This window comes from Cyanobacterium sp. HL-69 (assembly GCA_002813895.1).
In the GTDB taxonomy this organism is placed as follows: Bacteria; Cyanobacteriota; Cyanobacteriia; order Cyanobacteriales; family Cyanobacteriaceae; genus Cyanobacterium.
Map to the genome: position 1 here is coordinate 2,249,185 of CP024912.1, position 57,671 is coordinate 2,306,855.

The 57,671-nt window shown below is 39.2% G+C and carries 45 protein-coding genes and 1 pseudogene (2 of these 46 only partly in view); 28 read left to right on the forward strand and 18 right to left on the reverse strand.

Annotated elements, in window-relative coordinates:
- The 6 genes from AA637_RS10355 to AA637_RS10380 form a co-directional block, all read left to right on the forward strand.
- A protein-coding gene (locus tag AA637_RS10355) for a glycosyltransferase family protein (protein ID WP_446682686.1) crosses the window boundary here: on the forward strand, positions 1–987 show its 3' portion. Its footprint begins 282 nt before the window's first position; the window shows 987 of its 1,269 coding nt (coding positions 283–1,269); the start codon falls outside the window, past its left edge; it ends in the stop codon at positions 985–987.
- 131 nt (positions 988–1,118) lie between these two features.
- Positions 1,119–2,315: a glycosyltransferase gene (locus AA637_RS10360; RefSeq protein WP_446684571.1), complete on the forward strand. Its 1,197-nt coding sequence runs from the start codon at positions 1,119–1,121 to the stop codon at positions 2,313–2,315.
- Positions 2,316–2,337: 22 nt separating this feature from the next.
- Entirely contained in the window at positions 2,338–3,510 is a 1,173-nt protein-coding gene (locus AA637_RS10365) for a glycosyltransferase family 4 protein (RefSeq protein WP_446682687.1), read from the forward strand.
- Positions 3,441–5,345 (forward strand): ABC transporter ATP-binding protein, encoded by a 1,905-nt coding sequence (locus AA637_RS10370; RefSeq protein WP_446682688.1) that lies wholly within the window; start codon positions 3,441–3,443, stop codon positions 5,343–5,345. The genes AA637_RS10365 and AA637_RS10370 overlap by 70 nt, the downstream gene beginning before the upstream one ends.
- The gene (locus AA637_RS10375) at positions 5,345–6,637 is read left to right on the forward strand and encodes a phosphotransferase family protein (protein ID WP_446682689.1); all 1,293 of its coding nucleotides are present in this window, start codon (positions 5,345–5,347) and stop codon (positions 6,635–6,637) included. The genes AA637_RS10370 and AA637_RS10375 overlap by 1 nt, the downstream gene beginning before the upstream one ends.
- 32 nt (positions 6,638–6,669) lie before the next feature.
- Positions 6,670–8,160 carry an iron uptake porin gene (locus AA637_RS10380; protein WP_446682690.1) on the forward strand — a complete coding sequence of 497 codons (1,491 nt, stop codon included), beginning with the start codon at positions 6,670–6,672 and terminating at the stop codon, positions 8,158–8,160.
- 27 nt (positions 8,161–8,187) lie between these two features.
- On the opposite strand, the gene AA637_RS10385 is transcribed toward AA637_RS10380, so the two are convergent.
- From AA637_RS10385 to AA637_RS10400, 4 genes are all read right to left on the reverse strand, one after another.
- Positions 8,188–9,033 carry a cell division protein FtsQ/DivIB gene (locus AA637_RS10385; RefSeq protein ID WP_446682691.1) on the reverse strand — a complete coding sequence of 282 codons (846 nt, stop codon included), beginning with the start codon at positions 9,031–9,033 and terminating at the stop codon, positions 8,188–8,190.
- 4 nt (positions 9,034–9,037) lie between these two features.
- On the reverse strand, positions 9,038–10,381 hold the full coding sequence (gene clpX, locus AA637_RS10390; protein WP_069791174.1) for an ATP-dependent protease ATP-binding subunit ClpX: 1,344 nt from the start codon (positions 10,379–10,381) through the stop codon (positions 9,038–9,040).
- A 132-nt stretch (positions 10,382–10,513) separates the two neighbouring features.
- The gene (clpP, locus tag AA637_RS10395) at positions 10,514–11,233 is read right to left on the reverse strand and encodes an ATP-dependent Clp endopeptidase proteolytic subunit ClpP (protein ID WP_446682692.1); all 720 of its coding nucleotides are present in this window, start codon (positions 11,231–11,233) and stop codon (positions 10,514–10,516) included.
- Between the two features lie 125 nt (positions 11,234–11,358).
- A complete protein-coding gene (locus tag AA637_RS10400) occupies positions 11,359–12,708 on the reverse strand; it encodes a UDP-N-acetylmuramoyl-tripeptide--D-alanyl-D-alanine ligase (RefSeq protein WP_446682693.1) in 1,350 nt (449 codons plus the stop codon).
- Between the two features lie 172 nt (positions 12,709–12,880).
- Here AA637_RS10400 and AA637_RS10405 point away from each other — a divergent pair, with 172 nt between their 5' ends.
- Positions 12,881–14,173: a hypothetical protein gene (locus AA637_RS10405; protein WP_242411987.1), complete on the forward strand. Its 1,293-nt coding sequence runs from the start codon at positions 12,881–12,883 to the stop codon at positions 14,171–14,173.
- 90 nt (positions 14,174–14,263) lie between these two features.
- Here AA637_RS10405 and AA637_RS10410 read toward each other — a convergent pair whose 3' ends face one another.
- Together AA637_RS10410 and AA637_RS10415 are read right to left on the reverse strand one after the other, a co-directional pair.
- Positions 14,264–15,919 carry an ABC1 kinase family protein gene (locus AA637_RS10410; RefSeq protein WP_446682694.1) on the reverse strand — a complete coding sequence of 552 codons (1,656 nt, stop codon included), beginning with the start codon at positions 15,917–15,919 and terminating at the stop codon, positions 14,264–14,266.
- 75 nt (positions 15,920–15,994) lie between these two features.
- The gene (locus AA637_RS10415; protein ID WP_446682695.1) at positions 15,995–16,315 is read right to left on the reverse strand and encodes a hypothetical protein; all 321 of its coding nucleotides are present in this window, start codon (positions 16,313–16,315) and stop codon (positions 15,995–15,997) included.
- A 187-nt stretch (positions 16,316–16,502) separates the two neighbouring features.
- On the opposite strand from AA637_RS10415, the gene AA637_RS10420 reads away from it, so the two are divergent.
- The 5 genes and pseudogenes from AA637_RS10420 (at position 16,503) to AA637_RS10440 (ending at position 20,777) form a co-directional block, all read left to right on the forward strand.
- Complete coding sequence (locus tag AA637_RS10420) at positions 16,503–16,883, forward strand: DUF4346 domain-containing protein (protein ID WP_446682696.1); 381 nt, start codon at positions 16,503–16,505, stop codon at positions 16,881–16,883.
- A gap of 132 nt (positions 16,884–17,015) precedes the next feature.
- Positions 17,016–17,960 (forward strand): succinylglutamate desuccinylase/aspartoacylase family protein, encoded by a 945-nt coding sequence (locus tag AA637_RS10425; protein ID WP_446682697.1) that lies wholly within the window; start codon positions 17,016–17,018, stop codon positions 17,958–17,960.
- Positions 17,961–18,129: 169 nt separating this feature from the next.
- On the forward strand, positions 18,130–18,498 hold the full coding sequence (locus AA637_RS10430) for a Spx/MgsR family RNA polymerase-binding regulatory protein (RefSeq protein WP_446682698.1): 369 nt from the start codon (positions 18,130–18,132) through the stop codon (positions 18,496–18,498).
- Complete coding sequence (locus AA637_RS10435) at positions 18,483–19,739, forward strand: J domain-containing protein (RefSeq protein ID WP_446682699.1); 1,257 nt, start codon at positions 18,483–18,485, stop codon at positions 19,737–19,739. The genes AA637_RS10430 and AA637_RS10435 overlap by 16 nt, the downstream gene beginning before the upstream one ends.
- A gap of 190 nt (positions 19,740–19,929) precedes the next feature.
- Positions 19,930–20,777, forward strand: a pseudogene (locus AA637_RS10440) (IS630 family transposase).
- Positions 20,778–20,966: 189 nt separating this feature from the next.
- Here AA637_RS10440 and AA637_RS10445 read toward each other — a convergent pair.
- From AA637_RS10445 to AA637_RS10455, 3 genes are read right to left on the reverse strand one after another with little or no spacing between them, the layout of a single operon-like run.
- A complete protein-coding gene (locus tag AA637_RS10445; protein ID WP_446684572.1) occupies positions 20,967–21,740 on the reverse strand; it encodes an MBL fold metallo-hydrolase in 774 nt (257 codons plus the stop codon).
- Positions 21,736–22,335, reverse strand: coding sequence for an anthranilate synthase component II (locus AA637_RS10450; RefSeq protein WP_446682700.1), 600 nt, complete (start codon positions 22,333–22,335; stop codon positions 21,736–21,738). The genes AA637_RS10445 and AA637_RS10450 overlap by 5 nt, the downstream gene beginning before the upstream one ends.
- A gap of 13 nt (positions 22,336–22,348) precedes the next feature.
- Complete coding sequence (locus AA637_RS10455; RefSeq protein WP_069792121.1) at positions 22,349–22,810, reverse strand: diacylglycerol kinase family protein; 462 nt, start codon at positions 22,808–22,810, stop codon at positions 22,349–22,351.
- Positions 22,811–22,989: 179 nt separating this feature from the next.
- Between AA637_RS10455 and AA637_RS10460 the strand changes: the two genes are divergently transcribed.
- From AA637_RS10460 to AA637_RS10470, 3 genes are read left to right on the forward strand one after another with little or no spacing between them, the layout of a single operon-like run.
- Positions 22,990–24,051: a WD40 repeat domain-containing protein gene (locus tag AA637_RS10460; RefSeq protein ID WP_446682701.1), complete on the forward strand. Its 1,062-nt coding sequence runs from the start codon at positions 22,990–22,992 to the stop codon at positions 24,049–24,051.
- Positions 24,048–24,332: a DUF3288 family protein gene (locus AA637_RS10465; protein ID WP_446682702.1), complete on the forward strand. Its 285-nt coding sequence runs from the start codon at positions 24,048–24,050 to the stop codon at positions 24,330–24,332. The genes AA637_RS10460 and AA637_RS10465 overlap by 4 nt, the downstream gene beginning before the upstream one ends.
- Complete coding sequence (locus AA637_RS10470) at positions 24,310–25,005, forward strand: YdcF family protein (protein ID WP_446682703.1); 696 nt, start codon at positions 24,310–24,312, stop codon at positions 25,003–25,005. Before AA637_RS10465 ends, AA637_RS10470 begins: the two co-directional genes overlap by 23 nt.
- A 118-nt stretch (positions 25,006–25,123) precedes the next feature.
- Here the strand turns inward: AA637_RS10470 and argH are convergent, their stop codons facing one another.
- Together argH and AA637_RS10480 are read right to left on the reverse strand one after the other, a co-directional pair.
- Positions 25,124–26,518, reverse strand: a complete 1,395-nt coding sequence (gene argH / locus AA637_RS10475; RefSeq protein ID WP_446682704.1) for an argininosuccinate lyase — start codon at positions 26,516–26,518, stop codon at positions 25,124–25,126.
- 170 nt (positions 26,519–26,688) lie between these two features.
- A complete protein-coding gene (locus AA637_RS10480) occupies positions 26,689–28,221 on the reverse strand; it encodes an iron uptake porin (RefSeq protein ID WP_446682705.1) in 1,533 nt (510 codons plus the stop codon).
- Positions 28,222–28,564: 343 nt separating this feature from the next.
- On the opposite strand from AA637_RS10480, the gene AA637_RS10485 reads away from it, so the two are divergent.
- From AA637_RS10485 to AA637_RS10510, 6 genes are all read left to right on the forward strand, one after another.
- Positions 28,565–31,162, forward strand: coding sequence for a glycoside hydrolase family 10 protein (locus tag AA637_RS10485; protein WP_446682706.1), 2,598 nt, complete (start codon positions 28,565–28,567; stop codon positions 31,160–31,162).
- 266 nt (positions 31,163–31,428) lie between these two features.
- Entirely contained in the window at positions 31,429–33,075 is a 1,647-nt protein-coding gene (locus AA637_RS10490; RefSeq protein ID WP_446682707.1) for a DUF3352 domain-containing protein, read from the forward strand.
- 245 nt (positions 33,076–33,320) lie between these two features.
- Positions 33,321–34,391, forward strand: coding sequence for a mechanosensitive ion channel family protein (locus AA637_RS10495; protein WP_446682708.1), 1,071 nt, complete (start codon positions 33,321–33,323; stop codon positions 34,389–34,391).
- A gap of 116 nt (positions 34,392–34,507) precedes the next feature.
- The gene (locus AA637_RS10500) at positions 34,508–36,538 is read left to right on the forward strand and encodes a cation:proton antiporter (RefSeq protein ID WP_446682709.1); all 2,031 of its coding nucleotides are present in this window, start codon (positions 34,508–34,510) and stop codon (positions 36,536–36,538) included.
- A gap of 198 nt (positions 36,539–36,736) precedes the next feature.
- A complete protein-coding gene (locus AA637_RS10505) occupies positions 36,737–37,882 on the forward strand; it encodes an esterase-like activity of phytase family protein (protein ID WP_446682710.1) in 1,146 nt (381 codons plus the stop codon).
- 35 nt (positions 37,883–37,917) lie between these two features.
- Positions 37,918–39,156 carry a competence/damage-inducible protein A gene (locus tag AA637_RS10510; RefSeq protein ID WP_446682711.1) on the forward strand — a complete coding sequence of 413 codons (1,239 nt, stop codon included), beginning with the start codon at positions 37,918–37,920 and terminating at the stop codon, positions 39,154–39,156.
- Between the two features lie 350 nt (positions 39,157–39,506).
- On the opposite strand, the gene AA637_RS10515 is transcribed toward AA637_RS10510, so the two are convergent.
- Both AA637_RS10515 and AA637_RS10520 read right to left on the reverse strand, forming a co-directional pair.
- Positions 39,507–40,250: an ABC transporter ATP-binding protein gene (locus AA637_RS10515; RefSeq protein ID WP_446682712.1), complete on the reverse strand. Its 744-nt coding sequence runs from the start codon at positions 40,248–40,250 to the stop codon at positions 39,507–39,509.
- A gap of 27 nt (positions 40,251–40,277) precedes the next feature.
- Positions 40,278–41,105, reverse strand: coding sequence for an ABC transporter permease (locus AA637_RS10520; RefSeq protein WP_446682713.1), 828 nt, complete (start codon positions 41,103–41,105; stop codon positions 40,278–40,280).
- Between the two features lie 275 nt (positions 41,106–41,380).
- On the opposite strand from AA637_RS10520, the gene prmC reads away from it, so the two are divergent.
- From prmC to AA637_RS10535, 3 genes are all read left to right on the forward strand, one after another.
- Positions 41,381–42,277: a peptide chain release factor N(5)-glutamine methyltransferase gene (prmC, locus tag AA637_RS10525; RefSeq protein ID WP_446682714.1), complete on the forward strand. Its 897-nt coding sequence runs from the start codon at positions 41,381–41,383 to the stop codon at positions 42,275–42,277.
- 197 nt (positions 42,278–42,474) lie between these two features.
- Positions 42,475–43,920 (forward strand): amidophosphoribosyltransferase, encoded by a 1,446-nt coding sequence (gene purF, locus AA637_RS10530; RefSeq protein ID WP_446682715.1) that lies wholly within the window; start codon positions 42,475–42,477, stop codon positions 43,918–43,920.
- 76 nt (positions 43,921–43,996) lie between these two features.
- Positions 43,997–44,779, forward strand: a complete 783-nt coding sequence (locus AA637_RS10535) for a PD-(D/E)XK nuclease family protein (RefSeq protein WP_446682716.1) — start codon at positions 43,997–43,999, stop codon at positions 44,777–44,779.
- Between the two features lie 24 nt (positions 44,780–44,803).
- Here the strand turns inward: AA637_RS10535 and AA637_RS10540 are convergent, their stop codons facing one another.
- From AA637_RS10540 to AA637_RS10555, 4 genes are all read right to left on the reverse strand, one after another.
- Positions 44,804–45,700 carry an NAD(P)-dependent oxidoreductase gene (locus tag AA637_RS10540; RefSeq protein WP_446682717.1) on the reverse strand — a complete coding sequence of 299 codons (897 nt, stop codon included), beginning with the start codon at positions 45,698–45,700 and terminating at the stop codon, positions 44,804–44,806.
- A 32-nt stretch (positions 45,701–45,732) separates the two neighbouring features.
- Positions 45,733–46,014, reverse strand: a complete 282-nt coding sequence (locus tag AA637_RS10545; RefSeq protein ID WP_083260443.1) for an ArsR/SmtB family transcription factor — start codon at positions 46,012–46,014, stop codon at positions 45,733–45,735.
- 1,010 nt (positions 46,015–47,024) lie between these two features.
- Positions 47,025–47,447: a response regulator gene (locus tag AA637_RS10550; protein WP_446682718.1), complete on the reverse strand. Its 423-nt coding sequence runs from the start codon at positions 47,445–47,447 to the stop codon at positions 47,025–47,027.
- Positions 47,444–48,904 carry a DASH family cryptochrome gene (locus tag AA637_RS10555; RefSeq protein ID WP_446682719.1) on the reverse strand — a complete coding sequence of 487 codons (1,461 nt, stop codon included), beginning with the start codon at positions 48,902–48,904 and terminating at the stop codon, positions 47,444–47,446. The genes AA637_RS10550 and AA637_RS10555 overlap by 4 nt, the downstream gene beginning before the upstream one ends.
- Before the next feature lie 275 nt (positions 48,905–49,179).
- Between AA637_RS10555 and cysC the strand changes: the two genes are divergently transcribed.
- The 3 genes from cysC (at position 49,180) to AA637_RS10570 (ending at position 53,392) form a co-directional block, all read left to right on the forward strand.
- On the forward strand, positions 49,180–49,713 hold the full coding sequence (gene cysC / locus AA637_RS10560; protein ID WP_446682720.1) for an adenylyl-sulfate kinase: 534 nt from the start codon (positions 49,180–49,182) through the stop codon (positions 49,711–49,713).
- 70 nt (positions 49,714–49,783) lie between these two features.
- Complete coding sequence (locus AA637_RS10565; protein ID WP_446682721.1) at positions 49,784–50,530, forward strand: TIGR00297 family protein; 747 nt, start codon at positions 49,784–49,786, stop codon at positions 50,528–50,530.
- 114 nt (positions 50,531–50,644) lie between these two features.
- Positions 50,645–53,392: a cation-transporting P-type ATPase gene (locus AA637_RS10570; protein ID WP_446682722.1), complete on the forward strand. Its 2,748-nt coding sequence runs from the start codon at positions 50,645–50,647 to the stop codon at positions 53,390–53,392.
- Between the two features lie 90 nt (positions 53,393–53,482).
- Here AA637_RS10570 and AA637_RS10575 read toward each other — a convergent pair whose 3' ends face one another.
- The gene (locus tag AA637_RS10575) at positions 53,483–54,115 is read right to left on the reverse strand and encodes a CPP1-like family protein (RefSeq protein ID WP_446682723.1); all 633 of its coding nucleotides are present in this window, start codon (positions 54,113–54,115) and stop codon (positions 53,483–53,485) included.
- A 368-nt stretch (positions 54,116–54,483) separates the two neighbouring features.
- Between AA637_RS10575 and gltB the strand changes: the two genes are divergently transcribed.
- Positions 54,484–57,671: the 5' portion of a glutamate synthase large subunit gene (gltB, locus tag AA637_RS10580; RefSeq protein ID WP_446682724.1), read on the forward strand. The gene runs 1,447 nt beyond the window's last position; 3,188 of the gene's 4,635 nt are visible here — the first part of the coding sequence; its start codon is at positions 54,484–54,486; the stop codon falls past the right edge of the window.

The window sequence follows — 57,671 nt, forward strand, 5'->3', positions numbered from 1 at the left end:
GAGGCTAGGCGTTGGCAGATGTCTATTGGTGAAATAGTTAAAATGCGATCGCACATTATTTTAGCGACTATTCAAAGTTTTAAACCAGACATATTAATAGTTGACAATGTGCCGAAGGGTGCCATGGGAGAATTAAAACCAACGTTAAAATATCTGAAAAAAGAAACCAAAACTTTCCGCATTCTTGGCTTAAGAGATATATTAGATGACCCAAAAACTGTTGAGGAAGAATGGAAAAAAGCGAAGAATGAAAAAATAATTCGTAACTATTATAATGAAGTTTGGATTTACGGAGATCCTAATATTTATGATGCAGTCAAAGAGTATAAATTTTCAGCAGATATTCTTGAAAAATTCCGTTATACAGGGTATTTAGACCAACGCACAAGATTAGAGTTTACATCAAATAAATCAACTTTTAATCTCAATAATAAATCCTTGGCTTTGTGCATGGTGGGAGGAGGACAAGACGGGGCTGATTTAGCTCTCACTTTTGCTGAAACAACTTTACCAAAAGATGTTCAAGGAATAATTATCACGGGCCCATTTATGCCCTTGGAGGTTCAAAAAGAATTATTCGATTTTGCAAAAACTAGGTCTAATTTATGGGTATGGAAATATGTAAAAGAGCCTACTTTACTCTTGAAAGAGGCAAAATGGGTAATTTCTATGGGGGGTTACAATAGCACCAGTGAGATTTTGTCTTTTGAAAAAAGAGCATTAATCATACCAAGAGTAAATCCCCGGCAAGAACAATTAATTCGCATTCAAAGATTAGAACAATTAGGATTAGTGGATATGTTACATCCTGATAATTTAACTCCAGAATCATTGACTAAATGGTTGAAAACGGAAAAAAAATTCCCCCAAGTGCATAAAAATATTGACTTTCAAGGATTGAAAAAGATTCCTCTATATTTAAGTAATATTTGTGATCAAATAGAAAATAAAAACTTTTCTAATAAAAAAGTATTAGTTAATATTTAATTATTTTTTATAACATATATTTTTATTATATATATTCATAACAAATATCTATATAATTATTTTTTATTTTTTTATTTAATTACCAGTACAGTTAAAAAAAGATGAATCAATCCACATCTATAAAAAATCCGATGAAAGTGGGATATGTCCTCAAGCGTTATCCTCGCTATTCTGAAACCTTTGTAGTTTCTGAAATTCTTGCCCATGAGGCGGCGGCATTAGAAATACAAATTTTTGCCCTTCATCCTCCCCTAGATGGACATTTTCAAGATATTATTGCTAAGGTGCGATCGCCCGTTACTTATTTATTTTCCCATGATCTCAGGGGAAGTACCTTATGGGATGTATTTGACAAAGCAAGTTATGTTATTCCCAATTTTTGGCAGAAACTAGAATTTGCCCAAGGAGAAGACGTACACAGACTACATAAAGCCATTCAACTAGCCTGTATTGCCCGAGAACAAAACTTCACCCACTTACACGCCCACTTTGCCACCTCCGCCACCGTTGTCGCTAGACTAGCCAGTCATTTTGCCGAAATTCCCTATACCTTTACCACCCACGCCAAAGATATTTTTCATGAAAGCGTAGTGCCAACGGAATATGCGAGTAAACTAACCGATGCGGCGGCTGCCGTCACCATCAGCAAATATAATCTCGATTATCTTCAGCAAACTTACGGTGCAGCAGCCCAAAAAGTGCAACTTATTTATAACGGCTTGGACTTACAAAGATATGAGTTTGCTTCCCCCCAACATCGTCCTGCGAAAATTGTAGCAGTGGGGCGATTGGTAGAAAAAAAGGGGTTTGGAGTGTTAATTGATGCCTGTCAAATTTTGAGAGAGCGTGGTGTTATCTTCACCTGTGAAATCGCAGGGGCAGGAGAGGAAGAACTTAATTTGCGTCAACAGATTGAAAAGTTAGGATTACAAGAGCAGGTAAAGTTACTGGGGATTCGTCCCCAAGGGGAAGTAACCAAATTGATGCAGTCGGCATCGGTGATGGCCGCCCCCTGTGTGGTGGGAGGAGACAGTAACAAAGATGGTTTACCCACGGTTTTATTAGAAGCCATGGCATTGGGTACCCCCTGCATTTCTACCAATTTAACAGGCATTCCAGAGGTGTTACGGCACCGAGAAACGGGATTAATGGTGGAGCAAAATGATCCCATTGCTTTGGCAGAGGCGATCGCCCAATTGCTAGAAAATGCCGATTTGCGAGTAGAACTAGCAACCCAAGCCAGGCAACTCATGGAACAAAAATTTGATATTCATCGTAATGCGGCTAAATTGCGCACAGTCTTTAGTAACGCTACATCGAAGAAATAAATAAAAGTTTAGGAGAAAATAAATGCGAATTGCTTATATTTGTAATGATCCGGGGATTCCCGTATTTGGTTGCAAAGGATGTTCCATCCATGTCCAAGAAGTTATCCGTAGCCTTATGCAACAGGGGCATCAAGTAGAATTGTTTGCGGTGCGTTGGGGGGGCGAACCTCCTACGGATTTGGCATCTGTACCACAACATAAACTCCCCAAAGCCCCCAAGGGAAATGACCTTGCTTGGCGAGAACAAGTTTTGTTAGCCCATAACCGAGATTTGTTAAAAACTTTGGAAAAAGCTGGTAATTTTGATCTTGTTTATGAGCGTTATGCCTTATGGAGTTTTTCCGCCATGGAATATGCTCAGGCTCAAGGCATTCCGGGGATACTGGAAGTAAATGCACCATTAATTGAAGAACAAGTAACCCATAGAGGTTTAATTGATCGGCACAAAGCAGAAGTAGTGACTCAGTTGGTGTTCAAGAAAGCAACGGTGTTAATCGCTGTTTCCAAGAGTGTGGCGAATTATCTTGGAAGTTATCCCCAAACTCAGGACAAAGTCCATATAGTGCCTAATGGTGTCAACCCTGATCGTTTTCCTCTTCATTTAAACCCAACTTTACCTAGTAAAAAATTTACCGTTGGCTTTGTGGGTAGTATGAAACCTTGGCACGGTTTACCCATACTGGTGGACGCCTTTACTCAATTACACCATCGTTATCCTGAGACTCGTTTGTTAATTGTCGGAGATGGGCCGGTGCGATCGCCCTTAGAAGCGCATTTTACGGATCATGGCATGGAAGATGCTGTAGAGTTCACAGGCAAAATCCCCCCATCCCAAGTGCCTGGATACCTTGCGTCCATGGATGTGACAGTTGCCCCCTATCCTGCAGAGCAAAATTTTTATTTTTCCCCCCTCAAAGTGTATGAATATATGGCAGCGGGGTTGCCCATTGTGGCTAGTGGTATTGGGCAAATTGAAGCTGTGATCGAAGATGGTATTAACGGTTTATTGTATGAGCCTGGTAATAGTGAGCAGTTAATCCATTGCTTAGATTCTTTGAGACAACAACCTGAATTGCGCTATCAATTGGGCAAAAATGCGAGGATGACTATAGTGCGATCGCACACATGGACACAAGCGGTGCAAAAAATTTTAAGCCTCACCCCAACCAACAAGCAAAAGGAGGTAACAGTTTAATGGGTCGTCCACAAAAGTTAACAGAAGCCATACCCAGTTTATGGCGAATTTTACAGCGCTTTTCTCCTTATATACGCAAACAACAACCATTAATCCTAATTTCCATGACAGCATTGTTTTGTGAAATTGGACTGCGATTAATAGAGCCTTTACCGTTAAAATTTGTCTTTGATGAGATTTTTGCAGAACAAACCAACGGAACATTAAATAACTTTCCCTATGTTGAAACCTTAGATACTCGCATCCTTATTATAGGTTCGGCGATCGCCCTATTTCTCATTACGGCTTTAAGAGGTTTAGCAGCCTATTGGAATACGGTGGGGTTTGCCTTGGTGGGTAATCGTGTATTAACGGAAGTTCGTAGTGTCCTTTATTGTCATCTACAAACCCTGTCCCTATCCTTTCATAACAGTTCCCGTGGTGGAGATTTAACTTTACGGGTAATCAGTGATGTGGGTTTACTCCAAGAAATAACCGTTACCGCCCTACTACCTTTGTTGGCAAACTGTTTTATTTTAATCGGCATGGTGGGCATAATGTTCTGGCTTAATATTCAATTAGCCCTGCTTACCTTCGCAATGATTCCCCTATTTTGGTTTGTAACCATTCGTCTGAGTAGTCGAATCCGCAAAGTTTCTAAACAACAACGTCGCCGAGAAGGGGCAATGGCATCCACCACCGCTGAATCCATGAATGCTATCAAAATCGTTCAAGCCCTATCATTGGAAGATCAATTTGCTTCTGTGTTTACAGGGCAGAATAAAAAAAATCTGAAGGATGGGGTAAAAGCCAAACGCCTAGCGGCAAATTTGGAACGGACAGTAGATGTCTTAATTGGTCTTGGTACGTCTTTGGTATTATGGCGTGGGGCAGAATTGGTGTTGAATAATGCCTTGACTCCGGGGGATTTATTAATTTTTCTTTCTTATCTTAAAAATGCCTTTAAACCTGTACGCGATTTCGCTAAATATACAGGACGACTGGCAAAAGCATCGGCGGCAGGCGATCGCATCATAGATTTACTTGATCAAACTCCTGAAGTATATGATCTTCCTGATGCCATGATAGCTCATCCTTTTGAGGGAATAGTGCAATTTAAGGATGTGGGTTTTGCTTACGATTCGGGACACCCTGCGTTACAAAATATTGATTTTACGGTGAAATCAGGGCAAAAAGTGGCTATTGTCGGGCATTCTGGCAGTGGTAAATCTACCCTAGCTAACCTTATGTTACGGCTTTATGATCCCACCAAAGGGAGTATTATCATTGATAGTCAAGATATTCGTAGTTACACCCTCCAATCCCTTCGGGCGCAAATTAGTGTGGTGTTACAAGATAGCGTTTTATTTGCCTCCAATGTATGGGATAACATCGCCTATGGTTGTCCAGGGAGTACCACAGAAGAAATCATAAAAGCTGCTCAATTAGCCAATGCCCATGATTTTATTCTTAACTTACCCCAAGGCTACGACACCGTACTAGGTGAGCGAGGAGTAACCCTTTCTGGGGGACAAAGACAACGCATTGCGATCGCCAGGGCCGCCATTCGTCAAGCACCGATTTTGATATTAGATGAACCCACCACAGGATTGGATAAAGGAAATGAACAAGAAGTCTTAGACGCCCTGCACAAACTAGCTCAAGGATGCACAACCTTCTTGATTGTCCACGATTTAGAATTGGCTGTCCGTGCAGATTTGGTTCTGTACATGGAAAAAGGACAGTTATCAGAAAGGGGAACCCATGACCAGTTAATGAAACTCAATGGTCGCTATGCAACCCTCTACGGTTTACAAGCAAAGGAAAGTCACCAACTTCAAGGAGGTACTTATTGATGCTATTACCTGCTGATGATTATTTAATTCGCCGTGATGTGGATCTAGTGGGATTAGGTTTACTGTTAGATACCGATGCCTTGGCAACCACCCTGGTGGCTCAATTTCCCCATTTGGATTTGAGTCAAGTAAAAAAAACTTACATTCGTTATAAACCTGCTACCAGTTGTATTGTCAGTTATGAATTGACCATTGCTCAAAAAACTGTATTGGGCTATGCCAAAGCGGTTACTAGCCAAGATAAGCTGGAAAAATATGCTCAACGCCCCGGAGTCATCCAAGATTGTGGCATCGGGCGCACTGTTTTCAAACCAGAAAAGGTTATTTTTTCTCTTTTGCCTAATGATAGTTACCTGAAACGACTACCGAAATTATTCGATGTGCGATCTCGTGAGCAAACATTACAACAACTTTTACTCGACCATGATGATTTATCCTCACTCACCTTAAAAACCCTGCGATATAAGCCTGAACGTCGCTACGTTGCCCAACTTTCAACACAAACAAAACCCAAAGCTATCGTCAAAGCCTACAGCCATAGGGAGTATCCCCAAGCCAAAATCAACGCCCATGCTTTTAAGTCCATGGCACCATTACAAATTTTGTCAAAATTAGGACATTCTAATGGCGATCGCCTTTTAGCTTTTCCTTGGATTACTGGGTTAACTTTAGCTGATTTGATTACCATGACCCCTGATAATACCGAAAAATTTATCTTAACGGGAACGGCGCTAGGGTTACTACATCAACAAGATCCCAAGAATCTAAAACCATTATCTCGTAGTGATGAAGCCAAAAATTTACTGCTCCTTGCGTCTGATTTAACTTGGCTTTGTCCTCAGTGGAAACATCGCATTCAAAATATAGCTGTGGAACTTTCTACCGCTCTATTAAATGCACCTATCACCTATCGTCCCATTCACGGTGACTTTAATGGGGAACAGGTTTTATTTAGTAATAGTAATGACATCACTTTTATGGACTTCGATTGTGCTGTGCGTGGTGATCCAGCCATGGATTTAGGTTCATTCATTGCTAAGTTAATCCGAGATGAGTTACGGGGAATCTTATCCGCCAAACAATGTGAAAAACTGGCCATGGCTCTTATTGCTGGATACAGTACTACAGCCCCTGAGACAATTTTAGACGAACATATTCAACTTTATACCGCCGCAGGATTATTTCGATTAGTGGCTGAGCCATTTCGTCATTGTGAATTTAACTGGTTAGAAAAGATTGACATCATACTATGTCGCATTGAGCAAATTACAACTATCTTTAAGCCATCATGATTAGTAGAAAAATAAGTTTAGGGATCTGGGTAATGGTAGCTTTATATTGGTTTCCTGGGATCGCCCATAGCCAAACCATCCCATGGGCAGAGTATTCCCAAAATCAAATCAGTCCATCGGTGGCTCAATTATCTGACATTCACCATGATGATTGGGCTTTTCAGGCATTACAATCCTTAGCCAACAAATATGAATGTATCATAGGATACCCCGATGGCAGTTATAAGGGCGATCGCCCTTTAAGTCGTTATGAATTTGCTGCGGCTTTATCTCCCTGTATCGTTAGGCTTAATGAACATTTCACAAGGGATAACATGAACTCGGATGACTGGGCTACACTGCAACGACTTCAACAAGATTTTGCCACCGAATTGGCAACTATTAACCATCAAGTGGATGATTTAGAAGCCCGAACAGCTACCCTCACAGCCCAGCGGTTTTCCCCCACCACAAAATTTGAAGGAGAAGTGATTTTTGCTCTGGCGGGAGTAGGTGGTAAGAGTAGAGTAGATGACCGTGATAAATCCATTGATAACAACATTGTTTTAGGGGAACGGGTTCGACTGGAATTGAATACCAGCTTTAACGGCTCTGATCGCTTAAGGATGCGTTTACAATCTCGTGATATTCCCGAGTTTGAAGATGCCACGGGAACTCAAATGGCAAACCTCGGATTTGATGGCACCACGGAAGGAAATATCGAACTTGATCGCCTAGACTACGAAACTCACATTGGTGAACGAGCCTCCGTTATCCTCAGCCTTGTGGGAGGAGGTTTAGGGGATTATGCCTCTACGGTTAATCCTTTATTTAGTGGTAGTGGAGATGGTGCTATTTCCCTATTTGCCCGTGAGAATCCCATTCGCCGACAGGGTAGTGTTCCGGGTATTGGACTCACCTATGAACTCACTGACGACATTTTGTTAGAACTGGGATATATCGCCAGAGGGGCAACAGATCCCGAGGTGGGCATTACCCAAGGTCCCTACGCTGCCATCGCTCAAGCAACCATTGAGCCTACGGATTTTGCTCAACTGAGTTTTACCTACGTGCGATCGTTTAATGGTATGGATACAGGCACTAGCAGTGCCTTAGCCAGTGATCCCTTTGAGGATGATTCTGATGCCATCATTGCCAACTCCTTTGGTGCAGAAGCCTCGGTAAATGTTAGCCCTAACTTTACCATCGGCGGACGAGTGGGATATATTCAGGCGATCGCCAAAGATTTGAAAGACGATCCCCAAGCTGATCTATTCACTTGGGCTGTGCTACTGGGCTGGAAGGATTTAGCAGGGGAGGGTAATTTACTGGGAGTCGTTGCTGGTCAACCCTTACGGGTAACGCAGAATCAATATGGCGATCGTGAATCCGATGCCACATTACACCTAGAAACTTTTTATCGTTGGCAGATTAACGATAACATTGCCATTACACCGGGGTTAGTTTTATTACTTCACCCAGAAAATGATGCGAGTAATGATCCTATCTACGTGGGAACTATTCGCACGACCTTAAGTTTTTAAAATCCCTCAATATTCACCGCAAAAATATCAATTAATAGACTTTTCTTCTTCTTTTGATGGAGGTTTTTGATTAACAAAGGGTTGATTTGGATTAATTAAATCAATATGAATAATATCTTCTCGGCGAATTTGTTGAGTAATAGAAGTAATTTTGCCCAGTTTTTCAAACTGCTGGGGTAGCCTTGAAGTATAGGGGCCTAGGTGAACTTTTCCTAAATCCGTCGTTAGAATTATGTTATTAGGATTTTGCCAATTTATCTCCGTAATAGGTATGGGGGAAACGGCTAACAAACGATATAACTCCTCCCAATAAGATAAATATAACCCTTGATTACCAAATATTTTGAGAGAAGGAATTTTTTCGGGATATTGCTCCAAATTTTCATACATATCCTTTTCCATAAAGACACCATCAGCACTGATAAATCCTAGGTGACTGATGGCAACTTGCCCATTTTCATTGTCTTCTGGGCCATAAGCCATGGCAACAGGAGGATTTTCTTCTACGGTGATAGTTAGACTGGGGGGAGCTATCTTTTTAGTAATAGTTATATTTTTGAGGGGTGTTTTTTCCCCTAATTCGTCAGCCAGATACTGCCCTGAGAGGGTTAAGATGGGCTGGGGATATTGAACAGGAATTAAGCTACGAATTTCTTTGTCTGATAATAGTTCATTACCTTCAATATTAATTTGTTCGCCACTTCTAAGTACCCAACTAGGATGGGTAATAACCCAAAAAACCCCCGTGGTAACACCTACCGCCACAAAAAAGCGACAGACCGCAATACGATTACGCCTTGCTCTCTCCTTTCGTAATTTGTCACGGTGTTGAACGACTTGGGATGGAGGTACGGGGTTTCGGGTAGTTACCATATACTTAAGCAGACTCTGGAGTTGGTAAGGATGATGGATGTAATAATAACTCAGCTGTACTCCGTTTTTCAACCATTTCTTTGGTAATTAAACATTTACTTAAGTCTTTGCGCGAGGGTACCTCATACATTACATCTAACATAATTTCTTCTACTATACCTCGCAAGGCTCTCGCCCCTGTTTTTCGGCGGTGGGCTTCTTGGGAAATGGCTTTGATGGCTTCGGGTTCAAATTCGAGAATAACATCATCCATGCCCAAAAGTTTTTGATATTGTTTAACAAGGGCGTTACGGGGTTGGGTGAGAATAGCCATAAGAGCTTCTTCATTGAGAGAGTCTAGCACTGCTACTACGGGTAAACGTCCTGCAAATTCGGGAATTAAGCCAAATTTTACTAAGTCGTCAGTTTGCATTTGTCGCGCAGCGTTGGCAACTTTTTCTTCTTTGGTTTGATTTTCGTTGGGGATTTCAAAACCAAGGATTTTTTGTTGATGGTTTTGTTCTATGATTTTGTCTAAACCGCTAAATGCTCCACCGCAGATAAAAAGGATGTTACTGGTATCGATGGTGATACAGTCTTGGTAGGGGTGTTTTCTACCGCCTTGGGGGGGGACATTGGCGACGGTGCCTTCTAACATTTTGAGGAGGGCTTGTTGTACTCCTTCCCCTGATACGTCCCTTGTGATCGAAGGGTTTTCACTTTTACGGGCTATTTTATCAATTTCGTCGATGTAAATAATACCTCTTTGGGCTTGGTCAATGTCTAAGTCTGCCACTTGCAGAAGTCTGAGCAAAATATTTTCTACGTCTTCCCCGACATAACCTGCTTCAGTAAGGGTGGTGGCATCGGCGATCGCAAAGGGTACATCCAAGACTTTCGCTAGGGTTTGAGCTAATAAAGTTTTACCAGATCCTGTGGGACCGACTAATAAAATATTTGACTTTTGTAACTCAATACTATCTTCTTCGGGGGTATTTTGATTGTTATTTTCCTTAACGCTCAACCGTTTATAATGGTTATATACTGCCACAGAAAGAATTTTTTTTGCTTCATCCTGCCCGATTACGTACTCATCTAGCTCGGCTTTTATTTCTTTGGGCTTGGGAAGGTCTTCGAGAGAAAGGGGAGTTAGGGCATTAGACTGTTTACCTGCAGGAACTGGTTTTCCTTTTAGGGCTGGTTTCCCTGGCGGTGGCGGTGCCGACATCAACTCTTCATCCAAGATTTCATTACATAGTTCTACGCATTCATCACAAATATAGACCCCTGGCCCTGCAATTAGTTTGCGTACTTGCTCTTGGGATTTCCCACAAAAAGAACATTTCAAATGGGAGTCGTATTTAGACATAAAACTGCTTTTTTTTACTATTTTAACAATGGACTTCTGAGAAAAATATTTAGGAATGGAAGACTATCAAGTGTTATTTGGGAAGACGGAAAAGGCAACATCCTCCATGGAGGATGGGTTACCGTGGTTTTTTTAGAAGGCTTCGGATAAATCAATATCTTTACGATTTAGGGGTAATTCCACCCCTTCCCGTCGGATAATATCATCAATGATGCCGTATTCTTTGGCTTCGGTGGAAGACATATAAAAGTCTCTTTCTGTGTCTTCGCTAATACGGTCAAAGGGTTGTCCTGTGTGATGGGTAATAATTTCGTTTAATCTTTTTTTGATGTACAAAATCTCTTTGGCCTGAATTTCGATGTCACTGGCTTGACCTTGAGCGCCCCCCAAGGGTTGGTGAATCATAATACGGGAGTTGGGTAAACCTAGTCTTTTTCCTTTTGCTCCTCCTGCTAGTAAAAAAGCTCCCATACTAGCGGCAATACCGTAGCAGATAGTGGATACGTCTGGCTCTATCTGTTGCATGGTATCGTAGATGGCAAAACCTGAATAAACGGAGCCTCCAGGGGAGTTGATGTAGATGTAAATGTCTTTGGTAGGATCTTCTGCTTCGAGGTAGAGGAGTTGGGCGACGACAGAATCGGCTACTTTGTCATCAATGGCTGTGCCAAGGAAAATAATTCTCTCTCTCAGAAGACGGGAATAAACGTCAAATACTTTTTCCCCCATGCCAGAGGATTCTACTACCATAGGCACGGTGGCGTTGTTGACTATGTTTTCGGTTCTGGTAGCGTTGATATGGTGAGGATAATTACTGTTGATGTTGAGTTTGGGAGATTGCGATTCTAGCATAGCTTAATGACAGTTCCTGTGAAAGCTCTTTTATACGACTTACACCTTAATATTATACTACTTTATGGCTTATTTCGACCTTATGGGAGATAGAAGTTGGGGTAGGGAAAACCTACCCTTGGGGGTTAAATAATTTGGTCAACGATCGCACTTAAACCGACGGAGTTAGAAGCTTTAAATAGGATGCGATCGCCCTTGGTCATGATTTGTTTTACTCGGTTTAGTAGGGCATCATGGTTATCAAAAATTTCGGTGGGAATCCCCTTTGCCCCGGAGGCAATGGTTTCGGTGGCGGACTCATCAGCTAAAATCAACACCATATCCAGCCCCAATTGCTCGGCTTTTTCTCCCACCTGATGATGGAGGGCTGAGGAATATTCCCCTAATTCTTTCATGGTACCAAGAACGGCAATTTTACGCTCTCCTGCGGTATCTTGCAACAGTTCGAGGGAGGCGAGCATGGACTCAAAACCAGCGTTGTAGGTTTCATCGAGAATGACAATGTCGTTATCAAGGTGGTAACGTTTGGCTCTTCCCTTGGGCATTTCTACCTCCATTCCTGCTTTGAGGGGTTCTAAATCCAACTCGAGGACGTGGGCAAGGGCGATCGCCCCTAGATAATTAAGGGCATTGTGGCGACCCTGCAAAGGGAGAGGGTAGATTTCGCCGTTTACCTCAATTTTATCATCATCGATAATTTGACCCTGAAAATCACCATTTTCCAAGCCATAGGAGACGGTTTTTCCGTGCCATACCATCCCCGCTGTTTCCATCAAAAGTTCATTATCCGCATTTAAAATGGCAACCCCATCCGGGTTCATATTTGCTAAAAGTTCACACTTTGCTCTGGCGATGGCTTCCCGGGAGCCTAACCTGCCGATATGGGCCGTACCCACGTTAGTAACTAGGCCGATGGTCGGGTTCACGATGTCGGTGAGCAAAGCGATTTCCCCTTCTCCCCTCATGGCCATCTCAATTACAGCAAAATCATCCTCTTTTGTTATTTCTAAAAGGGTTTTAGGAACACCAATTTCATTATTATAATTAGCCCTTGTTTTTAATACTTTTCCCTGAGTATTTAATACCGCACTTATCAATTCTTTTGTAGTAGTTTTACCCACCGAACCCGTCACCCCAATAATGGGAATATTTAATTGTTCTCGCCACCAATGGGCTATTTTTTGATAGGCTTCTAAACTGTCTTTAACTCTAAAAATTGGGACCTTTAATTCCTCTTCACCTAAGTGATTTTCATCTATGATAAGGGCGATCGCTCCTTGAGTCACTGCTTGAATCAGAAAATCATGACCATCAAAAGTTTCCCCTCGCAAAGCCACAAAAATTTCTCCCGTGCCTAAACTTCTAGTATCAGTGCTTATGCCCCTACATTGTTGTGTTAAGATCGAGCCATTATCCCCTTCACAAACTGAATCAGTAATTTCACCGATAGTAGCAATATTTAAAGAAAAATTCATAAAAAAAATCTAGTAAAATTCAGTATTTTAACTGATACATAGGATAACCTTTTGGGGTAAAAAATGGGTAATTTAACAGAGATAAAAAATAATATTAACGTTTAAAATAGATACATAATTAGATAAATATCCCACCCACAACATACCATGAACTGCCGTGAATATCCCAAAATTGTCAAAAAACAAACAATTTAATAATGGTGGCGGAGAACAATACCTTTTTGATCACTTATTATACTGCGTCAAAACCGAAACCCCTGAACAAGTAATCGAAAGATTCAATAGACTATTCATTCAGGCTCAAGGTTATGATGATCAAAAAGTGTGGGAATGTTTAGCTAATATTATCGGCAATCCCAAATCTTCAGAACAATTTCCCTTAACTCTAAACCGTTGTTGTCATATTCTCGTTAACCGTTGGCAGCTGTCTCCCCAAACCCAAGGCTACATAGTAGATTTAATTAACTGCTTTAAATATGTTCCCCGAAGCCTTCACCGTGGCTATGTACGCAGTTTTACCGAACAGTTGCGCGGATGTGTAAGACAATTTATAGATAGCGATTATTATACTCAATTAAAACGTCTCGCCAGTGTTATCGGTGAGGGTAAAATTAGGAAAGAAGAGAAAAAAGAAGAAATCCTCGGCAATCTCATCAATCGTTACCCCTACCTTTATGATCATTGTTTACTCGGGGTTGGTAGTAGTATAGAACAACAAGAAACCGTATATAAAGTTAAACATGAATTAGAAAAAAAATTTGATACTAATCTTTCCCGTTTTGTTACCTATCAATTGAGAGTAGCCCAAAAAAGGGAAAATGGAGAACCCATAGATTCTCGTATTATTACTCCTGTAGAGAATCCTACCTTACTGAGTAAAAGAGATTTAGGTCGTAGTTTAAAGGAATATGTCGGGGTAGCCGAAAATGGTTATTCTTATAAGGAATTATCCCGTAGTTTTGTTGCCCATACCGAGGGGGTGCGCAACTATCAGATATTTAAGGATAATCTTTATGAATACATTAGCCAGTCCATCGATGGGAAATATGGCAAAAATAGTTTTAATAAAAGACTTTATGAACAATTTCAAGGATTATACCCTGAGTATAATAATAAAAGACCTGATGAATTTCTAAAAACTCGCACCTATAGTCAGATTTTTAATTATTTAATTGTGGAAAGTCCTCAAAATCCTAATCATTTAGTATTTATGGATATGATTAGCAATATGGGAACAACAAAAACTATTGGTGTCTTTTTGAAATTGGTTTTAACTTGCACTAGATTGAAGCCTTATTTAGAGAAAAGATTTTCGATTCTTTTTAATCACTATGAGTCTTTTTCTAAGGATGGGGCAATGTGGTTGGTAAGGAGTTTGGAAAAGGTTAATGTTGGTTTTAGTGTCAATTTTAGCAATGTTGTTGATATGTCTTTCCTTAAACGCCTCTATTTACCCAGTAGATGAGGGAATAGTTATTCATTTGCAAAATTTTCTTAAAGATTAAAGTACTGGTTGAAAAGGGTTGAAGAATATTCAACCCCCATGGTTTAATAATTATCTTAGTCTGCCTGAGCGTAAAATACTGATGACTAACCATAAGCCGAGTAAACTGGCTACGGCAAATAATATATTACTCAATAGCATCAATTGAGCAGTACCTGCCCCTGTGGAAATAATAGCCGCCCCCACAATCAGCGCCCCTACCACGATGCTAAAAGATAGGCGGTTAGCAGAATCATCAAGGCTACGACGTACATTGTCTAATTCTCTAATTTGCAGGTTAAATTGTAGGGTTTCTGAACTTAGTCTATCTAAGATTACATCTAGTTGACGGGGCGATCGCAATCCCACCGATTTTAAATCTAAAACAGTACGAAATACCGTTTGCAAAGGAGTTTCTCCTAACAACTGACGACGAAGTAAATCGATAGTCAAAGGTTTAATTTCATCCAAAAGATTAATTTGTGGATTAAATTGACGAGCAACCCCTTCTAAATTAGCCAAACTTTTGGCATATAATCCCATATTACCAGGTAGCTTCACCTTATTATCTCTACTTACCTCCAAAATCTCATAAAAAACCTCGCTAAAATTAATCTGAGAAAGACTTAGATTATAGTATTTTCTCAACATAATATTGTAATCATTTTCTAGTTTAGCAATATTAGTTTTCAGAGAAATATTTTCCGATAATTCTAAAGTTAATTGAGCACATTTCTGGGCATCAATATCAACTACAGCCAACAACATTTCCGTTAATAATTGTTGAGTACGAGGATCCAGCCTTCCTATCATACCGCAGTCAATGAGGGCAAGACGACCATCATCAAGATAAAAAATATTACCAGGATGGGGATCAGCATGAAAGAATCCATCTATATATATTTGTTGGAAAAAAGCCCTAAATAAAACAGTGCTTAACTCAGTCCTAATATTATCATCGGGTTTCTCTTCAAAGGTAGGAATATCAGCCTCTAAAATAGGAGTACCATCTAACCATTCCATTACCAAAACTTTCTTGGTTGTGTAATCCCAAAAAATTTGAGGAACTACTATTTTTTTTGGGTCAAACCACTTACTTTTAGCTAAATTTTCCCTTAATTTATCAGTAAAAGTTGCCTCTTTTCTAAAATCTAATTCTGCCAAAACAGCATTAGTAAATTCCTCAGCCAATGTCACTACATCATAATCATTGCCAAAATCACTAAGGGCAACCAAATCCGCAATACCCTTAATAATATTAATATCCTGATTAACAATTCTCTCAATGTTCGGACGTTGTACCTTGATAGCCACTTCAACCCCCGATATTAGGGTAGCACGATGTACTTGGGCGATGGAACCTGCGGCAATGGGTTCACGATTAAGAGTAGAAAAAATCTTATCTAAGGGTTGATTATACTGCTCCTCTAAACTTTGTTCTACCTCCCTCCACGATACGGGGGGGACATTGGCTTGTAATGCCGTTAAAGCCTCAATATACTTGGGAGGTAACAAATCAGGACGAGTGCTTAATAACTGACCAAACTTGACGTAAAAAGGGCCTAATTGAACCAAAATACGACTCAAAACTTCTGGGGTAGGCAGTTGGGGTTTATCTGATTTACCCCCCGTCAAAATGCCCCGCATATAATCCCAGCCATTACCCAAGACAATTTCTATTATTTCTCGTTGGCGGGAACTTGTTTTTGTTTTTGTAATGGATGACATAAATTTGTTATGAAAATAATGGCTCTTTGTTTTCCATTAATATAACAACTATTTAGTGAATAAAATGTCAACTTGTTATTCTGTTTTACTGCCCCATAGTTTTATTAGAAAAAATAAACAGACCAAAAAATAACCAGTGGTAAACATTCCGTTAAGATACATTAAACGGATAGAAAATAAATCATTGGTTAATACACTTCCTAACCATAAACTACTATAAATAGTTAGCCAACCTAATCCTAATCGAAGAGAAACACGACTAATTTTCTTTGTTTGAAACTGATTTTCCGATTTAGAAAGGACGCTAATGAGGGCGAAAAAAATACCAACTATGGGCATTAAATATAACGACAACCAAAATTTATTTAAATTTTCTTGACGGTAATTGTCTTTCATTATTTAGAGTGAATAGTTATCAATATTATTGTCTATTTTACTTTTTGCTTTTTTGGTTGTTTGAATAATTAACTAATCTGCCATTATATTAAGTTTTGATTGTATTGTATTTGACAATTTATATAGAAGTAATAGAGAATGGAAGGATAGTCAATACCACTTGTGAGCGTAAAAAAATTCAGTATTAATGACAAAATTATTAGAGTTTTCCGAGTCCGATAATAGATTATCTAACCGTTTCATTGAATTAGACCCTGAAGGATATTTTATCATTTCCATAGACCGAGAAAAAGAATTGATTTGTGCAGAGCATTATAGTAATGCTATTAATGATCAAGGTTTGGCGGTTGATCCAGACACGGGGGAGGTGATAGCCTGTAAGGGGGCAAAACCTCGTCAAGCAGTAACTTTATTTACGGGTAAAACTGCTAAGGAAATTTGTATTAAACTTTTTGAGGAAGTTAACAAACCTCCTGTTAGTATGTTTGATCATGCGGCTTATTTAGGTAGGGAGTTTGTGAGGGCGGAGATTGCCCTGAAGACTGGAGAGGATTATATTCAAGACTAGAGAAATGATTTAGCCACCTAAATCCCCACCCCCGGCCTTCGGCATTTTCCCTTTTAAGGGTAAAAAAAGACTTTAAGTGATAGAAGAGGATTAAACTCCTTGCCTCAAAATTAATAAATATCAATTATTCTTGTGAGTAATATCAAAATTGCTGGGGACGAAGTTGCCCCATGTCAGGTGAAGCAGATACAAATTCCTGTGGCGAAGTTACCTACTCAAACGATGATGTCTTTGCCTGTAACGGTGATTAATGGTAAGGAAGATGGGGCAAAACTGTGGTTGAGTGCGGCGATTCATGGGGATGAGATTAATGGGGTGGAAATTATCCGTCGGGTGGTTTCGTTAATCAATCCTCAGAGGTTGAAGGGTTGTGTGGTTGCGGTACCTATTGTTAATGTGTTTGGTTTTATTGAACAATCACGATATTTGCCTGATAGAAGAGATTTGAATCGCTCTTTCCCAGGTTCGGAATCTGGCTCGCTGGCTTCTCGTTTGGCGGAACTTTTTATGCGGGAAATTGTGGCGAATTGTACCCATGGTATTGATTTACATACGGCGGCGATTCATCGTATTAATTTACCCCAAGTTCGAGCTAACCTAGAAGATGAGGAAACTAGACAATGTGCGATCGCCTTTAACACCCCTGTAATGATTCATGCTACCACGAGAGACGGTTCTTTGCGTCAGGCGGCTAGTAAAAAAGGCATTCCTATCCTTTTGTATGAAGGGGGAGAAGCCCTCCGATTTGATGGGAAATCCATTGATATGGGAGTCAGAGGTATCTTGCGGGTAATGAATTACTTGAATATGTACAACATTTATAACCATGACCTCGAAAAAAAATCTATCATGATCGATAAATCAAAATGGATAAGGGCATCTAGTAGCGGAATTTATCTCTTAGAAACCGAATTAGGGGCTGAAGTGCAAAAAAGACAGGTTTTAGGTAAAATTACTGACCCCTTTGGTAACAAAAGCGTTGCCATCAAAGCCCCATTTAACGGTATAGTAATTGGTCATGTACAAAATCCTCTTGTCAATCAGGGGGATGCTATCATTCACTTGGCTTCCTGTTAGGAAATATAATCTTAATCTGTGATAGATAACAAGGGGCTTAAGCCCCTTGCCTGAAACCCGAAGCCCCTTGCCCTTACTTGAAATTCCTTGCCTCAACTCTGAAGCATTATGGGCTTTCCCCATTCCCCGCCTAAATTGTAAATTATATTTAAATTCAGCATATTAAAAAATGAAATCGATATTAGTGTATGGAATTCCCAACTGTGGTACTTGCAAAAAAGCCATGCAGTGGTTAGAAGACAATGACATCAACTATGAATTTATCAACACCAAAGAAAATGCCCCTAGCAAAGAAATGATTGCTAATTGGGTAAAATCCTTGGGTACTAAATCCATGCGTAACACCTCGGGAATGTCTTACCGTGCTTTGGGAGAGGAGAAAAAAACATGGAGCGATGAACAATGGATCGATGCTTTTTCTGGGGATGCTATGCTATTAAAAAGACCTTTGTTTGTGAAAGATGGGGAGGCAGTTTTAGTGGGATTTCGTGCTAACGATACTGTCAAGCGAGAAAAATTATCATGGACATCAACCTAGAAGAATGTTATCAAGTTTTAGAAGTAGATGAGTCGGCGGAAGTAGAGGACATAGAAAAGGCTTATTTCCGCATAGTAGGGGAGTGTTTAAAGCGGGGGGAGAAAGAAAGGATTGAAACCGTCAAAAATGCTTATCAACTACTAATAAATCACCGTAAAAGTCAACAGGAAGAAGAATCGGCTCAGGGGCAGAGGTCTTATGAGCAGGAAGTTACGAACAATGTCGCTAGGGCTTTACGGGGAATGTCTTTGATGATCAAGGTGGAGGCGTTTGTTGATCATCTCGAGATAAAAATTAGAGGTAGTAAACCCCATCAAAAGAAAGCTATTCTCAATCTTATCTATCAATCTTTCAAGTCGTCAGATATTCTCCAACATACTCTCGTTAAAGTGGTGGCGCAAAAAACCGTTAAAACTCATTTTTGGCAAGAAGATATTAATTTTACTCCTAATAGAAACAATCAAGTTTATTCTAACGATTACCTCCTTTTACAAGAGGCAGAAAAAACTTTAAATACTTATGTATTACCCATAGCAGGGGCGATCGCACTGGCTTTTAGTTTTGCTGAAGTGCTAACATGGTTTATAGGGATGTGGGTACATGAATTTGGTCATGCCACCATAGCTTGGTTTTCAGGATATAGAGCCATGATTACCTTCGGAGCAACCATTACCACCCTAGAAAAATCAAATTTTGTTTACTTTGGCATTCTTTTCCTACTCGGATTAACCTTCTACACAGGATGGAAAGAAAAGAAAAACTCCCCCATGATTGTCGCCGTCACACTCATCATGCTCCAATTTATCCTCACCTGGATAGTAAGCTATTCCGATTATGTAACCCTCATGGCATTCGGTGGCATTGGAGGAGAATTTTACCTTAGTACCCTCTTAATCATCGCTTTTTATTGGCGTTTACCCGAAAAATTTTACTGGGATTTTTGGCGTTTCGGCGCCGTTGCTATAGGTGCCATAACCTTCTTTAGTAGCTTCACCAAATGGCATAACATCAAAGTCGGTAGAGACAATATCCCATGGGGTACATTGTGGGGCGGTAGGGGTGATTCGGGAGGAGACTTAAATATTTTGAACGATTACTCTGGATGGAGTGCTAACCAAATTATTGGGACCTATGTTAGTTTGGGCAATATTTGTTTTATGGTTATCATCAGCTTTTACCTATTTCATCTATTCAAAAGTCGCCCCGAATTATGGGTGAAAATACGTCAATTATTTCGATAAAACTATCAATAATCACCACTCCACTGTTTTATCAAAGCATACTGTAGATTGATTTAGCCTTTTTTTACCAAAAAGTCAGGGCAAACGCATACTCAAGCAGACAAAATCTGAAGTATAGTCACTTTACTTAAGTATGAACCAATCAAGGGTAAAATAATGGATGAAGTAATTATTTTTATATTTAAGTATAATGCCCCATGATATAGAATTAAGACAAAAAGTAATTGACTATGTAGAAAATAGAGGTAACGTAACAAAAGCATCGAGAATATTTGGAATATCAAGAGCATCAATATATAGATGGTTGAATAGAAAAGATTTAAGACCAACAGTGGTCAAAACTCGTCAAAGAAAATTAGATAAATCAGCACTATATGAAGATGTAGTGAAAAATCCAGATGATAAATTAATAGATAGAGCGAAAAAATTTGGAGTAACAATGTCAGCAATATCTCATGCATTCAAAAAAATGAACATAACAAGAAAAAAAAACAGTTACGTTATAGAGAAAGAAATAGAAAACAAAGAATAGAATACTTACAAAAATTAAGAGAATTAGTCAAAAAATACGGAAGTAAGAGTATGGTATTTATTGATGAGTCAGGATTTGAGGAAATAAGCACTTGCATTTATGGGTGGTCAAAAAAAGGAAAAAAAATTTATGATGAGAAACAAGGAAAACGAGGAAAAAGAGAAAATTTAGTAGCAGGAAGAAGAAAGAAAGAAAAAGATTTTATTGCTCCAATGATCTTTACAGGAAGTTTAAATGCAGAAAGTGTTGAATCATGGCTAAAAATGTATTTATTACCATCACTAAAACAATTTTCAATACTAATAATGGATAATGCACCAATCCACCGAAAAAATATGATAAAAGAATTAGTAGAAGAAGCAGGTCATCTAGTAATGTTTTTACCAACTTATTCACCAGATTTAAATGATATTGAACACGATTTTAGTGCTTTAAAAAGAGCAAAAATGTATAGCGATAGTACAATAACTTTAGATGAAATAATTTATAATTATTGTACTAGCTAAATGTCTCAGTCTTATTTTGATTGACTATATCAACTAATTTATGTTCAATTAAGTAACTGGTTCGTGGGTCTTCAATATTTTCAAAATGTTTCCACAAGTATGATTTCTCAGAACTCACGGCTATTAATTTCCTCTATGATGTTTACCATATCACTTTCTCATAAATTTTTAGTATGCGTTTGCCCTGGTTTAACTAAAAACTCGAATTAAAGTACCTCTTTGGGGTAAGTCTTGAGGGCGGATGGTGGTTTGATTTCCTCTGACAGTGCCAATATTTAATTCTTCTGCCCGGGCAAGGGTTAAAAACTCCTCTAGGGTTACTAAATCACAACTACTGGCATCGGCGTTGGAAGTGAGGTACTGGGTGGGAAATACGACTTTGGGGCGCAATACTCTAATGGCATCCATGGCTTCTTGGGGGTTATAGTTTTTTGGGCCTCCGCCGATGGGAATGAGGGCAACATCTGGACTACCCATCAAAATTCTTTGCTCGACATCGATGGGGGAAGCGATGCCCCCTAGGTGTAAGATGTTTACTCCTCCTTGATTCCAACGCCAGACGATATTGTCACCAAATCTTCTACCCCTCTGGCGATCATGAAGTGTTCTGATGCCCTGAAATTGTATTCCGCCTACTTCATATACCCCTGATTCCACCATTATTTGAGGGTTGTTAGGGAGTCCCCCTGCGGCTCCTTCATCGAGCATTCGGCTGCTAATCATGACGGCATCGGCATTGACTCGGGGAGCGGGGTAGTTGGCGGTACAACCGATAGGCTCGAAGGGGTTGGATAATACTCTGAGGTTATTGCCTGTAAAAAGGAAACAACTATGGCCTAGCCATTGGATATTTACTCCTGTGGTGGAGGTTTGGGCGATCGCCCTTTGGGGGGAATATTTAGCGGTAAGGAGAGAAGTTAAAGCTCCTACCCCTGTCAGGCGCATCCAGTCACGACGATTAATCATATTTAGCAATAGACTTGAGGAAATTTCGTAACAATTGTAACCCAGAATCCGTTAAGATGCTCTCGGGGTGAAACTGTACTCCTTCTATCCATGGATATTGTTTGTGTCGAATACCCATAATAATGTCATCTTCCGTCCAAGCGGTAATTTCTAATACCGAGGGCATAGTGCTTTTGTCCACAATCAAACTATGGTAGCGGGTGGCTTGAAAAGGAGAAGAAATATCTTTAAATACCCCCGCATTGTTGTGGAGGATGGGGGAAGTTTTACCGTGCATCAGACTGGGGGCAGAGACAATTTTTCCGCCATAGGCTTCGCCGATGGTTTGATGTCCTAGGCATACTCCCAAGATAGGATAATCTTGACCCATTTTTTTGACAAGCTCGAGACAAATCCCCGCACTCTGAGGATTTCCAGGACCGGGAGAAATAACGATCGCATCTGGTTTCAATTCTTGTAATTGTTCGAGGGTAATTTGATCGTTACGATAAACCACTAGATCTTTGGCAATGGCAAACTCAGTGCTTAATTCCCCTAAATATTGAACCAGATTATAAGTAAAACTATCGTAGTTATCGATAACTAGAATCAAACTATGGATCTCCTTATAGCAGTGAAAATATTAAGTGTAACCCATAGGGTAACAAAATAAAACAGGCAACAAATACGGAAGCGATCGCACTGACTAACACTGCTCCTGCGGCACAGTCTTTGGCTATTTTTGCACCCTGATGATATTGTTTCCCTACGGTTAAATCTACCACGGACTCAATGGCGGTATTCAATAATTCTAAGACCATCACCAAAGCACAGGTAAGGGCAAGGATAGCCATTTGAGTCATGGTTACATGAAGGATTAATCCCAAAGATATGGCTAAAAGGGCGATCGCCGTATGAATTCTAAAATTACGTTGGGTTTTGAAGGTATAAATCACCCCTGTCCAAGCAAAGCGAAAGCTAGAAAATACATCAGGGGCAACCTTCCAAGCCTTAGAAATCCTATAATCAGGTTTTTCCACAGATTCAATATGAGTAAAAACGGCGGGTTTGTCAATTAAATTAGTCATTTTATATGTATTCTCCCTTGGGAGTTTTAGAGTATATATTACTACCTAAGTATAAACGTAACTAATGATCTGTCAATCAAAATAATGATAGCTAATCTCAAAAGCAATTGTTTGTTAATAAGTAATATAAAGATAAAATGTTATCCTAACCATTATTAATCATTGAAAATGCAATGAAATTGACAAAGTTAACCCTATTCCTTCTCCTTTTTTTGTCATGGAATGTTTTTTTTTCCCAAGAAAATAAAGCAGAATCTGAAACTTCCCCAGATGATACGGAAATACTTTATTATCGCAACCCAGACCTTGGCAATGTAACAAACCGTTGGCAAGATTTAGAATTATTACGCAGTTTAGAAGAGCATACATCCCCTGTTAATGGTTTAGCATTTGATCCTCATGGCAAAAACTTAGTTAGTGTCGGTAGTTATAACGATCCTCGTATGAGGTTTTGGGAAGTAGAAACTGGGAGACAATTTAAACATCAAAGAGCCCATGGTTCCGCTGTCAGTAGCCTTCTGTACAGTCCTGATGGTAAAACCATCGTTACTACGGGTCAAGCCTCCGATATACGCATCTGGGACGGAGAAACAGGGGAACATGAAACCACTTTATTAAGCCATGCTAATAATGTAATGGCGATCGCCATTAGTCCTGATAGTAAAACCTTGGTGAGTGGAGCATTGGACGGTATCAGGGTTTGGAACTTAGAATTTAGAAGACTATCTTATATTTTAAATAGTGTCGGCAATCCTACTTATGCCCTAGCCATTCATCCCGAAGGCAGAATTTTAGCCAGTGGCGATGGCTCAGGAAAAGTAACCCTTTGGGATATAACCACCGCCCGAAAAATTAGAGAATTTACCCCTCACCGCAGTAGAATTACAGGGCTAATTTTTACCCCCGATGGCAACAGAATTCTCACCAGTGCCGAGGAAAGAAGCGTGAAAATGTGGGATTTAGAAGGCCGTTTACAAGTAGCAGAATATGGACTCCATGGCGATCGCATTCGAACCATCGCCCTATCCCCCGATGGTTCTACCCTAGCCAGTGGAGGCAATGACGGAGTAAGAATTTGGGACTTTGACTCCACCAGAGAACTAGCCTTTATCCCCTACAATAGAGATTGGGTTCAAACCCTAACCTTTAGTCCCGACGGTAATATTTTGGCCACAGGTTCTTTTAATACCAGAATCGACCTTTGGCAAAGAAGTAGAGGTTTATTAAGCGAAAATCCATGATCAGAGATCAACAACATCCCCAAGCCCACATTGATAGGGTAATAGTACAAAAAATTTTCGTAGAAGATAAAACCGATCATCACATGGCAGAAGTTGCTAGGTTAAGAATTCGTTACCGCAACTTTCCAGGGGCAAGGGATATTCAGCGGGATTTAGATGTAATTTTGCAACAGTGGGATATGACGGAAGATGAACTTTTTTCCCACGTCCGAAAACTACACACCCAAGGGAAAATATACGGTAAAAAACAAGCAACAAATGAAGAAGAAGATTGGAGCTAAAAAAAGCAATCTCACCCTAAAAAAATTGTTAAAAATTATTTTATTCTTCACTATGGGGATAATTATCATAATTACCCTCAGCTTGGCTAATAACCTTTTTCAAGCCCAAAAAAATGCCACCCAACCCATCGGTGCTTACTTCGTATTAGGGGGAAGCATCACAAGGGAAATATATGTAGCGAAAGTTGCCACTATGAATCCTGATATTCCGATTATCATTTCTACGGGATCCGATGATCCCTGTATAGTTTTGATTTTTGATAGGGAGGGGGCAAGACTTGATAATACTTGGTTAGAAACTTGTGCTGATTCTACCTTTGATAATTTCTTTTTTTCTGTACCCATTCTCAAAAGTTGGGGCGTCAAGAAAGTAGAAATGATTACCTCTGATACCCATCTTCCCCGTGCAGGAATTATGGGAAAAATTAGTTTAATGGCTCAGGGAATTGCGGTAGATGTCAATGGCATTCCCGAAATCGATGGTATCCCTGCTAACCACGAAAGTGATTTAAAAACAACATTGGATGTCACTCGTAGTTTTTTATGGGCATGGGCTGGACAATTTATTAACCCCCCCTGTGACAAAGTGATCAAACTTTCAGAAGTAGATCTCGATTTTTGGCAACAAGGAGGGTTTAGTTGTGAAAGCAGGGGAAAGATAATTAATAATTGATAATGAATAATTATTGTACTTATTCAATCCGTCTTAACAAAAGATACTTGGTAAAATAGATTAATTTGTCGATCGCCTATCAACCATTAAAACCAATTACTATTCACCATTGCTCTTGTTAATCAAGGCTCTTGTTAATCAAGTTTTTAAGATTTGTTATGGCTTGGTGTACCTGATCAAAACCTGTTCCTCCGTAACTATTACGAGCTTTTACTACTTGTTTAGGGGCGATCGCCTCATAAATGTCATTTTCAAAGGCAGGATGCAACTCTTGCCATTCTGATAAAGTTAAATCCTTTAACAATTTTCCAGCACTGAGGGAAGTTTTAACCACCTTACCCACCAAATTATAAGCCTCTCGGAAAGGTACACCCTTGGAAGCTAAATAATCCGCCACATCCGTAGCATTGGAAAAGTCCTCGTTTACTGCCTGCTCTAGCCTTGCAGTGCGAAACTCTAACCCTTCAGAGAGTAAAATGGTCATGGCCTGTAAACTACCCTTAACGGTTTTCACCGTATCAAAGATACCCTCCTTGTCTTCCTGTAAGTCTTTGTTATAAGCCAGGGGTAAACCTTTCATGATGGTTAACAAAGCCTGTAGATGTCCAAATACTCGCCCTGTTTTGCCCCGCACCAATTCGGGAATATCAGGATTTTTCTTTTGGGGCATAATACTAGAACCCGTGGAGCAACTATCTTTGAGGGTGATAAAGTTAAACTCTTGGGAAGCCCACAAAATCATCTCCTCACTAATACGGCTGAGGTGTACCATAATTAAGCTAGAGGCACTCAAAAATTCGATGGCAAAATCCCTGTCGCTGACACCATCAAGGCTATTTTCATACACAGAGCCAAAACCCAATAACTCCGCACTATAATGGCGATCAATGGGGAAGGTAGTACCTGCCAAAGCACCACAACCGAGGGGAGACATATTAGTGCGATCATAAATTTGTGCTAATCTTTGCCAATCCCTCTGCGCCATCTGGGCATAGGCCATGAGATGATGAGCCAAGCTGATAGGTTGCGCCCGTTGGAGGTGAGTATAACCGGGGATGAGGGTTTCCACGTGGTTTTCAGCATGATTTATAAGAGCTAGTTGCCAATTTCTCAATAGTTCTTGAATTTGCTTGATTTGATCCCGTAAATATAAACGAATATCCGTCCCTACTTGGTCATTGCGCGATCGCCCTGTATGCAACTTTTTACCTACCGCACCCACAATTTCCGTTAACCTTCTTTCTACGGCAAAATGGACATCTTCTTGTTCTACCCCAGGATTAAAGTTTCCAGCCCGATATTCTTGGCGAATTTGCTCTAATCCTCTTACAAGGGTTTCTCCTTCTTCGGGGGTGATAATACCCGTTTTTGCCAACATTTTGCCATGGGCTACCGAGCCAGTTAAATCATACTCGATCAGTTCAATGTCGAAGCCAATACTGGCGTTAAATTCAGCAATGATAGGATGTAAAGAGGTTTCAAAGCGATCGCTCCAGGTGGTTTTCTTGGTCACAGTTACTATAGGATTTAAATATTTTTACTATCAAAATCATAAAGCCAAACCCATAATAATGATTAAAATATTATCACCATTGCCTATTCCCCATTCCCCCTTCCCTCTCTAAAAAAAAATCCCCCAGCCATAAAAGACTAGGGGAGATGTCATCAAAAAATTAGATGTGACTAGAAAGTGAATCGGGTACGAATAACACCTACCACCTCGGTATCGTTGCGATCGTCATGGTTAGGATTGAAGATTGCATATACACCAGGGGTAATAGAAACACTACGACTGATGGGATACTTATATTGACCTTCTAAGATAAAGGAACTATCTCTTTCAGAACCAAAAGTTCCGCCAGTTACTTTAGGAGGTTGACCACCGGCCACAGTAAACACAGCACCTTCTTTTAAAGCATCCACGAATGATACGTTAGCATTCCAAGTAAATAGGTCAGCATCAGCACCACTTCCATCTTGGGCATCAGCACTACCAAAACCAACCCAACCAGCTACGTTGATATTGGGGCTAACTCTCCAACTAGTTTGAAGACCAAAATTATCAGAGGTAGTGGCAACATTACCAAAAGGTCTGTTAGTGAAAGGACTACCCGTACTACCAGTAAGGTTAGGACCATCAGCGAAGTAACTACGGGCATAAGCTAAACCTAAACCGAAACTATCGGAAGGATTAAAGCCAAGTTGAACCACCGCACTGTAGCTACCGTCAAAGATACCGTTACCATCGTTAGGATTTTCAGCATCACCAGCGAGGTAAGTTGCAGCGATGTCGAAACGGTCACTAAATTCATATTTGAAACCTATACCGCCTCCAGAGTTTTGACGGAAAATTAAGGGGTTATAACGGGTACCACGGGCAAGGGAACCACTACCACTGCTGGAGGTAAAGGGGCTGTAAGTTTCGTGAATATCATCGGATTCAAAACTTGTACCGATCGCAAAGGTTCCTCTGTCACCAACGGGGGTACGATAGAAAAGTTTATCTAAAACTACGTTATTTCCAGTGTTTTGGGCAAAGTTAAGACGAGTCATATCAGAACCGCTGAGGCTTTGAAGACCAGGTACATTACCTGCGGCGATACGAGTTCTTAATCTATCTCTACCAGTGAAGCTAGTATCAAGGGATAAACGAACACGGTTACTGAAGGTGACTTCACCACCAACCTCGTCGTTTTGAGCTACTAAACCAAAAAGCACTTCTCCGCTTAGTTTGGTAGTGGTAGAAAATTGATGATCTTCTAGGAAAGCCACTCTACCTTCTAGGTTGTCAACCCTTGCTCCGAGGGTAGCGAGTTCGGTTTCAAACTCAGCAATTAATCTTCTGAGGGCTGCAATATCTTCATCACCTACTCCACCAGTACCGATTAAACGCTCAATAGATTGCATACAGGCGTTTAAACCAGCGGCAAATTCATAACGGCTTAAGGCTCTGTTGCCACGGAAGGTGCGATCGGGATAACCAACGATACAACCGTAACGCTCTACCAGACTTCTGAGAGCTTCATATGCCCAGTCGGTGGGAGATACGTCACTGAGTTGATTTACGGAGGTAACTTGACCTTGAACGTTGGTATCTGAAGAATAGTTACTGATTTGTTCGAGGGTTAGCTCGGCATTGTTTAATTCGTTTGCTTGGACGGACTCGATGCTGGTTCCTGCTAGTAATGCCATGGCGATTACTGCGGGAGTTGCCATTTTGTAATTTTTTATTTCTCTTAACATAATGCTAAAAAAATCCTCACACCTTTTTGGTTTAACAATCTGTTATCATAACTTGAACTCCCCATAATTGTCTTCTACCACAGGTAAAAGTTAAATTAGATGGTTACATTCAAAAGTATTAACAGCCTACGATATAAAGTGTAAATGATCAAGATTAAGGTAAGTTTAATTACTCTTGATAATTTTTTATTTTTTACCCATGGCGATCGCCCTTAACGTTCCAGTGCAATGTAGGATTATCAGTTGCTATGATATTTGAGCGGTTATGCTTAATATTTCTTAAAACTTATATTGTTAATTAGATTATTTAAAGAAAATGTTAAAACTGAACAGGATATTTTGCGCTTCAAAAATAGGATTAACTTTACTTGTGGGAGGAACAGTGTATTCCCCCACGGGGATGGCTCAATCCTCGGAGGCAAAGTTAGGGGTGGTAGTCAGTAGAGAAAACATAGGACAGTGGGAGCAAATCACCTCAAGATTAGATAACGCCTCCATCAATTACTGTGTGTTGGACACCAGAGACTGGGAAAGCTCTCAAGATTTAGCATCAGTAAACGTATTATTTTTGCCCAATGTTAATAGTATCAATAGCGCTCAGGCTAACGCTCTCAAAACTTGGGTAGAGAATGGTGGAAAAGTCATTGCCTCAGGCCCTATGGGAGAATCATCATCAGGGGAGGTAAAAAATACCCTACGAGATATTTTTGGTGGTTATTGGGGTTTTCCCATTTCCCAACCCTCTTCTCTGGTTTTAAACAACTCTGAAAATAATCCTAATATTTTAGCGTCTAGTAGTCTGCGGGGGGGGGTTATCGTACCCACTGACACAGGAGTCAAAACAGAGGCTTCTTGGTCGATGAGTGGTAATCCCCCTGCGGTAATCAGTAGCAATAACGCCACTTTCTTTGGGTGGCGTTGGGGGGTAGATAATATCAGCAACAGCGATTTTGATGTGGCTTGGTTAAATAATTCTCTCCGAGGCTACGGAGTTAATGTTACTTCACTGTCTAGGACGGGGGTGGTATCCCCTTGTGATGTTCCTGCCATGCAACCCCTAAGGGGCGATCGCCCTTCTACCAACCAAAATAGTTCAAATTTGCCCCAACCTACCCCCGTCGCCCAAAATAGCCTATTTTCTGCCAATATGCCTAGGCAACAGGTAGATCAAATGGTGGCAGAACTCAATCAGTTATTGCACCGAGTGGAAAACACCCTCATCAAAGCCGACTCCCAAAACGAAACATATAAAACTACCATGGCTCAAGTGGTAGAACAACTAAGTCAGGGAAAAGGGAGAGAAAGGAGTTTGATCCATAGCAACATTTTTGCTTACAATGCCATTACCGAAGCCCAAAAAATTGTCCAGAACTTTCCAGAACTTGCCAGTCGAGACTTTAACAACGCCCGACAAAATTGGTTAGATGCCCGTCGCCGTCTTTGGGATAACTACCCCGTGGATCGCCATTTTGCCCAATCAGAGGTAAGAGCTATCTGGCTAGATAGGGGAACTATCGTCAAAGCAAAATCAAAGGCAGATTTAGCACCACTATTTGACCGTTTCGCCCAAGCAGGAATTAACACCATCTTTTTTGAAACTGTCAACGCCAGTTATCCCGTTTATCCTAGTAAAGTAGCTCCCGAACAAAACCCCATGACTAGAGGATGGGACCCCCTCCAAGCATCCATCGAACTAGCCCACGAAAGGGATATGGAATTACACGCTTGGGCGTGGATTTTTGCAGGGGCAAACCAAGGACACAATCGCCTACTCAATCAACCTGATAATTATTTAGGACCTGTGTTGAGTCGTAATCCAAATTGGGTTTTAAAAGATCGAGATGGTCAAGCCTTTAACCGTACCCCCGGATTTCAGAAAGCATTTATCGATCCTGCCAATCCTCAAGCCAGAGAATATTTACATCGACTCTTAGAAGAAATAGTCACTAATTATGATGTCGATGGGATTCAATATGACTATATTCGCTATCCCTTCCAAGATCGTACCACTCGCCAAAACTTTGGTTATACCGATGGGAGTCGTCGTGCTTTTCAGAACATCCATGGAGTTGACCCCCAAACCTTAACCCCTAATTCTCCGTTGTGGTCCCAATGGCTCAGTTTCCGTATTCGTCAGGTGGACACTTTTGTACAAGAATCATCGGATCGCCTTAAGGCCATTGATCCTGATGTGACCATTTCGGCGGCAGTGTTTCCCATGGATAGAAATGAGCGTTTAAATGTTTTGCAACAAAATTGGGAGGATTGGATTCGGAATCAGTCTGTGGATATGATGGTTTTGATGACCTATGCCCTTGATACGGGTAGTTTTGAGAGTCGTTTACAATCCTTGAGAGATCAAAATTTAAATAATAGCTCTAGTTTGATTATCCCAGGCATTCGTCTTCTCAATGTACCCCATACAGAAGCACTAGATCAGGTACAACTATTGCGCAATTTACCTACTTCTGGCTTTGCTCTATTTGCGGCGGAGAATTTAAACTCTAATTTAGAGAATATGTTCGAGCGCACCCAGGGAAATGGCACTACTATTCCTCAGTTTCTCCCCCATCGTGAGCCTTTTAAGGTGGCAGCCCAACGTTATCAAGCTCTGGTGCAAGAGTGGAATTTCCTTTTATTAAATAATCAAATGGCGATCGCCTCTGGAAACTTAGATAATTGGTCAGTCAATGCGGATGTCCTTAACCAAGCCTTACAACAATTAGCCGAAAATCCTACGGAGGGCAACTTAAAGACGGCTAAAAATAATTTTCGACGTTTTAAGGCTGGATTTGCTGGTTATACCAGAGAGCATGGCAATACACGACCATTACAGGTTGAATCTTGGCAAAATCGCCTTGTGGCTATCGAAAACCTTCTTAATTATGGGGAAGCTAGAGCTATTAAAAGGTAATGTGGGGAGATGGGTTTTAGATGCTACGATTGAAAAACTTTACTATTAATAATTGATACTAAGTTCGATTTATTTGTTTATTGTTTTTGGCAATGGGCTTAAGCCCATTGTTGGTTTTATTAGTATACTATTCTTTACGGATTCAGTATGGCAGGATTTTTTACTATTCCCCATTTCCCATTCCCCTTTGCCCATCAAAACTGATCGATTTTCCGAAAGTGTGGAAAAATAGATTAGAAAAGTGAGAAGGGGTTTGTCTTTAAACTATGAAAAAATTAATTCTTGTGCTAGGTGCGATCGCACTTATTGCTACTATCAGTATCATCACCATTAACCAGAAATTTAATAACTACCTAGCCAAAGGGGGAGTAACCAATAACCCAGAGGGGACAATTTTTGTCTCCCGTCAATCACCCTTAATGGTGTCATTGTTGGTTAATCCAGAAAAACTTAGTAGCATTAGTGGTGTATTACCTCTCAACACAGAGCAGAAAAAAGTCTTTCAAGCCGTTGAACAGCTAAGAACAAAGTTACTCAATAAAGTACAGGTAGATGATGTACAGGAATTAAAAAACTGGTTAGGGGATGAAATCACCCTCGCTGTCACATCCCTAGATTTAGATCATAATCGAGAAAATGGCGCCCAACCAGGTTATTTATTAGTAGTAAAAAACAAAGACTCCCAACTAGCAAGGGAATTTTTACAAAATTATTACGCCAAACAAGCGGTTTCCACCGAAGCCAAATTAATTTTTGACGACTATCAAGGGGTAAACATCGTTTACCAAAAACCAACCCAAGATAACCCCAACATTAAACAAGTGGCGGCTGCCGTAGTGGCTGACTATGTATTATTTGCCAATGATTTAAGCGTACTAACCGAAGCCATAAACAATGCTCAGGCCATTAATTTAAACCTAGAACATTATCAACCATATCAAAAGGCGATCGCCACTATCACCAAACCCAGAGTAAGCCTAGCCTATATCAACATCCCCTCCACCTCCGCTTGGATTACCAATCAACCCCTTCTTGAAGAAGATTTTATTGAACAAACCCTCACCCTTTCCTTAGCCGTCAATGAACAAGGTTTAATCGCCTCCACCGCCCTTTCTGGGGTAGAAGGGGAAGAAAACCAAGCCCCCAGTCTTGAAACTCCCCCCAGCGCCCTTAACTACATTCCTCAAAATAGTATTTTTGCCGCCAGTGGTATCAATTTAGATCAATTTTGGCAACAAATTAGCGATGGCTTAAAAACCAATAGTCCTCTTCAACAAATAATTAATCAAAGTCTAAACCCTCTCCAACAATCCAGCGGTTTAAACTTCGGAGAAGATATATTTCCCCATGTAAAAGGAGAATACGCCCTTTCCCTTTCCATTGATGAGATGACAAAACAACTCAACTGGTTATTTGTCAATGATACTCAAACCGACTCCCTGAGCGATAACCTCGATGAAATAGCCAAAAGCCGAGGATTAAGCGTCGGTGATTTACCCCTTGCCGATAACACCATCACCGCCTGGACAAAATTAGTTACCACTTCAGAAAATAGCTTTGCTAAATTAGAAGCGCAATTAAAAGGAGTCCATGCTGATATTGCTCCCTATGAGGTTGTTACCAACTCGGTAGATGTTTTGAGTGATATATTAGCCAACCCTTCTCAAAATTTATTACAAAATTCAGAATTTCAATCTACTATTAAGGCACTACCATCAGAAAATAATGGTTATTTATATGTCCAGTGGCAAGATTTAGAACCTTATCTAAACCGTCAATTTCCCATTGTTAGAGTAATGGAATTAGGCTTTAAACCTTTATTTGATAATCTTCAATCCCTTACCATTACCAGTGAAGGTTCACAAAATGGAGTGAGACAAGCAACTGTTTTTCTAAATTTAGTCAGTGAATAATTCCATGAAAATTAATAGGTAAAAATTGACGATTCATCCTTTAAAATGGCATGGTATAGCCGTCTTTAATGATTTATGAGTAGTTTTTCAAACTTTTTATTACCTAATAACTGCGTAATTACTACTCTTAATATTTCATTAATAAAATAGGATTTTTATAACAGCCAAAATATAGTTAGTAAATTATTATTGTTTGCTAATTTATAAAAAATATAGTCATCAATTATTTATTCTAAAACAATATCGTGGAATCATTAAATATAGCTTTACTACTCAGATTTTTAACTCCAATATCAATTTTTATAGTAATTATTGCTATCGGTTTAATAGTAGAAAATAGACTCAAAAGTATTGTACAAAACATAGAAACTAGACCCAATTTAGGGCAGTATAGTTTTGTCCTAAAGTCTTTCAATGGTATCATATTTATATGGTCAGTGGCAGGGGCGATCGCTCTTATATTACCAATGATCGATCTGCCAAGGTCTATTAATACCCTAGTAGAAACCGTTTTAATCGTCGTAGTCCTCGGTGCTGCCACTATCCTCGCCTCCCGTTTAGCCGTCAGCATAATACAAGCCTATAGCCTCAAAAACGAAAGTACCGTATCCCTTAGCTCCCTATTTGAATACCTAACCAAAGTAATCATTTATAGTACAGGGTTTTTGATAATTATCCAATCCATCGGGGTTGAAATTACTGCCCTTATCACCGCCTTTGGGGTAGGTAGTTTATCCATCGGTTTAGCCTTTCAAAATACCCTTAGCAACCTTATCTCTGGGGTAAATATCATCCTTGCCCGAAAAATTAGAGTAGGAGACTACATCAGAATAAGACAAGGGGAAGAAGGCTATGTAGTAGATGTTGAATTGCGTTATACCGTGGTCAAAGACATTTATCAAAATATTACTGTCATACCTAATAGTCAAGTAGTAAACGGTAGTTTTAAAAACTATACCCTCGAAGATTCATCCATGCTGTTACCCATAGAGATTGGTATTAGTTATGATAGTGACTTGGAAAAAGTAGAAAAAATCACCCTAGAAACAGCAAAATATGTCATGGAAAATGTGAAAGGAGGTAAAAAAGAATATGAACCCTTTATGAGGTATGAAAAATTTGACCCCTTCGCCATCAAGTTTGTCGTTTATTTAAAAATCAATGAATACTTTGATAAACTAATTATCACCCATGAATTTATTAAAAATCTTTATAAAAATTATCAACAAGAAGATATAAAAATTGCCTATCCTATTAGCAATAACTTCCTAAGTTTAGATAATTTTGTAGAAGAAAAACAAAATAGAAATAATTGACCATTGACAATAAAATAAATAACGCACAATTAAACCCTGATTGTTAATTTTAATTGTTAATGATTCTTCTTTCACAACTAATGATTTCATAGTTTTCATTTATTAAAAATAAATACATGATTCTTAACCAACTTTTTGCCTTTTTACCAGGCCCTATTGAAGATCCCGTAGCCATTTTTTTGGTTATGATGGCGGTATTGTTAATCGCCCCCATCGTCTTTGAAAAAATAAAACTCCCCGGCATTGTCGGCTTAATCATAGCGGGAGTATTTATTGGTGAACATGGATTAGGTATTTTAGAAAGAGATAATACCATTGAACTATTTAGCACCGTAGGTTTGTTGTTTCTGATGTTTATGGCAGGGTTAGAAACCAGCCTTGATGACTTAAAACTAAACGGGAAAAAAGCAGCTATTTTTGGGCTAGGGACTTTTTTGGTACCCATGGTAATAGGTACATTAGCCTTTTTATTACTCGACTATAGCCTTCTTGCCTCCGTTTTAGTCGCCTCTTGTTTTGCTTCCCATACCCTCCTCGCTTTGCCCATTGCTATCAAACAGGGCATAATGCGCACCCCCGTGGTAACGATTATCTTGGGGGGTACACTAATTGTTAATATCATTGCTCTTTTAGTTTTAGCAGTAGTGGTAAAAGCAGATCAAGGGGAATTAACTTTAGGCTTTTGGTTATTTCTTATTCCCACCCTAACAGTTTATACCTTCGCCACCCTTTTCGGTTTACCCATTGTGGGGCGATGGTTTTTCAAAAAATTTGGCAGAGATGAAGGGGCTGAATTTACCTTTGTTATTGCTGCCCTGTTTGTGGTTTCCTATGTGGCAAGATTAATCGAAATTGAGCCTATTATCGGGGCATTCTTGGCAGGGATTGGTATTCGTCCTCTTATTCCTCCCCTTAGCCCCCTAATGAATAGAATTCAGTTTATCGGTAATACTTTGTTTGTGCCGCTATTCCTAATTTCTGTGGGAATGTTAGTTAATCCTGCTACCTTGATAGAAGAACCTCGGTCAATTTTAGTTTCTGTAGTCATGATAGTAACGGCTATTGTGGCTAAATTTATTCCTGCGTGGGTAATTGGGAAGTATTTTAAATTTGCTTTACCCAGTATTATGGTGATGTTTGGCTTATCAGTAGCCCAAGCTGCTTCTACTCTGGCGGCCATCACTGTTGCCTATGACATAGATTTGGTGGATGAGTTTACGGTAAATGGCACTATTGCAATGATTTTAGTTACCAGTATAGTTTCTCCTTGGGTAACGGAGCGTTATGGAGGACAGTTAAAACAAGTTCAACAAAAGGCTTTAGATGGCGATGATGCTTCTTCAGATTCTATGGAGAAAGAGGATAGAAAGTCAAAGGCTTATCGAGTATTGGTGCCTGTGGCAAATCCTGATACGGAGGATAACTTACTTAATTTGGCTTTGTTATTGGTTAATGCGACTAAGGGGACTTTATTACCTTTAAATATTTTAGTGGATCAGGGAGAACCCATCTCGGCTAATACTAAAGAAAATCAGGGAAATTTGTTGGCAACGGCGGAGATGACGGCCCATGCAACTTCTACTCCTGTGGAAACCATAGCCCGTATTGATAGTTCTATTGATGAGGGTATCATTCATGTTGCCCAAGAGCGCAATGCTAATTTGGTGATTTGTGGTTGGAAGGGTTTTTCTACTTATCGAGACAATTTGTTTGGCAGTATTATCGATAATTTAGTTAATTATTCTCCTGTGACGGTGTTGATTACTCGTTTTACTAAGCCGATAAAAAATACTCAGAGGGTTATTTTGGCTATTGCCGATAATCAGCATAATATGGCTGGTTTTCCTGAAGTATTGGATATTACTAAGGCTTTATCTTCTCAATTGCAAAGTGAGTTTTTTATTATTCATGTGCTGTCGGGTAAGCCTAGTCCTATGGTGAATAAAGATTTAGCGGAATTACCTGTGCAACAGATGCGCGGTAATTTTACGAAAAGGGTGTTGGAGGAGTTGAAAACTGGAGATTTATTGGTTTTGGTTAATCCTATTGATAATCATTTCATTGGTAGGTCTGCTTTAGGTACTGTACCACAGGCGATCGCCCGTAGCAATGAAAGAATTTCTCTGATGATTGTTAATATACGGTAGTTAATTGAGAATGGATAATTGATAAGTAAGTAGGCATAATTAAATCGATTTAGGTAAGGGGTTTAAACCCCTTGTTTATAAGAGTCTTAATAAAATAAGAGCTATAATTAATTTCGCCAACCTACTTAATAGGAGGAGAAAAATAATTTAAATATGTAATTTATTTTTGAAAATTAATCAAATAATATGGTTTAAAATATGTTTAATAAAATCTTAAAAGTTATTACTTTATTTATTCTAATATACAGTTTTTTGTTTACTGATAGTAAAGCAGTTTTTGCCCAAGAAAGGGTGTTTTTAGATCTTTCTTTAGAGTATTTAGATAGTTATGAACTAGAAATGCAAGATTATAAAGATACTAAGGTGGGAGGCTTTTCTGGTATCACTTATGATCAACAAAGTAATATTTTTTACGTTATTTCTGATGATCGTTCTCGTCTCTCTCCTGCTCGTTTTTATACCCTCAAAATGGACTTAGAAAACGATAACATTAATAATATCAGTATAGAAGATGTGACATTATTAAAAGATAGTAAAGGGGAATTATATGCTAATGATACCATCGATCCAGAGGCGATCGCTCTTAGTCCCCGAAACAGCGTTTTTATCTCCAGCGAAGGCATTAGCCATTTGGGGGTTGCCCCTTTTATCAACGAATACGACTTACAAGGCAACTTGCTTTCGGAAGTACCTATCCCCAAAAGATATATCTATGATGAGGAAGAAAATAAAGGCATCCAAGATAACTTGGGTTTTGAATCCTTGACCATCAAAGCCAATGGTACCATGGCTCAAGACCCTTTTCGACTATTCACAGGCACTGAATTAGCCCTAACTCAAGATTTTGATGAAGATATTCCCGAAACTGTATTACGTAGTCGCCTGATGCACTATGTGGTAAATCCTTTTGGGCAACCTGTGTTAATATCCGAAAATTTATACCCTGTTAGTCAAGCAGATTTTGGGGTAATTTATAACGGTTTAAATGAATTATATGCCCTGCCAGAAGAAGGTTATTTATTGTCTTTAGAAAGAACTTTTGGCTTAAGGGGTTTTGGAGCAAAAATCTTTCAAATAGTTATGGGAAATGCCACGGATATTTATGCAGAAAAAAGTTTAGCAGGAAATATTGATAATATTAATTTAATTAAGAAACAATTAGTTTTAAATTTAAAAGATTTAAAGATAAATTTTGATAACTTAGAGGGGTTGACTTTCGGGCCTAGACTGCCTGATGGTAGCCAAAGTTTAATTTTAGTTAGCGACAACAACTTCAAGTATTCTACAGAAAAAACCGAATTTTTATTATTTAAAGTATTGCAAAATACTGAAAGTAACAATTAATTTACCATAATTATCCATTATCAATTATTAAACTCATGAGTGCAGAAATTATTTGTATCGGAACAGAAATTTTATTGGGTGATATTCTTAATAGTAACGCTCAATATTTAGCCCAAGAATTAGCAAATTTAGGGATTCCTCACTATTATCAAACCGTGGTAGGAGATAATTTAAGTAGAATTCATAATGTAATTAAAACCGCCCTAGAAAGATCCTCAATTTTAATTTTTACTGGTGGTTTAGGCCCTACCCCCGATGATTTAACCACAGAGGCGATCGCATCTTATTTTAAGACTAAAATGATCGAAAATACAGAAATTATTGACGATATAAAAATCAAATTTGCTAGTCGGGGCAGGGAAATGACACCTAACAATCATAAACAAGCCCTTATTCCCCAAGGGGCATTAGTATTACCCAACAAAACAGGCACAGCACCGGGGATGATATGGGAAAAAGAAGGCAAAATTATATTAACCTTTCCAGGTGTACCCTCAGAAATGAAACAAATGTGGCAGGATACCGCCGTGCCTTTTCTCAAAAATAAAGGATGGGGACAGGAAATTATTTATAGTCAGATGATGCGTTTTCGGGGTATTGGGGAATCTTCCCTTGCTCAAAAAGTTAACCACCTATTTGATTTAACTAACCCTACTGTTGCCCCCTACGCTTCCCATGGGGAAGTAAAATTGAGGGTATCGGCTAAAGCAAAAACTGCCGAGGAAGCCCAAAAAATAATTCAACCCGTTGCCGAAGAAATAAAAGCCATTGCAGGGCAAGATTATTTTGGTAGTGATAATGATACCTTAGCTTCTGTGGTGGGTAATATCTTAAAACAAAAAGGAGAAACCATTGCCGTTGCCGAGTCTTGTACAGGGGGCAGTTTAGGGGCAATGCTCACAGATATTGAGGGGAGTTCGGCATATTTTATGGGGGGGGTCATTGCCTATAGTAATGAGGTAAAAATGAAGCTCCTAGGGGTGTCTGAGGACGTTTTGACCAAGGAGGGGGCAGTAAGTGCGATCGTTGCTGAACAAATGGCAACGGGAGTTATCAAACGTCTTGGCACCGATTGGGGTATAGGTATTACAGGCATTGCCGGACCTGGGGGCGGCACAGATACAAAGCCAGTGGGTTTAGTGTATATCGGCATTGCTTCGGCCAAAGGTGAGGTGTTTAGCTACGGTGATACTTATGGCACTAATCGTGGCAGATATTTAGTTCGTTATCTCTCTGCTTGTAATGCCCTTGACAGATTCCGAAGGATGCTTTAAATAGATACGACTTGTTAAAGGCCCCATTTTTTTAGCCATATAGTGCGATCGCATCTCATTTTGAGATTAAACAGAAATTATTGAAGATATAGTTATTTAAGTGAGTTTTGAGACAGTTTCACCAGCTAATACCAAATCCTACATTAAAAGTAGACTAATAACTATCATCAATCTCAATGATTTCAAGTAAATAAATATACTATCTAAATAGGATTTGGTATAAAATCCCTATTCTATAAATCTTTTATAATCTGGTAGTGTTTCATTTTCATTTAGAGTAACTATAACTACAATTTGAGACATTTACAGTGGAGATATATCAAGTATTATAAGTTAGGTGTTAGGTAACATTAATGGGCAATACCCACCGAGTCAAGATACATCTCGATGGCAGTTTTTGTGTCTCCATCAAAGGCAATAGTACCGTTTTTTAGCCATATGGTGCGATCGCACAGATCCTTTACAGATTCCAAACTGTGGGATACAAATAAAATGGTACTACTTTGTTCCCATAATGACTCAATTCTTTGATGGGATTTTTGGGAAAACTTAGCATCTCCCACTGATAATACCTCATCCAAAATTAATATATCAGGTTGTACATCCGTTGCGATCGCAAAACCTAACCTTGCCATCATCCCCGAAGATAAACCCTTTACAGGAATATGAGCATAATCCATCAATTCTGCAAACTCAAGAATTGCCCGAATTCTTACCTTCATCTCTTGACGAGAATAACCCAACAACACCCCATAAAGAATGATATTATCCTGTACCGTCATATCAGGGTTAAAACCTGCCCCCAACTCAATCAAAGGAGCAATATTACCCCTAACCCTCACCGTGCCTTCCGTGGGCGGTAAAATTCCGCAAATAACTTTCAGTAAGGTTGATTTTCCTGCACCATTAGAGCCAATAATACCGATCTTTTGTCCTGATCGAATGGTTAAATCAATATTATCTAAAACTTTTTTTTTGCTTGGTTTAGTATATTTACCCTGTAAAAAAGAAAAAACCGTCTTTTTCAAATCATAATTAAACTCCTCTTGGGTTCTTCTCCACAACCCCACATTATCCAATCTAATAATTTCCATTTATGATCAAAAATAAAAACACAAAATTTAAAGTAAATCAATAAAAGCCGATTTACACCGTTGAAAAAAGAACCAACCAAAAGCAAGAATAATTATACCACCGAGAAAACTTCTCACAAAAGATTCCACACTAGGGATAGTTGATTGTAGGCTAATTTCTCTCAAATTTTCAATAATCGGTACTAAAGGATTGAGATGTAAAAAAGGCTGTATATTTTCTGGCACAATCTCCGCAGGATAAAAAACAGGGCTAGTAATCCAGACAATAAAAGTAGCAATTTCGTAAAAGTAACCTAAATCCCTAAAAAATACATAAAGGGCAGACATTAACAAACCAACCCCCGTACACACTAACACAAGGGCAAAAAACGGTAACAATAACAAAGGTACATAAAAAATATTCTGGGAGTTAACCAAGGTTACAATGGCAAGGAGAGGAAAAGAGCCTACCAAAAATTGAAATACATTGACCCCAATCATCGTCAAAGGGAATACTGGTAGGGGTAAACGAATCTTGTTAAGTAAACTTCCATTGGCTACAATACTACCTAAGGCTTGGCTAGTAGAGCCACTAAAAAAGTTAGTAATTAATAACCCTGTAAAAGCCGCCAAGGTATAGTTAATAATAGAGTCTCCATAATAGGAAGCAAAAGTAGCCCCGAAAATAGCTGTATATAACCCCGTCATGGTTAAAGGATTTAACAATGACCAATATACCCCTAAAAAAGAGCCTCTGTAACGGGTATGAAGGTTTTGAGGTATTAACACGGCCAATAACTCTAGGTATCGTTGGGCGGTTGACCAAAAAGATGTTTTTTGTAATACTATCCAATGCTTTTTGAGAGCTACAACCATGAAATAATTTAGAAAAAGGTTAAGGGTTAAAATGTCTGGGAATCATTGTATCTTACAATAGGTTATTTGTTTTTTGCCATGGATAAGGGTGTTAGTGGGGTAGTGAATGGGAGAATGTTGAAAGTATTAACGGCATTGGGAATAGGAGAGGATATAAAACGATAAATTGAGAAGTAGAAAATAGGTCGATTTTTTATTATTTATTTTTTAAAATCTCCTTACTAAATAACTTTTTAAAATTTTCATACTTTATTTTTAATTAAAAAAAACTTTTCATGTTTGAACAAGAATTTTCTGGATGTGATTTATTTTCATGGTACAAAGAAGCAAAGGCGATCGCCCTTAACAAAGCTATATCTATAGGAGAATTGAATTATATTTTAGAGGAATTTACCGCTTTAGATAGTCTTTCTATTAGGTTACAAAATTATCAACATAGAGAGAAGATTTTAAGTAAAAAAACTTTATTAGAACTAAAAGAAATATGGAAACTAAGGACAGAAAAAAAACATCCTATTCAATATTTAATTGGTAAATGCTATTGGCGAGATTTAGAGTTAAAAGTAACCCCTGATGTTCTCATTCCTCGTCCCGAAACGGAGTTAATAATTGATATAGCCCTACAAGTTACCCAGGATTTTCCTATGCTCAAAACTGGTCATTGGGCGGATTTGGGTACAGGAAGCGGTGCGATCGCCCTTAGCCTAGCCAAAACATTTCCCCAAGCCCATATCCACGCCATCGACAAAAGTCCCAACGCCCTATCCATCGCCAAAGAAAACGCCCATAACCTAGGCTTGAAAGAAAAAATAACATTTTATAACGGAAGTTGGTTTCAGCCCCTTTCTCGGCTCAAAAATAGCTTTTCTGGCATACTTTCCAACCCCCCCTACATCCCCTCTGATATAGTTCCCACCTTGCAAGCAGAAGTTGCCAACCATGAACCAAAAAGCGCCCTCGATGGAGGAAAAGACGGCCTACAAGACATCAAAACTATTATCAATCAAGCACCAGAATATTTACAAAAAAACGGACTTCTGATTATAGAAATCATGGCAGGACAATCCCCCGAAGTGTGTAAAATATTAGAATCAACCCATCAATATCATTCCATCAAAAGCCATAGCGACTTCGCCCAAATCCAAAGATTTGTCATAGCCCAAAAGCATTAGAAAAAATGACTTCCTTTAACAAGGGGCACGGGGCCCCTTGCCTGATTCCTGACTCCTTGCCCACTGCCCCCACACCGTTCAGAATTTCGATTAAGAATAGGTTAAAGAAAATAGTGGGAAACAGAGTAAAGAATGATAAGATTAGATGGAGAATAACTATCACCCCAGCCGAGTAAGTAGGAAGAGAAAAGTTAAACATGAACTCTAACCATCAACTAGACTATCGCCCAGATAAACCCGAAGAAGCCTGTGGCGTATTTGGTATTTATGCCCCCCAAGAAAACGTTGCCAAACTAACTTATTTTGGACTCTATGCCCTACAACACCGAGGACAAGAATCTGCTGGGATAGCCACCTTTGAAGGGGAAAACTGTTACTGTTACAAAGACATGGGCTTAGTCTCCCAAGTATTTAATGAGTCAATTCTCTCCAACCTTACCGGCCAAATAGCCGTAGGGCATACCCGTTACTCCACCACAGGCTCAAGTTTACAAGCCAACGCCCAACCTGCCATCATTGATACCCGTTTAGGAAAACTAGCCCTTGCCCACAACGGCAACCTAGTAAACGCCGTAGATTTACGCACAGAATTAATCAAAAGAGATTGTCAATTTATCACCACCACCGACTCCGAAATGATTGCCATTATGGTGGGTAGTGAAGTTGATAAAGGTAAAAACTGGGTTGAGGCCGCCATCAGTGCCTTTGCTTGGTGCAAAGGAGCCTATAGCCTCGTTATTGGTACTCCCCACGGAATAATCGGTGCAAGGGATTCTAACGGTATTCGCCCCCTCGTGATTGGGGCATTAAAAGAGGATAATCTTACTCGTTACGTTTTAGCCTCCGAAACCTGTGCGCTCGACATTATCGGTGCGGAATACATCAGAGATGTGGAGCCTGGGGAATTGGTTTGGATTACCGAAGAGGGTTTATCCTCCCATCATTGGGCAACCCCTGAACAAAAATTGTGCGTTTTTGAGATGATTTATTTTGCCCGTCCTGATAGCATCATGGGTAATGAAAGTCTTTACGCCTATCGTCTCAGATTAGGGGAACAATTGGCAAAAGAATCCCCCGTACAGGTAGATTTGGTAATGGGTGTACCCGATTCAGGAATTCCCGCGGCGATCGGTTATTCTCGTCAAAGTGGCATTACTTATCAAGAAGGATTGATCAAAAATCGCTACGTAGGTAGAACTTTTATTCAACCTACCCAACACATGAGGGAACATGGAATAAAAATGAAACTAAATCCCCTCAAGGATGTATTGGAAGGCAAAAAAATTCTCATCATCGATGATTCTATCGTTAGGGGTACCACTAGCCGTAAAATTGTTAGAGCATTGAGAGATGCAGGGGCGAAAGAGGTACATATGAAAATTTCTTCTCCTCCTGTTACTCACCCTTGTTTTTATGGTATTGATACCGATAGTCAAGATCATCTTATCGCCGCTAATATGTCCATTGAGGAGATTGGAAGACAAATTGAGGTGGATTCCCTTAACTATTTATCCGAAGAAGGGATGTTAAAGGTTACTAAGGAAAATCCTTTACATTTCTGTACTGCTTGTTTTAATGGTAATTATCCCATTACTATTCCTGATGAGATAAAGCGCTCTAAGTTAATTTTAGAAAAAGCGTAGTGGGTTAATTGATAATTGACAATGGATAATTGATAATAAAAAAGTCAATTGTCCATTTTTCTATATCACAGTGAAAATGTATCAATCCTTATCGCAAACCCATCTTAATCTTTTTGAAACTTGTCCCCCTATTTTTCAAAAAAGATATGTAGAACAAATCAGCACTATTCCTAACCTTGCCCAGGAGGAAAGAAGTGAGTGGGGGAAAAAATTTCACCTTTTAATGCAACAGTATCATCTAGGGTTATCCTTGAATGATTTTGTTTATGAGGATATTTCTTTTCAAAAGTCTTTGCAAGCCCTTGTTAATGAGACTCAAAATATTTGGACTTCTTCGGAGGTATTGGCACGGGAGGCAGAATATAAGTTACAACTAAAGTTTAAAAGTTATATTTTTACGGTTATTTATGACCTTTTAATTTTATATCCAGATCGAGCTGTTATTTACGATTGGAAGACGTTTTTACAACGTGAAAAGAAAGATAAGTTAATAAATAATTGGCAGACAAGATTATATTTATATGTTTTAGCGGAGAAGATGAATTATAGTCCATCTCAATTGAGCATGACTTATTGGTTTGTGAAGTTACCCCACAAACTCCAGAGTATGACGATTCAATATAATGAAGCTATGCACGAAAAAAATCGTCAAGATATTAATAATATCCTTGATAAAATAGATGAGTCTATGGATAGCTACTTTGATTTTAGTTTAGATTTTGGGCATATAAAAAACTGTGAGAAAAAATGCCCTTATTATCAGTCATTGATGGAAGATAGTTCATCAAATAATTCTATGAGTGAGTTGAAAAGGTTGCCTAATAATTTAACAGAAGTAGAGGAGATTAATCCTTTTTAGAAGTTTTTGTCAGGTTTTGTTACCTTAATCGTAGTTGTTATAGGCTTTTATCATGGCTTGAGTGCCTTCTAAATAACCATTGTTATCGTCTAGGTGGGCGACTTGGTTAAATAGTTGTTGGGCTAGGTTTATGCCTGGATAATTGTCTATGTCTTCCATTACTTCTTTGACTAGCCGTAAGTCCTTGAGGATATGTTTTATCATAAAACCAGGTTGATAGTCTTGGTTAATGATTTTGGGGGCAAGATTGCTTAATGCCCATGAACCCGCAGCGCCTGTGCTACAAACATCTACAATAAGGGTAGGGTCAATATTTTGTGTTTTGGCTAGTTGTAGGGCTTCACAGAGGGCAACCATATGGAGGGATGCTAATACTTGATTACACAATTTTACGGCCTGTCCACTGCCAACTTCTCCGCAGTAGGTGATATTTTTGCCGACTATTTCGAGGTAGGGTTTAATCTCCTCAAAGTCTTGTTTGTCTCCTCCCACCATGATGGTAAGGGTGCCATTTTTTGCGCCTATGTCTCCCCCTGATACGGGTGCATCCATAAAACGAATATTATGGGATTTTAGTTTAAGGGCGATCGCCCTTGCTCCCTGAGAACCGATGGTGCTAAAATCAACGATTATACTGTGGGGAGAAGCATGATTGACAATACCATCATCCCCAAAGATAACTTCCTCCACGTCAGGAATATCTCCTAAACAGGTAAAAATAATTGAGGCAGATTCTACTGCCTCTTGAATTGAGTTGACTATGGTTGCCCCCGATTCCCTAACACTTTCTAGCCCGGGGCGATCGATAGTACGATTCCATGCTTTGATAGATAGGTTATGATGGGCAAAATTGACACTCATAGGTGCCCCCATAACGCCTAAACCTAGGAAAGCAATCTCATTCTTAACTATCGCAACCATTGTTCAACTCCCTTTTTTTCATTTTGATTTTATCAGTCCATGGCAAAATCAGCTAAAGACTTCATTAAAACCTGAAATTGAAGCGGATTAAGACGGTAATATATCCAGCGGCCTTCCTGTCTCGTTTGTAATAATCCAGACTCCCTCAACACTCGAAGATGAAAAGATAATTTTGGCTGGGCAATTTTCAAAGCAAGACAAATATCTCCCACACACATCTCTTTTTCCTGTAATAAATTTATCACATTAAGTCTTATGGGGTCTGACAAAGCACGAAAACAGCTTAACATACCACTCAAATCTGAGGTTGGCATTGATGACATTCTTAAGTTATATAAAATGGAGTTAAATATTGAGAATAATTTATTTTTTATTCACATATTAATATAATAAACATTATCGACCTTTTTTATAAAGATCTAATAAAGATTTTATAAAGATAAGTTTAATTTTATTAACCACATATTTTATTAATCATATATAAACAATAATCTATGTATTTTTAGTGGTCACCACTCTAAACGAGGATAAATAATCTAAAATTGATATAAAACCGTATTAAAACAATAGTGTATCGAAATATACAAAAAACTTTTTCTATTAGTTCTTCGCAAACATAAATATCTTGTCATTCAACAATCGCAATTTTTATGAAGAGAAAGCCTTCCTAATTTTATAGCAAGTAAGTATGAACAAAATAGAAAAATGATATATGTAAAACATACACATTAAAGCAATTTATAAAAGAAAAAATGTCTTTATTATATTTTACATAAAAAATATTTAGACATATTTTAAAAATATATTTACTGATAAAAAAGTGGTTGAAAAACTTTTCTTTCAAATTATTGAGATTTATCTTTTTATTATTTATTTAAGGCTAGTGTAAGTAGGTTGGCGAAATTAATTATAGCTCTTATTTTATTAAGACTCTTATTAACAAGGGGTTTAAACCCCTTGCCTAAATCGATTTAATTATGCCTACTTACTTATGTAAGCAAAAAGAATAGGAAATTTAAGATAAACATAAAAAGTACCGATAAATAGTTGATAAAGAATAAGCAAAAGCAAAGAGATAGTTTCTTTTTCTTCTTCGCAGAAAAATACTCAGCTATAGATCAAACGTATTTATAATAGTAACTTGAAACAGTTTTAAATTGTTCAATATAATCTAAAAATAATAGTACAATATATTATTCATAGAACATTACAATTTAGTAGAGTTGTTGCGAAATAGTTTTTTTGAAAGATTCAGTCCTAATTTAACAAGGGTTTCAGATACGCAGATATTTAATTCGCAACAAGTCTCTTAAATAACTCTCAATTAATAATCTTTTTCTTGAAGTTTCCACTCCCCAGTAATAAAAGTTTTTACCTCTCTAACAAATTCATCTTGATTAATAATAGGTTTTGTAATGTAACCATCCGCCCCACTGAGATTTAAAAAATTTTCTCTATCTCCTTCCATAGCATGGGCGGTAATTAAAACAACAGGAATATCTTGGGTGAGGGGATTGGCTTTTAGTAATTGAGTTATTTTAATACCATCCACTGGCTCACCCTCATAGTAACTGTTGGATAAAGATACGTCCATTAAAACAACTTTTGTTACCCCAGAATTTGCTACCTTCAAAACCTCATCAACATTTTCTGTGCCAATAACATTTAATCCTCCTCTTTTGGTGAGAATTTTGGAGAAAACTTTTAAATTAATGGGATCATCTTCTACAATTAGGACTGTGGTCATGGAGTATTAGCCAAATAAACTTTTTCGTTGTGTTTGACAGATTTAAAAAAATCCACCATGGGGCGAGGATAATTTACCCCTAATTGTACCTTAAATTGTTTTTGTTCTTCCTTTGATAATTTCCACGGTTCGTGAATTTTTTCTCCTTTGATAGTCTTAATTTCTGGCAACCAATGGCGTAGATAGTCTCCTTGATAGTCATAGTCTTTGGATTGTTTCGGAATGTTGAAATAACGAAATCCACGGGCATCGTTACCTACCCCCGCAGTGTAATTCCAGTTACCCCAGTTACTACACACATCGTAATCAATCAGCAGAGATTCAAACCATTCTGCCCCCATTTGCCAATTGATACCGAGGTTTTTTGTCAGGAAACTGGCAACATTTTGCCTACCTCGATTAGACATAAACCCTGTGGTTTTTAATTCTCTCATGTTGGCATCTACGAGGGGATAACCTGTTTTGCCTTCGCACCATAACTCGAATAAGTCTTGGTTTTCTTGCCAAGGTATATCAATATTTTGTAATCCTGATTTGTGAAAGATACTATTACCGTATTTTAGGCAGGTAAAGCGGAAAAAGTCTCGCCATAATAGTTCAAATATTAGCCAATAGGTGGAGTCGTTTTTGACTCTTTCTTGTTCATATTTTTCTATCTCGGTATAAATTAGACGGGGAGAAAGGCAACCTTGGGCCAACCATGGGGAAAATTTGGAGGAGTAGTCTCCCCCTAACATACCGTTACGGGTTTTTTTATAACTACTAATATTGTCTGTTTCCCAAAGATAGTAATTCAGTCTTTTGAGGGCTTCAGTTTCTCCACCCACAAAGGTTAATACCCCTCTGTTATCTTTTTCAAATTCTTTCAAGCCTAAGTCGGAAAGGGAGGGAATTTTACCTACATCAATATTTGCTGGTAGGGGGGGTAAGGATGAGGGGGTTTTGAAGGTGGTATATACTTCGGCTTTTTTTTCTACTTGTTTTCTAAAGTGGGTGAATAAATCAGGTAATTCTTTTATGCTAAAGGGTAAGTCATCGGAAAAATAAAGGGTGCTTTGCCAGAAGGTTTTTACGTTGACTTGATTTTTTTCTAAAATTGTGGTCAATTTTTTCTCAATGGCGATTTCTTCGGCGGTGGCTTCTTCGGAAAAATAAACTTCTGAGATTTGATATTGTTCAACGATTTTTAATATTTCATCTTCAGCTTTTCCTTTTTTTACTATTAAGTCACTACCTATTTTTTTTAGAGAAGTTTGTAAATCTATTACACTTTCTATGATGAATTTTGCTCTAAATTGTCCTGTTTTTGCAAAGCCAAATGATGTTTTGTTATAAGTGCGATCGTCAAAACAGTAAAAAGGAATTATGTGTTTAGGCTCGGCTGACACTGATCTATATATACATTCTTGGTCATGTAATCTTAAGTCATTACGAAACCAAATTAAAATATTACTCATGAGTCAAAAAGTATGATTGCAATTAAAATATATTAATTTATTATACATATTTTTATTATATTTAGGATAGCAATAAAATAAATATATAATCTAAAATATAGCTTTATATTAATCATAAAATATTTATTACAAAATATAAATTAAATATAAAATAATAAGAATAATTCAACGTATTTTAATTATCAATTATCAATTATTCATTGTCAATTGTTAACACACCCTGTAGAATACATTAAGCAAAAATTGACTATAAAAATTAATAAATTAATAAAGTAATGGAGCATAAAGGCGTAACAGTTTGGTTTACAGGGCTTAGTGGTGCAGGAAAAACCACCATTAGCCAAGTAGTAGCACAAAAACTTAAGGATGCAGGTTATAAACTAGAGGTTCTTGATGGTGATATTGTACGTACAAATTTAACCAAGGGATTAGGTTTTAGTAAGGAAGATAGAGACGAGAATATTCGTCGTATTGGTTTTGTGTCTAACCTTTTGACTCGTAATGGTGTAATTGTAATTGTCTCGGCTATTTCTCCTTATCGTGAATTGAGGGAAGAAGTTAAAGGCAAAATTGGTAATTTTGTGGAAGTATTTGTAAATGCCCCCCTTGCTACCTGTGAGGAAAGGGATGTAAAAGGTTTATATAAAAAAGCGAGATCTGGGGAAATTAAAATGTTTACTGGTATCAGTGATCCTTATGAGGCTCCTTTAAATCCTGAAATTGAGTGTAGAACAGATTTAGAGGAATTGGATGAGAGTGTTAATAAAGTTTTACAAGGGCTAAAGGACTTAGGTTATTTAGCTGATTAATAATTCCTTTTAGGTGGGTAATGCCCACCTTTTTTTGTTCAAATAAACAACCTGAATGGGAGAGTTTAAGATGAGTATCAATTTTGATTGGTCAAATCCTTGGTTAGTGGGTATTGCTATTAATACGGTGTTAATCAGCTTGGCTTTTATCTTGCCGAAAAAACTCTTAACGGTGGCTGGTTATCTGAATGCTTGGTTGTTGGGGGTTATTGTTTGGGGTTGTCTAAATTGGCAGGGTTATGTGGTCGTTTTGTTTTACTTTTTTGTCGGCTCTAGTGTAACTCGTATTGGCATGAAGGAAAAACAAGAGCAAGGTATTGCGGAAAAAAGGGATGGGGTAAGGGGCCCTGAAAATGTGTGGGGTAGTGCTTTAATTGCGACTTTTTGCGCCTTTGGTTATTTTTTTATTTCTCCTGTATGGCAACCATTAATGGTTTTGGGTTATGTGGGGAGTTTTGCGACTAAGTTATCGGATACTTGTGCTTCGGAGGTGGGAAAGGCTTACGGTAAGCGGACTTTTTTGATTACTACTTTTAAGGCTGTGCCAAGGGGTACGGAGGGGGCTGTTAGTCTTGAGGGTACTTTAGCAGGGGTTTTGGCTAGTGTAGTTATTGCTTTTCTGGCTTATGTGTTGGGTTTGATTAGTGTTATGGGAATTTTGATATGTGTCATTTCGGCTTTTGTGGCGACAAATTTTGAAAGTGTGGTGGGAGCTACTTTTCAGGATAATTTTGATTGGTTAACTAATGAGGTGGTGAATATTATTAATACCTTTGTGGGGGCTATAGTGGCGATCGCCCTTGGATATATTCAATAATTGATAATTAAAAATGGATAATTAATAGTTAACTTTTACTTTTATATCCTCATCCGCTCATCACTTCATGACTCATATAGAATAGGTTCAATAATATCTATATTTGGTGACAATATGAGTTCTATTACCAAGAATACCTATCATGATGTACCTGACCATGAATTGGGTACTATTTTTGCTACGGATTTAGAGCAAGGCTTAACCCCAGAAGAAGTGGCAAACCGTTATAGAACATATGGATATAATCAGCTAGAAGCAAAAGCTGGGAAGCCCCAATGGCTGAAATTTATCTTACAGTTTAATCAACCCTTACTATATATCCTCATCATTGCAGGAACTATTAAGGCTTTTTTAGGCTCTTGGACGAATGCTTGGGTGATTTGGGGTGTCACTTTGATTAACGCTATTATCGGCTATGTGCAAGAAGCCAAGGCAGAAGGCGCCATCAACTCTTTGTCTAAATCTGTCACCACCGAAGCCACGGTATTTAGAGAAGGACAAAAAATTCGTTTACCCTCAAAGGATTTAGTGCCGGGGGATTTAGTACAATTAATGTCGGGGGATAAAGTACCCGCTGATGTGAGACTATTAGATATTCGTAACTTACAGGTAGATGAATCAGCCTTGACAGGGGAATCGGTACCCGTCCAAAAAAACCTCGAAATTTTGCCCTCAGATACGCCCCTAGCCGATAGAATCAACATGGCCTATGCAGGAACTTTTGTTACTTTTGGGCAGGGTATGGGCTTAGTGGTGGCAACGGCGAAGGATACGGAAGTGGGTAAAATCTCCCAATCCATGGACAAAAGCGTTAATTTGATGACTCCTTTAACCCGAAAATTTGCTGAGTTTAGCCGTGTCTTGTTATACATCATCCTTGCCTTGGCTAGTTTTACCTTTTTCGTCGGCATTGGGCGAGGAGAGCCTCCCGAGGAGATGTTTGAGGCTGCGGTGGCTTTAGCAGTAAGTGCTATTCCTGAAGGTTTACCAGCAGTAGTAACCATTACTTTGGCTATTGGGGTAAATCGTATGGCGGCTAGAAATGCGATCGTCAGAAAATTACCTGCGGTGGAGACTTTGGGAGGGGCTACCGTTATTTGCTCAGATAAAACGGGTACTTTGACTGAAAACCAGATGACGGTACAGGAAATTTATGTAGGGCAAGAAAATTATGAGGTTAGTGGGGGTGGGTATAGCTCTAAGGGTGAAATTCAAAGAGGGGAGGAAATTATTAAAGATTTACCTTTTGCACTCCAAGAATGTTTGATGTGTGGTTTACTGTGTAATGATTCTCAACTTAAGCGTAAGGATAAGTATAAAATTGTGATAGGAGACCCTACGGAGGGAGCTTTAATTACCGTTGCTTCTAAGGCGGGTTATAGTCAATCCCATTTCAATAATACTTTTTCTCGTCTTGATTCCATTCCTTTTGAGTCGGATTATCAATATATGGCGACTCTCCATGATACTAGCGAACATCATCCCGATACCCCCAGAGTTATTTATGTTAAGGGTTCGGTGGAAAAAATGCTAGAACGTTGTACCCAAGCCTATGATCTCGAAGGGCGGATTGTTGATCTCGATCGCACTGCTATCTTCGAACAGGTGGAAGCCATGGCATCAAAAGGTTTAAGGGTATTGGCTTTTGCCCGTAAGGTAGCCCCCGACCATCAACATTCCATCGACCATGATGACCTTGAGAAAGAGCTTATTTTCATCGGTTTACAGGGTATGATTGATCCTCCCCGCGCCGAGGCGATCGCCGCTGTCCATGCCTGTCAGGATGCAGGAATACAGGTAAAAATGATTACAGGGGATCACATTGCCACCGCCACTGCGATCGCCCATCGTCTTGGCATCAACAAAAACGGTAATCTACTCAGTTTTGAAGGGAAACAAATTTCCAAAATGGAACCCCATGAACAAGAACAAGCGGTCATTGACGGTTCCGTATTTGCAAGAGTTGCCCCCGAACAAAAATTACAACTGGTGGAAATTCTCCAATCTCAGGGGGAAATCGTCGCCATGACAGGGGATGGAGTCAATGATGCCCCCGCCCTCAAACAAGCCCAAATCGGCATCGCCATGGGCAAAGCAGGAACCGATGTGGCAAGGGAATCATCGGATATGCTCCTCACGGACGATAATTTTGCCTCCATCGAGGCCGCCGTGGAAGAAGGGCGCACAGTATATCAAAACCTCAAAAAAGCCATTGCTTTCCTCCTTCCCGTCAACGGGGGAGAATCTATGACTATCCTTATTAGTGCATTACTCGCCAGAGATTTGCCCATTCTTTCCTTACAAGTATTATGGCTAAATATGATCAACTCCGTCACCATGACAGTACCCCTCGCCTTTGAGCCGAAATCCCCTGACACCATGAAACGTCCTCCCAGAGATCCCAATGAAGGGTTACTTTCGGGTAATTTACTTAAACGGGTTTTGGCAATCTCCGCCTTTAACTGGATTCTCATTTTTGGGATGTTTGAATGGGCACAAGACTACTACAGTGATGCTGACAACTCCTTGGCGATCGCCCGTACCATGGCAATCCAAGCCCTCGTTTTAGCCCGAATTATCTACCTCATCAGTGTCAGCGAACTAGGTAACTCCTTGATCGCTAAATTAAAAGGACAAAACATCTCCCTAGGCAACGCCTCCGCCATCTCCTACGGCATCATTGGGGCAGTCGTTTTACAAATTGTTTTTAGTCAAGTTCCCTTTATGAATACCCTTTTCCGTACAGCACCCCTTGACCTAACCCAGTGGTTAATCTGCTTAATACCCGTACTACCCATGATACCCGTTGCCCTAATCGTCAACAAATTTTATCCCCCTCATCGCTCACCAGCTCAAAACTAATGGTTAGGGGAGCATTGCCCACTATCATCAATTAGATTGGGAACTATCTCTTTAACAAGGGGTTTAAACCCCTTGCCCCAAACCCTAAAACTAACGAGTAAAATTAGCCGATAACCACAAAAAAGAAAAAGTTAATAGACTCACAAATTGATCACTAGAAAAACCTAAACTCAATCCAGAATTAGCCACCACCGTAGCCAATAAGCTACTCACAGAAATAGCAATCACAAAACCAAAAAAGCTAACCCCCACCGAGCGCCAAAAAGCCTTACTCTTTCTAAACACAAAAAAGAAACTTGTTCCCAAACCAAAGGTTAACAACAAAGGTAAAATTTGAGAATCTTGGCTAAACACACTAAGCAAAATTAAGCCCAAGAAAATTAAACCACTAATACTCAACTCCTGCATCGAAGGTTGATCAAGTAAATCAGTTAACCAATTAGGGGATTGACTTTTATTTTTGGAATAATTAAAAGAAATAGGGGATTTTTTTGTCTCCACTACCTTCTCAGGAAATCGAATTTGTTCAGGCACCTTAATCTTTCCTTCCTGCCTCAACTTCAATCGATCCATAATTATGGCATCATAAGCTATTTCCACATCATCCCTGATTTGAGCATTGCCCTCATTCTCTGTCAACAAAATTTCTTTTGCCCTCTGGATTTCTTCAAAAGACGCCGATTCTTCCACTCCAAGGGTGTCATAGGGACTCAAATCACTCATTTTCGCTTTGTCCTCCTAACCTAATTAACTATACTTTATTGGTTGAATTTTTATATTATTTATCTTAATCAAATCCTATTATAGTCTCAATTGCTCAATTGATTTAAGAGGAAAAGTTCGATAACAACAAGAATAGAGGTTTTTTTGATCAATTATTTAGGACTCAAACTCTATTTTTTTCCGATGATTCCTCGAATAAGTAAAATATTGATAACAAAACCTAAAAAAGCCTTAACAATTCTTTATAATAGTAAGAATATATCACCATGGTTATTGAGTAAGGTAAAGCCCTGTCTTACAAAAGTGCTAAATTATGATAACCATCATGAAGTAATATAACGAATCTAAGCGTATAAGGTCAATATATAATGAACGACTACAATAATAGCAATTTAACACCATTTCAAGGACAACCTTGGCTAGTAGAAGAAAGAGATGCTTGTGGTGTAGGTTTTATTGCCTACCAAGATAATCGTAAATCCCATAAATTAGTAAAAGATGCGTTAAAAGGTTTAGCCTGTATGGAACACAGGGGAGGATGTGGCGCTGATAGACAAACAGGGGATGGTTCAGGGATTTTAACAGGGATTCCCGTAGCAATTTTTAAGACATGGTTTGATGAAAATAATATTGAAATGCCTCCTGCCGAAGAGTGGGGGGTGGGAATGGTCTTTTTACCCCAAGATGAGAAGGAAGCGCAAGAAGGGCGTAAATTTGTAGAGGAAATGGTAGAGGTAGAAAGCCTCAAAACCTTAGGATGGAGAGAAGTTCCCGTTAATTCTGATGTATTAGGAGAACAGGCGAAGGAAAATCAACCCCGCATTGAGCAAATCATCGTTACTTCTGGCACAAAACATTATAAAGGGGATGAATTAGATCGTCGTTTATACGTTGCGCGTTCCCGTGTTGGTAAGAAATTAAGTGATAATTTTTATATTTGTTCTTTCTCCTGTCGTACCATTGTTTATAAAGGCTTGGTACAAGGGGATGTATTAGAAACATTCTATGGAGATTTAAGTAACCCCGCCTACGAAAGTCGTTTTGCAGTATATCACCGTCGTTTTAGTACCAATACTGTACCCAAATGGCCCTTTGCTCAACCCATGCGAGTATTAGGACATAACGGGGAAATTAACACCCTCATTGGTAACATTAACTGGATGAGCGTACGGGAAGCAAATTTAGAACTTCCAGGGTGGACAAAAGAAGAGTTTGAAGGTGTCACCCCCATTGTGAACATGAATAACAGTGACTCTTATAACCTTGATAGTTCTCTCGAATTATTGGTGCGTACAGGGCGTAGTATTCCCGAAGCTCTCATGATTCTGGTGCCTGAAGCCTACGAAAATCAACCTGACTTGGAAAAATATCCCGAAATTCTCGACTTTTACCATTACTATGCGGGGTTAAAAGAGCCTTGGGATGGGCCTGCTTTATTGGCGTTTAGTGAAGGAAAAACCGTAGGGGCTTGTTTAGATCGTAATGGTTTGCGTCCTGCCCGTTATGCTATCACTAAGGATGGATATGTGGTGGTAGGTTCAGAGGCTGGGGTGGTTGATTTAGATGAATCAGAAATTATCGAAAAAGGTAAGCTTGGCCCTGGTCAAATGATTGTGGTGGATTTAGAAAATAATAAGCTCCTCAAAAACTGGGAAATCAAACAGGAAATCGCTTCTCAAAAACCCTATGGGCAATGGTTGAAAGAGTATCGTTTACATCTTGATAGAAAAGCATTTGAAACCACAGGGGAAGGAGCGCTCCTAACCTCCCTTAATAATGGGGGAACAGATTTGGTACAGTTGCAGACGGCTTTTGGTTATACCCAAGAGGACGTAGAAATGATCATTACTGCCATGGCAAGGGATGGAAAAGAGCCTACTTTCTGTATGGGTGACGATATTCCTTTGGCGGTGTTATCTGATAAGTCTCGTTTGTTGTATGACTACTTTAAACAGCGTTTTGCTCAGGTAACTAACCCCCCTATTGATCCTTTACGGGAAAATTTGGTCATGTCTTTGGAGATGCACCTAGGGAAAAGGGGTAATTTACTCCACATCGAGCCAGAAAATGCCCATACTTTGGTGATTGATTCTCCTGTGTTGTCGGAGTCGGATTTAGAGTTTATCAAAAAGTCTGATTTGGCTACGGTTGAATTATCTACTCTTCTCCCTATCACTGATGGCCCTGACGGTTTAAAATCTGCTTTGGAAAGATTATGTGATCAAGCTACAGAGGCTGTTAATGAAGGTCATCAGGTAATTGTACTGAGCGATCGCACCCCAGTTAATAAGGTTGGAATTGGTGCAGACACTTCCTATATTCCCCCTCTGTTGGCGGTAGGTGCAGTGCATCAACATTTAATTAAAGAAGGATTACGCCTTAACACTTCTTTGGTGGTAGATACGGCTCAGTGTTGGAGTACCCACCATTACGCTTGTCTGGTAGGCTTTGGGGCTTCGGCGGTATGTCCTTATCTCACTTTACAAACTATTTCTAGTTGGTGGCACGACAGCAAAACTCAGAAGTTGATGAACAATGAAAAAATCGAAAAGATTTCTGAGGTAGAAGCCCTTAATCGTTATCGTAAATCCGTGGAAGCTGGATTGTTCAAAATCCTTTCTAAGATGGGAATTTCTCTCTTGGCTTCCTACCATGGCGCTCAGATTTTTGAGTGTATCGGTTTGGGTGCTGATGTCATTGAGTTGGCGTTTAAGGGTACCACTAGCCGTGTGGGTGGTTTAAACTTGGCGGAGGTAGCGAATGAGGTAATTTGTTTCCATCAAAAAGCCTTCCCTGAGTTACAAGCCAAGAAGTTGGAAAACTACGGTTATATCAACTACAAAAAAGGCGGTGAGTATCACATGAACTCCCCTGAAATGGCGAAGTCTTTGCATAAGGCGGTATCTACCTATGGTACTCAGGAGGGATATGATCACTATGACTGGTACAGTAATTATTTACAACAGCGCCCCGTAACTGCATTGCGTGATTTACTAGAGTTTAACTCTGACCGAGATTCTATCTCTATTGATGAGGTGGAGTCTGTAGAGGACATTGTAAAACGTTTTTGTACGGGGGGTATGTCCTTGGGGGCATTGAGCCAAGAAGCCCATGAAACCCTTGCGATCGCCATGAACCGTATCGGTGGAAAATCTAACTCTGGAGAAGGAGGGGAGGATCCTAACCGTTACAATATCATTGATGAAGTAGATGGAGAGGGTAAAAGTGCTTTATTCCCCCACCTTCATGGGTTGAAAAAGGGCGATCGCGCCGCCTCCGCCATCAAACAAATTGCCTCTGGACGTTTTGGAGTCACCCCTGAATATTTAATGAGTGGTCAACAACTCGAAATCAAAATGGCGCAGGGTGCAAAACCAGGGGAAGGAGGACAGTTACCAGGGAAAAAAGTGAGCGAATATATCGCCATGTTACGTCGTTCTAAACCAGGTGTCACCCTCATTTCTCCTCCTCCTCACCACGACATCTACTCCATTGAGGATTTAGCCCAGCTAATCCATGACTTACACCAAATCAACCCCACTGCCAATGTATCCGT

What these genes read in the sequence shown, in the direction of transcription:
- AA637_RS10360 (WP_446684571.1), top strand. Translation starts at nt 1,119, where the DNA reads ATGAAAGTGGGATATGTCCTCAAGCGTTATCCTCGCTATTCTGAAACC.
- AA637_RS10365 (WP_446682687.1), top strand. Translation starts at nt 2,338, where the DNA reads ATGCGAATTGCTTATATTTGTAATGATCCGGGGATTCCCGTATTTGGT.
- AA637_RS10370 (WP_446682688.1), top strand. Translation starts at nt 3,441, where the DNA reads ATGGACACAAGCGGTGCAAAAAATTTTAAGCCTCACCCCAACCAACAA.
- AA637_RS10375 (WP_446682689.1), top strand. Translation starts at nt 5,345, where the DNA reads ATGCTATTACCTGCTGATGATTATTTAATTCGCCGTGATGTGGATCTA.
- AA637_RS10380 (WP_446682690.1), top strand. Translation starts at nt 6,670, where the DNA reads ATGGTAGCTTTATATTGGTTTCCTGGGATCGCCCATAGCCAAACCATC.
- AA637_RS10385 (WP_446682691.1), bottom strand. Translation starts at nt 9,033, where the DNA reads ATGGTAACTACCCGAAACCCCGTACCTCCATCCCAAGTCGTTCAACAC.
- clpX (WP_069791174.1), bottom strand. Translation starts at nt 10,381, where the DNA reads ATGTCTAAATACGACTCCCATTTGAAATGTTCTTTTTGTGGGAAATCC.
- clpP (WP_446682692.1), bottom strand. Translation starts at nt 11,233, where the DNA reads ATGCTAGAATCGCAATCTCCCAAACTCAACATCAACAGTAATTATCCT.
- AA637_RS10400 (WP_446682693.1), bottom strand. Translation starts at nt 12,708, where the DNA reads ATGAATTTTTCTTTAAATATTGCTACTATCGGTGAAATTACTGATTCA.
- AA637_RS10410 (WP_446682694.1), bottom strand. Translation starts at nt 15,919, where the DNA reads ATGTCATCCATTACAAAAACAAAAACAAGTTCCCGCCAACGAGAAATA.
- AA637_RS10415 (WP_446682695.1), bottom strand. Translation starts at nt 16,315, where the DNA reads ATGAAAGACAATTACCGTCAAGAAAATTTAAATAAATTTTGGTTGTCG.
- AA637_RS10420 (WP_446682696.1), top strand. Translation starts at nt 16,503, where the DNA reads ATGACAAAATTATTAGAGTTTTCCGAGTCCGATAATAGATTATCTAAC.
- AA637_RS10430 (WP_446682698.1), top strand. Translation starts at nt 18,130, where the DNA reads ATGAAATCGATATTAGTGTATGGAATTCCCAACTGTGGTACTTGCAAA.
- AA637_RS10435 (WP_446682699.1), top strand. Translation starts at nt 18,483, where the DNA reads ATGGACATCAACCTAGAAGAATGTTATCAAGTTTTAGAAGTAGATGAG.
- AA637_RS10455 (WP_069792121.1), bottom strand. Translation starts at nt 22,810, where the DNA reads ATGACTAATTTAATTGACAAACCCGCCGTTTTTACTCATATTGAATCT.
- AA637_RS10465 (WP_446682702.1), top strand. Translation starts at nt 24,048, where the DNA reads ATGATCAGAGATCAACAACATCCCCAAGCCCACATTGATAGGGTAATA.
- AA637_RS10470 (WP_446682703.1), top strand. Translation starts at nt 24,310, where the DNA reads ATGAAGAAGAAGATTGGAGCTAAAAAAAGCAATCTCACCCTAAAAAAA.
- AA637_RS10480 (WP_446682705.1), bottom strand. Translation starts at nt 28,221, where the DNA reads ATGGCAACTCCCGCAGTAATCGCCATGGCATTACTAGCAGGAACCAGC.
- AA637_RS10485 (WP_446682706.1), top strand. Translation starts at nt 28,565, where the DNA reads ATGTTAAAACTGAACAGGATATTTTGCGCTTCAAAAATAGGATTAACT.
- AA637_RS10490 (WP_446682707.1), top strand. Translation starts at nt 31,429, where the DNA reads ATGAAAAAATTAATTCTTGTGCTAGGTGCGATCGCACTTATTGCTACT.
- AA637_RS10500 (WP_446682709.1), top strand. Translation starts at nt 34,508, where the DNA reads ATGATTCTTAACCAACTTTTTGCCTTTTTACCAGGCCCTATTGAAGAT.
- AA637_RS10505 (WP_446682710.1), top strand. Translation starts at nt 36,737, where the DNA reads ATGTTTAATAAAATCTTAAAAGTTATTACTTTATTTATTCTAATATAC.
- AA637_RS10510 (WP_446682711.1), top strand. Translation starts at nt 37,918, where the DNA reads ATGAGTGCAGAAATTATTTGTATCGGAACAGAAATTTTATTGGGTGAT.
- AA637_RS10515 (WP_446682712.1), bottom strand. Translation starts at nt 40,250, where the DNA reads ATGGAAATTATTAGATTGGATAATGTGGGGTTGTGGAGAAGAACCCAA.
- AA637_RS10520 (WP_446682713.1), bottom strand. Translation starts at nt 41,105, where the DNA reads ATGGTTGTAGCTCTCAAAAAGCATTGGATAGTATTACAAAAAACATCT.
- prmC (WP_446682714.1), top strand. Translation starts at nt 41,381, where the DNA reads ATGTTTGAACAAGAATTTTCTGGATGTGATTTATTTTCATGGTACAAA.
- purF (WP_446682715.1), top strand. Translation starts at nt 42,475, where the DNA reads ATGAACTCTAACCATCAACTAGACTATCGCCCAGATAAACCCGAAGAA.
- AA637_RS10535 (WP_446682716.1), top strand. Translation starts at nt 43,997, where the DNA reads ATGTATCAATCCTTATCGCAAACCCATCTTAATCTTTTTGAAACTTGT.
- AA637_RS10540 (WP_446682717.1), bottom strand. Translation starts at nt 45,700, where the DNA reads ATGGTTGCGATAGTTAAGAATGAGATTGCTTTCCTAGGTTTAGGCGTT.
- AA637_RS10545 (WP_083260443.1), bottom strand. Translation starts at nt 46,014, where the DNA reads ATGCCAACCTCAGATTTGAGTGGTATGTTAAGCTGTTTTCGTGCTTTG.
- AA637_RS10550 (WP_446682718.1), bottom strand. Translation starts at nt 47,447, where the DNA reads ATGACCACAGTCCTAATTGTAGAAGATGATCCCATTAATTTAAAAGTT.
- AA637_RS10555 (WP_446682719.1), bottom strand. Translation starts at nt 48,904, where the DNA reads ATGAGTAATATTTTAATTTGGTTTCGTAATGACTTAAGATTACATGAC.
- cysC (WP_446682720.1), top strand. Translation starts at nt 49,180, where the DNA reads ATGGAGCATAAAGGCGTAACAGTTTGGTTTACAGGGCTTAGTGGTGCA.
- AA637_RS10565 (WP_446682721.1), top strand. Translation starts at nt 49,784, where the DNA reads ATGAGTATCAATTTTGATTGGTCAAATCCTTGGTTAGTGGGTATTGCT.
- AA637_RS10570 (WP_446682722.1), top strand. Translation starts at nt 50,645, where the DNA reads ATGAGTTCTATTACCAAGAATACCTATCATGATGTACCTGACCATGAA.
- AA637_RS10575 (WP_446682723.1), bottom strand. Translation starts at nt 54,115, where the DNA reads ATGAGTGATTTGAGTCCCTATGACACCCTTGGAGTGGAAGAATCGGCG.